The 57075-nt window shown below is 75.7% G+C and carries 50 protein-coding genes (1 of these 50 only partly in view); 28 read left to right on the top strand and 22 right to left on the bottom strand.

Translation table 11 applies throughout. The features are described from left to right. Nucleotides 1-1492, top strand: partial view of a sensor histidine kinase gene (locus Cpa01nite_RS14505; RefSeq protein ID WP_203669463.1) — the 3' portion only. The gene continues 77 nt to the left of window position 1, outside the view; the window shows 1492 of its 1569 coding nt (coding positions 78-1569); its start codon lies off the left edge, out of view; its stop codon occupies nt 1490-1492. A 40-nt stretch (nt 1493-1532) separates the two neighbouring features. On the opposite strand, the gene Cpa01nite_RS14500 is transcribed toward Cpa01nite_RS14505, so the two are convergent. The 3 genes from Cpa01nite_RS14500 to radA all read right to left on the bottom strand — a co-directional run bounded on the left by Cpa01nite_RS14500 (nt 1533) and on the right by radA (nt 5598). Continuing rightward, complete coding sequence (locus Cpa01nite_RS14500) at nt 1533-2465, bottom strand: aldo/keto reductase (protein ID WP_203669462.1); 933 nt, start codon at nt 2463-2465, stop codon at nt 1533-1535. Nucleotides 2466-2786: 321 nt separating this feature from the next. Then, complete coding sequence (locus tag Cpa01nite_RS14495; protein ID WP_203669461.1) at nt 2787-3998, bottom strand: hypothetical protein; 1212 nt, start codon at nt 3996-3998, stop codon at nt 2787-2789. Between the two features lie 184 nt (nt 3999-4182). Further along, entirely contained in the window at nt 4183-5598 is a 1416-nt protein-coding gene (radA, locus tag Cpa01nite_RS14490; RefSeq protein WP_239068806.1) for a DNA repair protein RadA, read from the bottom strand. Nucleotides 5599-5776: 178 nt separating this feature from the next. Between radA and disA the strand changes: the two genes are divergently transcribed. Next, a complete protein-coding gene (disA, locus tag Cpa01nite_RS14485; protein ID WP_203669459.1) occupies nt 5777-6853 on the top strand; it encodes a DNA integrity scanning diadenylate cyclase DisA in 1077 nt (358 codons plus the stop codon). 45 nt (nt 6854-6898) lie between these two features. On the opposite strand, the gene Cpa01nite_RS14480 is transcribed toward disA, so the two are convergent. Beyond that, entirely contained in the window at nt 6899-7489 is a 591-nt protein-coding gene (locus tag Cpa01nite_RS14480) for a hypothetical protein (protein ID WP_203669458.1), read from the bottom strand. A gap of 224 nt (nt 7490-7713) precedes the next feature. Here Cpa01nite_RS14480 and Cpa01nite_RS14475 point away from each other — a divergent pair, with 224 nt between their 5' ends. After that, complete coding sequence (locus Cpa01nite_RS14475; protein ID WP_203669457.1) at nt 7714-8658, top strand: iron-sulfur binding domain-containing protein; 945 nt, start codon at nt 7714-7716, stop codon at nt 8656-8658. Nucleotides 8659-8680: 22 nt separating this feature from the next. Here the strand turns inward: Cpa01nite_RS14475 and Cpa01nite_RS14470 are convergent, their stop codons facing one another. From Cpa01nite_RS14470 to Cpa01nite_RS14460, 3 genes are all read right to left on the bottom strand, one after another. After that, nucleotides 8681-9226, bottom strand: coding sequence for an amino-acid N-acetyltransferase (locus Cpa01nite_RS14470; protein WP_203669456.1), 546 nt, complete (start codon nt 9224-9226; stop codon nt 8681-8683). Between the two features lie 93 nt (nt 9227-9319). Next, complete coding sequence (locus Cpa01nite_RS14465; protein WP_203669455.1) at nt 9320-10009, bottom strand: TetR/AcrR family transcriptional regulator; 690 nt, start codon at nt 10007-10009, stop codon at nt 9320-9322. 25 nt (nt 10010-10034) lie between these two features. Continuing rightward, complete coding sequence (locus Cpa01nite_RS14460) at nt 10035-11051, bottom strand: sugar-binding transcriptional regulator (RefSeq protein ID WP_203669454.1); 1017 nt, start codon at nt 11049-11051, stop codon at nt 10035-10037. A 191-nt stretch (nt 11052-11242) separates the two neighbouring features. On the opposite strand from Cpa01nite_RS14460, the gene Cpa01nite_RS14455 reads away from it, so the two are divergent. The 3 genes from Cpa01nite_RS14455 (at nt 11243) to glpK (ending at nt 15616) form a co-directional block, all read left to right on the top strand. Beyond that, nucleotides 11243-13060: a glycerol-3-phosphate dehydrogenase/oxidase gene (locus Cpa01nite_RS14455; RefSeq protein WP_203669453.1), complete on the top strand. Its 1818-nt coding sequence runs from the start codon at nt 11243-11245 to the stop codon at nt 13058-13060. A 119-nt stretch (nt 13061-13179) separates the two neighbouring features. Further along, nucleotides 13180-13917: an MIP/aquaporin family protein gene (locus tag Cpa01nite_RS14450; RefSeq protein ID WP_373307435.1), complete on the top strand. Its 738-nt coding sequence runs from the start codon at nt 13180-13182 to the stop codon at nt 13915-13917. A 178-nt stretch (nt 13918-14095) separates the two neighbouring features. Further along, the gene (gene glpK, locus Cpa01nite_RS14445; protein ID WP_203669452.1) at nt 14096-15616 is read left to right on the top strand and encodes a glycerol kinase GlpK; all 1521 of its coding nucleotides are present in this window, start codon (nt 14096-14098) and stop codon (nt 15614-15616) included. 73 nt (nt 15617-15689) lie between these two features. Here glpK and Cpa01nite_RS14440 read toward each other — a convergent pair whose 3' ends face one another. From Cpa01nite_RS14440 to mgtE, 4 genes are all read right to left on the bottom strand, one after another. Beyond that, the gene (locus tag Cpa01nite_RS14440) at nt 15690-16790 is read right to left on the bottom strand and encodes a sugar kinase (protein WP_203669451.1); all 1101 of its coding nucleotides are present in this window, start codon (nt 16788-16790) and stop codon (nt 15690-15692) included. 88 nt (nt 16791-16878) lie between these two features. Further along, on the bottom strand, nt 16879-17517 hold the full coding sequence (gene eda / locus Cpa01nite_RS14435) for a bifunctional 4-hydroxy-2-oxoglutarate aldolase/2-dehydro-3-deoxy-phosphogluconate aldolase (RefSeq protein WP_239068804.1): 639 nt from the start codon (nt 17515-17517) through the stop codon (nt 16879-16881). Nucleotides 17518-17815: 298 nt separating this feature from the next. After that, a complete protein-coding gene (locus Cpa01nite_RS14430; RefSeq protein ID WP_203669449.1) occupies nt 17816-18616 on the bottom strand; it encodes an IclR family transcriptional regulator in 801 nt (266 codons plus the stop codon). Nucleotides 18617-18664: 48 nt separating this feature from the next. Beyond that, a complete protein-coding gene (gene mgtE, locus Cpa01nite_RS14425) occupies nt 18665-20065 on the bottom strand; it encodes a magnesium transporter (RefSeq protein ID WP_203669448.1) in 1401 nt (466 codons plus the stop codon). Nucleotides 20066-20781: 716 nt separating this feature from the next. Here mgtE and recQ point away from each other — a divergent pair. Together recQ and Cpa01nite_RS14415 are read left to right on the top strand one after the other, a co-directional pair. After that, nucleotides 20782-23010: a DNA helicase RecQ gene (recQ, locus tag Cpa01nite_RS14420; RefSeq protein WP_373307432.1), complete on the top strand. Its 2229-nt coding sequence runs from the start codon at nt 20782-20784 to the stop codon at nt 23008-23010. Further along, nucleotides 23010-23966, top strand: coding sequence for an AEC family transporter (locus Cpa01nite_RS14415; RefSeq protein WP_203669447.1), 957 nt, complete (start codon nt 23010-23012; stop codon nt 23964-23966). The genes recQ and Cpa01nite_RS14415 overlap by 1 nt, the downstream gene beginning before the upstream one ends. 166 nt (nt 23967-24132) lie before the next feature. Here the strand turns inward: Cpa01nite_RS14415 and Cpa01nite_RS14410 are convergent, their stop codons facing one another. After that, a complete protein-coding gene (locus Cpa01nite_RS14410) occupies nt 24133-24972 on the bottom strand; it encodes an alpha/beta fold hydrolase (RefSeq protein WP_203669446.1) in 840 nt (279 codons plus the stop codon). 38 nt (nt 24973-25010) lie between these two features. Then, nucleotides 25011-26051, bottom strand: coding sequence for an L-glyceraldehyde 3-phosphate reductase (mgrA, locus tag Cpa01nite_RS14405; protein ID WP_203669445.1), 1041 nt, complete (start codon nt 26049-26051; stop codon nt 25011-25013). A 78-nt stretch (nt 26052-26129) separates the two neighbouring features. Here mgrA and Cpa01nite_RS14400 point away from each other — a divergent pair, with 78 nt between their 5' ends. The 3 genes from Cpa01nite_RS14400 to Cpa01nite_RS14390 all read left to right on the top strand — a co-directional run bounded on the left by Cpa01nite_RS14400 (nt 26130) and on the right by Cpa01nite_RS14390 (nt 28828). Continuing rightward, nucleotides 26130-26594 carry a tRNA (cytidine(34)-2'-O)-methyltransferase gene (locus tag Cpa01nite_RS14400; RefSeq protein WP_203669444.1) on the top strand — a complete coding sequence of 155 codons (465 nt, stop codon included), beginning with the start codon at nt 26130-26132 and terminating at the stop codon, nt 26592-26594. Nucleotides 26595-26694: 100 nt separating this feature from the next. Then, nucleotides 26695-28218, top strand: a complete 1524-nt coding sequence (locus Cpa01nite_RS14395; protein ID WP_239068803.1) for an APC family permease — start codon at nt 26695-26697, stop codon at nt 28216-28218. Between the two features lie 31 nt (nt 28219-28249). Then, the gene (locus tag Cpa01nite_RS14390) at nt 28250-28828 is read left to right on the top strand and encodes a YdeI/OmpD-associated family protein (protein WP_203669443.1); all 579 of its coding nucleotides are present in this window, start codon (nt 28250-28252) and stop codon (nt 28826-28828) included. A gap of 100 nt (nt 28829-28928) precedes the next feature. On the opposite strand, the gene Cpa01nite_RS14385 is transcribed toward Cpa01nite_RS14390, so the two are convergent. Together Cpa01nite_RS14385 and Cpa01nite_RS14380 are read right to left on the bottom strand one after the other, a co-directional pair. Beyond that, entirely contained in the window at nt 28929-29768 is an 840-nt protein-coding gene (locus Cpa01nite_RS14385; protein WP_203669442.1) for an LLM class flavin-dependent oxidoreductase, read from the bottom strand. Between the two features lie 98 nt (nt 29769-29866). Beyond that, a complete protein-coding gene (locus Cpa01nite_RS14380; protein ID WP_203669441.1) occupies nt 29867-30535 on the bottom strand; it encodes a PadR family transcriptional regulator in 669 nt (222 codons plus the stop codon). Nucleotides 30536-30714: 179 nt separating this feature from the next. Here Cpa01nite_RS14380 and Cpa01nite_RS14375 point away from each other — a divergent pair, with 179 nt between their 5' ends. The 6 genes from Cpa01nite_RS14375 to Cpa01nite_RS14350 all read left to right on the top strand — a co-directional run bounded on the left by Cpa01nite_RS14375 (nt 30715) and on the right by Cpa01nite_RS14350 (nt 37669). Next, entirely contained in the window at nt 30715-31713 is a 999-nt protein-coding gene (locus Cpa01nite_RS14375) for an ATP-binding cassette domain-containing protein (protein WP_203669440.1), read from the top strand. Continuing rightward, entirely contained in the window at nt 31710-32576 is an 867-nt protein-coding gene (locus Cpa01nite_RS14370; protein ID WP_203669439.1) for an ABC transporter permease, read from the top strand. Before Cpa01nite_RS14375 ends, Cpa01nite_RS14370 begins: the two co-directional genes overlap by 4 nt. 151 nt (nt 32577-32727) lie before the next feature. Beyond that, nucleotides 32728-34575, top strand: coding sequence for a gamma-glutamyltransferase family protein (locus tag Cpa01nite_RS14365; RefSeq protein WP_203669483.1), 1848 nt, complete (start codon nt 32728-32730; stop codon nt 34573-34575). A gap of 208 nt (nt 34576-34783) precedes the next feature. Continuing rightward, on the top strand, nt 34784-35293 hold the full coding sequence (locus tag Cpa01nite_RS14360; RefSeq protein WP_203669438.1) for a MarR family winged helix-turn-helix transcriptional regulator: 510 nt from the start codon (nt 34784-34786) through the stop codon (nt 35291-35293). 133 nt (nt 35294-35426) lie between these two features. After that, nucleotides 35427-37109, top strand: coding sequence for an MFS transporter (locus Cpa01nite_RS14355; RefSeq protein WP_239068802.1), 1683 nt, complete (start codon nt 35427-35429; stop codon nt 37107-37109). 92 nt (nt 37110-37201) lie between these two features. Next, nucleotides 37202-37669 (top strand): MarR family winged helix-turn-helix transcriptional regulator, encoded by a 468-nt coding sequence (locus Cpa01nite_RS14350; protein WP_203669437.1) that lies wholly within the window; start codon nt 37202-37204, stop codon nt 37667-37669. A gap of 12 nt (nt 37670-37681) precedes the next feature. Here Cpa01nite_RS14350 and Cpa01nite_RS14345 read toward each other — a convergent pair whose 3' ends face one another. From Cpa01nite_RS14345 to Cpa01nite_RS14330, 4 genes are all read right to left on the bottom strand, one after another. Next, on the bottom strand, nt 37682-38518 hold the full coding sequence (locus Cpa01nite_RS14345) for an NERD domain-containing protein (RefSeq protein ID WP_239068801.1): 837 nt from the start codon (nt 38516-38518) through the stop codon (nt 37682-37684). Nucleotides 38519-38645: 127 nt separating this feature from the next. Next, nucleotides 38646-39056, bottom strand: a complete 411-nt coding sequence (gene msrB / locus Cpa01nite_RS14340) for a peptide-methionine (R)-S-oxide reductase MsrB (RefSeq protein WP_203669435.1) — start codon at nt 39054-39056, stop codon at nt 38646-38648. A 177-nt stretch (nt 39057-39233) separates the two neighbouring features. Further along, nucleotides 39234-40889, bottom strand: coding sequence for a DEAD/DEAH box helicase (locus Cpa01nite_RS14335; RefSeq protein ID WP_203669434.1), 1656 nt, complete (start codon nt 40887-40889; stop codon nt 39234-39236). Nucleotides 40890-40966: 77 nt separating this feature from the next. Next, on the bottom strand, nt 40967-41629 hold the full coding sequence (locus Cpa01nite_RS14330) for a PilZ domain-containing protein (protein ID WP_203669433.1): 663 nt from the start codon (nt 41627-41629) through the stop codon (nt 40967-40969). Between the two features lie 225 nt (nt 41630-41854). On the opposite strand from Cpa01nite_RS14330, the gene Cpa01nite_RS14325 reads away from it, so the two are divergent. From Cpa01nite_RS14325 to Cpa01nite_RS14310, 4 genes are all read left to right on the top strand, one after another. Beyond that, the gene (locus Cpa01nite_RS14325) at nt 41855-43858 is read left to right on the top strand and encodes a putative bifunctional diguanylate cyclase/phosphodiesterase (protein WP_239068800.1); all 2004 of its coding nucleotides are present in this window, start codon (nt 41855-41857) and stop codon (nt 43856-43858) included. A gap of 84 nt (nt 43859-43942) precedes the next feature. Further along, entirely contained in the window at nt 43943-44584 is a 642-nt protein-coding gene (locus Cpa01nite_RS14320) for a hypothetical protein (protein ID WP_203669432.1), read from the top strand. A gap of 20 nt (nt 44585-44604) precedes the next feature. Continuing rightward, entirely contained in the window at nt 44605-45339 is a 735-nt protein-coding gene (locus tag Cpa01nite_RS14315; RefSeq protein ID WP_239068799.1) for a S24/S26 family peptidase, read from the top strand. Next, nucleotides 45320-45577 carry a hypothetical protein gene (locus Cpa01nite_RS14310; protein ID WP_203669431.1) on the top strand — a complete coding sequence of 86 codons (258 nt, stop codon included), beginning with the start codon at nt 45320-45322 and terminating at the stop codon, nt 45575-45577. Before Cpa01nite_RS14315 ends, Cpa01nite_RS14310 begins: the two co-directional genes overlap by 20 nt. Before the next feature lie 59 nt (nt 45578-45636). On the opposite strand, the gene Cpa01nite_RS14305 is transcribed toward Cpa01nite_RS14310, so the two are convergent. Continuing rightward, nucleotides 45637-47469, bottom strand: a complete 1833-nt coding sequence (locus Cpa01nite_RS14305) for a glycoside hydrolase family 76 protein (RefSeq protein WP_203669430.1) — start codon at nt 47467-47469, stop codon at nt 45637-45639. Nucleotides 47470-47692: 223 nt separating this feature from the next. Between Cpa01nite_RS14305 and Cpa01nite_RS14300 the strand changes: the two genes are divergently transcribed. From Cpa01nite_RS14300 to Cpa01nite_RS14280, 5 genes are all read left to right on the top strand, one after another. After that, complete coding sequence (locus Cpa01nite_RS14300) at nt 47693-49015, top strand: glycoside hydrolase family 125 protein (RefSeq protein ID WP_239068798.1); 1323 nt, start codon at nt 47693-47695, stop codon at nt 49013-49015. Then, the gene (locus tag Cpa01nite_RS14295; RefSeq protein ID WP_239068797.1) at nt 49012-50004 is read left to right on the top strand and encodes a carbohydrate ABC transporter permease; all 993 of its coding nucleotides are present in this window, start codon (nt 49012-49014) and stop codon (nt 50002-50004) included. Before Cpa01nite_RS14300 ends, Cpa01nite_RS14295 begins: the two co-directional genes overlap by 4 nt. Beyond that, nucleotides 50001-50936, top strand: coding sequence for a carbohydrate ABC transporter permease (locus Cpa01nite_RS14290; protein ID WP_203669429.1), 936 nt, complete (start codon nt 50001-50003; stop codon nt 50934-50936). The genes Cpa01nite_RS14295 and Cpa01nite_RS14290 overlap by 4 nt, the downstream gene beginning before the upstream one ends. A gap of 58 nt (nt 50937-50994) precedes the next feature. Then, nucleotides 50995-52257 (top strand): ABC transporter substrate-binding protein, encoded by a 1263-nt coding sequence (locus Cpa01nite_RS14285; protein WP_203669428.1) that lies wholly within the window; start codon nt 50995-50997, stop codon nt 52255-52257. A gap of 103 nt (nt 52258-52360) precedes the next feature. After that, nucleotides 52361-53476 carry a glycoside hydrolase family 76 protein gene (locus Cpa01nite_RS14280; RefSeq protein WP_203669427.1) on the top strand — a complete coding sequence of 372 codons (1116 nt, stop codon included), beginning with the start codon at nt 52361-52363 and terminating at the stop codon, nt 53474-53476. Between the two features lie 22 nt (nt 53477-53498). On the opposite strand, the gene Cpa01nite_RS14275 is transcribed toward Cpa01nite_RS14280, so the two are convergent. Beyond that, nucleotides 53499-54605: a GntR family transcriptional regulator gene (locus Cpa01nite_RS14275; protein WP_203669426.1), complete on the bottom strand. Its 1107-nt coding sequence runs from the start codon at nt 54603-54605 to the stop codon at nt 53499-53501. 130 nt (nt 54606-54735) lie between these two features. Between Cpa01nite_RS14275 and Cpa01nite_RS14270 the strand changes: the two genes are divergently transcribed. Continuing rightward, nucleotides 54736-55530 carry an SDR family NAD(P)-dependent oxidoreductase gene (locus Cpa01nite_RS14270; RefSeq protein ID WP_203669425.1) on the top strand — a complete coding sequence of 265 codons (795 nt, stop codon included), beginning with the start codon at nt 54736-54738 and terminating at the stop codon, nt 55528-55530. Between the two features lie 65 nt (nt 55531-55595). Then, the gene (locus Cpa01nite_RS14265) at nt 55596-56303 is read left to right on the top strand and encodes a phosphoribosyltransferase (RefSeq protein ID WP_203669424.1); all 708 of its coding nucleotides are present in this window, start codon (nt 55596-55598) and stop codon (nt 56301-56303) included. Here Cpa01nite_RS14265 and Cpa01nite_RS14260 read toward each other — a convergent pair. Further along, the gene (locus Cpa01nite_RS14260; RefSeq protein WP_239068796.1) at nt 56279-56842 is read right to left on the bottom strand and encodes an HNH endonuclease signature motif containing protein; all 564 of its coding nucleotides are present in this window, start codon (nt 56840-56842) and stop codon (nt 56279-56281) included. The genes Cpa01nite_RS14265 and Cpa01nite_RS14260 overlap by 25 nt on opposite strands. Between the last annotated feature and the right edge of the window lie 233 nt (nt 56843-57075).

Here is a 57075-nt window from a genome sequence, read left to right as displayed (position 1 = left end):
CACCGTCGCGGCCGTCATGGGCCTGGTCTCGACGCTCGCGCTGCGCTCGTCGCTGCTGGGGCAGATCGACGACCGGCTGCAGGCGGCCAGCCGGCGGGCGGAGGCGGCGCCGGACCGGCTGGACCGGGGGCGCGCGCAGCCGCCCGGCGGCAGCGTCCCGCCCGCGTTCGGCCTGCCGGGCCAGGACGTCGGCACCGTGAGCGTGTTCGAGACCGCCGACGGCACCCCCGTCGCGGGCTACCTCGACGAGTCCGGCCAGGTGCAGGGCCTGACCGACGACCAGCTCGACGCCCTGCTCGCGCAGACGCCGGACGGCGAGCCGCGGACCGTCGACCTCCCCGACCTCGGCCCGTACCGCGTGGTCGCGGTCGAGTCCGACGACGGCAGCACCTCGGTCACCGCGATCCCGCTCGCCGGCGTGACGTCGACCGTCGACGACTACGTGGTGGTGGAGGTCGTCGTGGCGGTGCTGGGCCTGCTCGTCGCGGCCGCGCTGGCCACCGTGCTGGTGCGGCGCGAGCTGCGGCCGCTCGACCGGGTGGCCGCGACCGCGACCCGGGTGGCCGAGATGCCGCTGTCCCGCGGCGCGGTCGACATCCGGGAGCGGGTGCCGGAGGAGGACACCGACCCCGCGACCGAGGTGGGGCAGGTCGGCTCCGCGCTCAACCGGGTGCTCGGCCACGTCGAGTCCGCGCTGACCGCCCGGCACGAGTCGGAGACCCAGGTGCGCCGGTTCGTCGCGGACGCCAGCCACGAGCTGCGCACCCCGCTGGCGTCGATCCGCGGGTACGCCGAGCTCGTGCAGCGGCTGCCGGGCGACCTGCCCGACGACGTCGTGCGCGCGATGGGCCGCGTGGAGTCGGAGGCGCGCCGGATGACGTCGCTGGTGGAGGACATGCTGCTGCTGGCGCGGCTCGACGCGGGGCGGGACCTGGACGTCGAGGAGGTCGACCTGGCGGCGCTGGCCGTCGACGCGGTGGCCGACGCGCACGTCGCGGGGCCGGACCACGCCTGGCGGCTGGACCTCGCGGCGCTCCGCGACGCGGCCGACGACGACGCGCCCGCCGGGGACGAGGACGACGACGGCGCGCCGGTGCTCGTCGTCGGCGACGAGCACCGGCTCCGGCAGGTCCTGGTCAACCTGCTGTCCAACGCCCGCGTGCACACGCCGCCCGGCACGACGGTGGTCGTCGCCGTGGCGCGGGAGGGCGACCGCGCGGTGCTGCGCGTCCGCGACGACGGCCCGGGCATCCCCGAGCCGCTGCGGTCCCGGCTGTTCGAGCGGTTCGCCCGCGGCGACGCGTCCCGGAACCGCGCGGCGGGCTCGACGGGGCTGGGGCTCGCGATCGTGCACGCGGTGGTCACGGCGCACGGCGGCACGATCGACGTCGACGGCACGCCGGGGGCGACCACGTTCACGGTCCGGCTGCCGCTGGCCGGGTCGACGGACGCCCTGCCGGTCGGGGCCGCCGGGGCACCGGCGGCGGGCTGACCCCGGCCGCCGGCGCCCCGCGCGGTGCGCCCCGCGCGCCTCAGGCCGAGGCGTCCGAGAGCGCGACGACCTCCTCGTCCGCCAGCTCCAGGCGGGCCCCGGCCAGCAGGTCGGGCAGCTGCTCGACCGACCGGGCGCTCGCGATCGGCGCGACCACGCCCGGCTGCACCCGCAGCCACGCGAGGCTGACGGCGGTCACCGACGTGCCGTGCGCGGCGGCCACCTCGTCCAGCACCGCGAGCACCCGGCGGCCGCGGTCGTCCAGGTACCGGCCGGCCGACCCGGCGCGCGGGCTGTCCACCACGGCGCCGTCGCGGTACTTGCCGGTGAGGAACCCGCTCGCCAGCGACGAGTACGGCAGCACGCCCAGCCCCTCGCGCACCGCGAGCTCCTGCAGCGGCCCCTCGTACGCGGTGCGGTGCACCAGGTTGTAGTGCGGCTGCAGGGCGACGAACCGGGCGACGCCGAGCTCGTCCGCGATCCGCAGCGCCTCGGCCAGCCGCTCGGGCGAGAAGTTCGACGCGGCGACGTACCGGGCCTTGCCCTCGGCGACCACCTCGCCCAGCGCGGCGACCGTCTCCTCCAGCGGGGTGTCCTGGTCGTCCTCGTGCGCGTAGTACAGGTCGACGTAGTCGGTCCCGAGCCGCTTGAGCGAGTCGTCGATCGCCTCGCGCACCACCGCGCGGGACGTCCCGCGGCGGGTGCTCAGCTTGCCGACCTTCGTCGCGATCACGACGTCCGCGCGGTTGCCGCGCGCGGCCAGCCAGCGCCCGATCGTCGCCTCCGACTCGCCGCCCTCGTGGCCGTCGGCCCACTCGGAGTAGACGTCCGCCGTGTCGACGAAGCTCCCGCCGGCCTCGACGAACGCGTCCAGGACGGCGGCCGACGCCCGCTCGTCCGCGGTCCAGCCGAACACGTTGCCGCCCAGGTTCAGCGGCAGGACGTCCAGGTCGGTGGTGCCGATGCGTGCCATGGTCCTCCTCGGTCGAGCGGCGGCAGGGGGCCGCCGCGGTTCCTGACGTGTCCGGTCTACCGCACGCCGCGCGCCCCCGCGCCCGGGCGTGCGCGACGCCGGCTCCGCCGCGCGCGACGCCGCCGGGCCGCGCGGCCCCCCTGCCGGGCCGCGACGCGACGCCGAACGAGTACGCGACACGTCGAGAGAGCATCCAGTGGATGCTCGCTCGGCGTGTCGGGTGCTCTCTCGGCGCGGGGCGCCCCGCGCCGCCCGGGTCGGCGGACGCTCGTGGCAGCGGGCGCGCGGGTCTGCCGCGGGCAGGGCGCGGGCCCCGGCGGGTCAGAGCGGGTAGGCGGCGTACAGGTTGCGGATGTCGGCTGCGGGGCCGGTGACCCGGAACACGGTCGTGCCGTTGCTCCAGACCGCGACGCCGGTGCCGTCGCCCGCGTCCACGACCGTCACCGTGCCCGACGGCGCGTCGCCGACCAGCACCTCGCCCTCCAGCAGCACCGCGGGCGCGCCGTCGGCGGCGGACGGGTCCGCGGAGGCGGAGGGGTCGGCCGCGGCGGCGGGGTCGGCCGCGGCGGCGGTCGGCAGCGACCCGGTCAGCGCCGCGAGCACGGCGGCGGCCTCCTCGGGCGTCTCCCACTGGCCGGCCTGCACGGTCACGGTGCCGTCCGCGCCGTCGGTGTAGGTCTCGGCGTAGGCCTCGACCGCGTTCTGGGCGAGCCAGTCCTGGTCGTCGGCGGAGGTCGCGAGCGCGTACTGCAGGAGCGTGGTCGGCAGGGCGCCCGCGAACGCGGTCGTCGCCGGCCGGGCCGCCGGCGTCGCGCTGGCGGTCGGCGAGGGCAGGACGACGTCCGGCGGCGCGGCCGCGGTGGCGCCGCCGTCGTCGCGGGTGAGGAACCACGCGGTCCCGGCGCCGCCGAGCACCAGCACGGCGGCGGCGATCGCGCCGATCAGCACCCGGCGCCGGCCGCGGGCGGGCCGGGCGTCGTCGGTGGCGTCGGCGCCCGGGCCGGCCGCGTCGGCGCCCGGGCCGGCCGCGCCGTCCGCCGGGGCCGCGGCGGCCAGGGCGGCGTCCGCGCGGGCCAGGGCGGAGGTCCGGGCCTGCGTCTCCCCCGCCTGCAGGGCGGCGTCCGCGCGCTGCAGGGCGGCGGTGCGCTCCGCCGGGTCGACGGGGCCGGGCGCGACGGCGTCGTCGGCGGCGTCGTAGCGCAGCGAGCGGCGGCTCGGCGGCTCGGCGGGCCGGGTCGGCGCGTCGGACCGGGTCGGCGCGTCGGGCCGGGTCGGCGCGTCGGGACCGACCGGGCCGGCGGGCGCCGGCGCGGACGCGGCCGCCCCGGACCGGCCGGCGGGCGTCGGCCAGCCGGCCGTCGCCGCGGGCACCGCGCCGGACGTGCGCGCGTCGCCTGCGGGGGTCGCGCCGGACGTGCCCGCGTCGTCGCCGCGCAGGCTGGGCCAGCGGGGTCGCCCGTCCGGGAACCGGCCCGGGCCCACCGGCGGTGCGCCCGCGTCGTCGCGCGCCCGTCGACCGTCGGTGTCACTCATGCACAGAACTCCTGCCGCCTGCTGGCCGGGTCGGTCGCAGGGCTCGCGCCGGTCCCGGAAGGTCCCGCGGAAGCCTAGCCGCCGGTCACCCGCGAACCGCGCACCGCCTCACCACCCCCGTGCGGCGTACCGCCTCACCACCCGCGAGCGGCGCGTGTCGCCACCACCCGCGAGCGGCGTGCGCTCAACCCTCCCCGCGCGCCGCCACCCGGGCCGTGTCCGCCCGGGTCAGCCGCACCGCCTCCCCGAGGTCGGCCGCCTGCGCCACGCGCATCCCCTCGGGCGCCTGCCCCTTCTCCAGCGACCCGGCCGGCACCACCGCGTGCGTGAACCCCAGCCGCGCCGCCTCCGCGAGCCGGCGCGCGGTCCCGGTCACCGGGCGGATCTCCCCCGCCAGGCCGACCTCGCCGATCGCGACCAGCCGCGGCGGCAGCGCCACGTTCTCCCGGCTGCTCACCGTCGCGAGCGCGAGCGCGAGGTCCGCCGCCGGCTCGACGACCCGGGCCCCGCCGACCGTCGACACGTACACGTCCTGGTCGCCGACCTTGAGCCCCGCGCGCCGCTGCAGCACCGCGAGCACCATCGCCAGCCGGCTGCCGTCCACTCCGCTGGTCGTCCGGCGGGGGTTGCTCAGCATCGACGGGGCGACGAGCGCCTGGACCTCGGTGGCGAGCGGCCGGCGACCCTCCAGGGTGACGGTCACGCAGGTGCCGGGCACGTGGTGCCGCTCGTGCGAGACGAACAGCCCGGACGGGTCGGCGAGCCCGACGATGCCCGTCTCCGTGAGGTCGAAGCAGCCGACCTCGTCGGTGGGGCCGAACCGGTTCTTGGTGGCGCGCAGCAGCCGCAGCCTCGAGTGCCGGTCGCCCTCGAACTGGCACACCACGTCGACCAGGTGCTCCAGGGTGCGCGGACCGGCGACCGCGCCGTCCTTGGTCACGTGCCCGACCAGCAGCACCGGCAGCGCGCGCTCCTTCGCCGCCGAGATGAGCGCGGCGGCCACCTCCCGCACCTGCGCGACGCCGCCCGGCGAGCCCTCGACGGCCGACGACGCCACGGTCTGCACCGAGTCGAGCACCAGCAGGTCGGGCTCGGTCTGCGCGAGGTGGCCGAGGATCGTGCCGAGGTCGGTCTCGGCGGTGAGCAGCAGCGTGTCCGCGAGCGCGCCGATCCGCTCCGCGCGCAGCCGCACCTGGCCCGCGGACTCCTCGCCCGTCACGTAGAGCACGGTGCGCCCGCCGGTCGCCGCGCGGCTCGCGACGTCGAGCAGCAGCGTCGACTTGCCGACCCCCGGCTCGCCGGCCAGCAGCACGACCGCGCCCGGCACCAGCCCGCCGCCGAGCACGCGGTCCAGCTCCCCCACGCCGGTGGGCAGCGCGCGGGCGGCCTCGACGTCGATCTCGGCGATCGGCCGCGCCGCGCCGCGCAGCGGCACCATCACGGCGGTCCGCGGCGCCGCGCCGCCCGGGCCGGTGTCCTCGGTGACGGACCCCCAGGTCTGGCACTCGCCGCACCGCCCCACCCACTTGGACGTCGTCCAGCCGCACTCGGTGCAGCGGAACGCGGGCCGGGCGGTCCGGGAGGAGGTGGTGGTCGACACGGCCGTCACGCTAACGGCCGCCACCCACACGCCCGACCGCGCGCCGCCGCGCCCCCGACGCCCGCCGCGACCGGCCGGGGCGCGCCGCGACCGGCCGGGGCGCGCCGTGACCGCATCGCAACGTCCACGCCGCGCGCACCGCGCACGCCGCGTCACCCCTGCCCCGTAGGATCGCGCCGTGCCCACCACCACGCCGCCCGACGACCTGCTGCGGCACACGCTCGCCGCGGTCGCCCCCGGCACCGAGCTGCGCGACGGCCTGGAGCGGATCCTGCGCGGCCGCACCGGCGCGCTCATCGTCCTGGGGCACGACGCCACGGTCGAGAGCATCTGCTCCGGCGGGTTCGAGCTCGACGTCGAGTTCTCCGCCACCCGCCTGCGCGAGCTCGCGAAGATGGACGGCGCGATCGTCATGGACCCGGGCACCCGCAAGATCCTGCGCGCCGCCGTGCAGCTGCTGCCCGACCCGACGATCTCGACGTCGGAGTCCGGCACCCGGCACCGCACCGCGGAGCGCGTCGCGAAGCAGACGGGGCTCCCGGTCATCTCGGTGTCCGCGTCGATGCGGATCATCGCGCTGTACGTCGGCGAGCAGCGGCACGTGCTGGAGAACGCCGACGCGATCCTGTCCCGCGCGAACCAGGCGCTGGCGACCCTGGAGCGCTACAAGGCCCGGCTCGACGAGGTCAGCGGCACGCTGTCCGCGCTCGAGATCGAGGACCTGGTCACCGTCCGGGACGTCTGCGTCGTCGTGCAGCGCCAGGAGATGGTGCGCCGCATCTCGGAGGAGATCGCCGGCTACGTCGTCGAGCTCGGCACCGACGGCCGCCTGCTGTCGCTGCAGCTCGACGAGCTCACCGGCGGCATCGGCTCGGACAGCGAGCTGGTGATCCGCGACTACCTCGACGCCTCCCGCCGCGACGGCGAGGCGATCGCCGCGTCGCTCGCCGCGCTCGACTCGACCGAGCTGCTCGACCTCGCGCTGATCGCGCGGGAGCTCGGGCTGCCGTCCGGGGTCGAGATGCTCGACGCCGCCACCGGCCCGCGCGGCTACCGGCTGCTGTCCAAGGTCCCTCGGCTGCCCGCGGCGATCGTCGACCGGCTGGTCGGGCACTTCAGCGGCCTGCAGAAGCTGCTCGCGGCGAACATCGACGACCTCATGGCGGTCGACGGCGTCGGCGAGCAGCGCGCCCGGGCGGTGCGCGAGGGCCTGTCGCGGCTCGCGGAGTCGAGCATCCTCGAGCGGTACGTCTGAGTCCTGCGGGCGGGCGCGGCACGGGCGCGGTCGCGCCCGGCGGGCTCACTCCAGCCCGAACACCACCGGCTCCGTGCTGGTGCCGGCCAGCGTGAGCACCGCCTGGTAGGTCCCGGGCTGCGCCGCGGGCTGGTCGGGCGCGCAGCCCTCGACCGAGCGGTTCCGGTCCCACTGCACCGGCCGCTCGTCCGCCTGCCCCGGGGCGAGCAGCAGCTGCAGCGCCTCGCCGGACGCGCAGTCGGTGCTCGCCCAGATCCGGTCGCTGCCGGACGTCACGAGGACCTGCCGCTGCGCCTCGCCCGCGTCGAGCAGGCAGGCGACGTCGCCGGTGTTCGTGATCGTGACGGTGAACGTCGGCAGCGCGGCGGCCGGGTAGGTGGTGGCGTCCGCGGCGAGCTGCACCCCGACGGCGGCGGGCTCGCACACCGGCGTGCCCGCCTCCGACTCCTCCGCGGTGGGCTGCTCCACGGTGGTCCCGTCGGTCGGCGCCGCCGCGTCGTCGCCCCCGCCGCCGGTCAGCGCGCGGACCCCGAACACCGCCAGCACCACGACGAGCACGAGCACCAGCAGGACGACCGTGCGCCGGATCCAGTACACCCGCGGGGGCAGCGAGCCCTCCGGCCGCAGCACGCCCATGTCCCGGTCCCTCCGCTCGACTTGCCCTCCTCACGCTAACGCGGCGGCGGCGTGCGCCCGGTGACCCCCGCCCGGACACGCGGGGCGGGCGCGGGACGAGTCCCGACGGTGCACTCGCCGCCGGGAGGGCGCACGACTTCTCGTGCACCGTCGTGGTGTCTCGTGCGCCCCCGCGCGGCGCCGACCCGTGCGCGATTCGGTCCCCGCCCGCCAAGCGGGTGAGGATGTGCGCCGTGCCGACCCCCTCCCCCGCCGCCGCGCCGGACGTCGACCCCGCGCTCGCCGACGGGGTGCGCCGTGACGTCGTCGCGTGGTTCGGCGCGCACGCCCGCGACCTCCCGTGGCGCCACCCCGACCGCACGCCGTGGGGCGTGCTGGTCAGCGAGGTGATGCTGCAGCAGACGCCGGTCGTCCGGGTCGAGCCGGCGTGGCGCGCGTGGACGGCCCGCTGGCCGACCCCCGCCGACCTCGCCGCCGCCAGCCCCGCGGACGTGCTGCGCGCGTGGGACCGGCTCGGTTACCCGCGGCGCGCGCTGCGCCTGCAGGAGTGCGCCCGGGCGGTCGTCGAGCGGCACGGCGGGGAGGTGCCGTCCGACGAGGAGGCGCTGCTCGCGCTGCCCGGCATCGGCGCGTACACGGCGGCGGCGGTGCGGGCGTTCGCGTTCGGGCGGCGGTCGGTCGTGCTCGACACGAACGTGCGCCGCGTGGTCGCGCGCGTCGCGGAGGGCGCGGCGGTGCCGGCCCCGGCGCTGACGGTCGGCGAACGCCGGCTGGCCGAGGCGTTCGTGCCCGCCGACGACGCCGGGGCCGCGCGGTGGGCGGCGGCCTCGATGGAGCTCGGTGCGCTCGTGTGCACCGCCCGGGCGCCGCGGTGCGAGGCCTGCCCCGTGGCCGACCGGTGCGCGTGGCGGCTGGCCGGCAAGCCCGGTGACGCGCACGCGCCGCGCCGCCGCACCCAGGCGTGGGCGGGCACCGACCGCCAGGTGCGCGGGCGGATCATGGCGCTGCTGCGCGAGGCCCTGGAGCCGGCACCCGCGGAGGCCGTCGCGGCCGTGTGGCCGGACGACGCGCAGCGGGAGCGCTGCCTGGCGGGCCTGCTCGTCGACGGGCTGGTCGAGCGCGTCCCGGGCGAGGACCCCGAGCGACCGCGCTACCGGCTGCCGAGCTGACGCCCGCCGGCGCCGCGCGCGCCTACAGGTCGACGATCATCCGGGTGTTGCCGAGCGTGTTCGGCTTCACCCGCGCCAGGTCGAGGAACTCGGCCACGCCGTCGTCGTGCGACCGCAGCAGCTCGGCATACACCTCGGGCGGCACCGCCGGGCCCGGGATGGTGCCCCAGCCGTGCGCCTCGAAGAAGTCGACCTCGAACGTCAGGCAGAACAGCCGGCGCAGCCCGAGCTCCTGCGCCCGCGCGGTCAGCCCCTCGAGCAGGGCGTGCCCGACGCCGCGGCCCCGCCACTGCCGGGCGACGGCCAGCGTGCGGATCTCGGCGAGGTCCTGCCACATGACGTGCAGGGCGCCGCAGCCGATCAGCGTGCCGTCCTCGGCCTCGGCGACCTGGAACTCCTGGATCGCCTCGTAGTACCCGACCAGCTCCTTGGCCAGCAGGATCCGCTCGTCGGCGTACGGCTGCACCAGGTCGCGGATCCCGCGGACGTCCGCCGGGCGCGCCGGTCGCACGCGGTAGGCCGGGGCGGCTGCGGGGACGGGCGACGAGGGCGCGGCGGGGTCGGTCACGCGCCCAACCTACGACGCGGACCTGCACCGACGCCCGCCGGTCCACGCCCGCGCGCCCGTGCCGCCGGCCGCGGCCCGGCGCTCCGCGGACCGTCAGCCGGCCGCCGGCACGACCGGCACCAGCTCGGCGGCCGCCGCCCGTGCGCGCGCCAGCGCCGCGCCGTCCACGCCGAGCGCCCGCAGCGCCGCGTCCGCGACCAGCGGGGCCAGCCCGCGCACCGCCTCCGCGCCGCCGGTGCGCCGCGCCGTGATGACGCACTCCACCAGCCCGAACACGAGGGTCGCCTCGGCGGGCCGCTCCTCCGCCGGCCGCCCGAGCACGGCCGCGACCAGGGCGTCGTACCGCGCGCGCAGCCGGTCCCGCTCCTGGCGGAACTCGGCGAACGCGGCGCCCTCGACCTCGGGCAGGCGCATGAGCCCGCCGATGTTCACCGGGCCGTCCGCGAGCCACCGGGCGTCGGCGTCGCACAGCGCCCACAGCCGGGCGGCGGGGTCACCGGGCGCGTCGAGCAGCTCGTCGGCCAGGTCGAGGGACGGCCGCACGGTGTCGAGCAGCAGGGTGCGCAGCAGGACGTCCTTGCCGCGGAAGTGGTGGTAGATCGACGCCTGCCGCACGCCCGCCCGCTCGGCGATCGCGTACGTCGAGGTCGCCGTGTAGCCGACGCTGCTGAACAGGGCCGCCGCCGCGGCGAGCACGTCGCCGCGGGTGTCGCGCCCGTCGCCGGCCCGCGGGCGCCCCGGCCGGGCGGCGGGACGCGCCGCGTCGGGCGTGGGGGCCGTCATGCGGGCGGACGCTAGCAGCCGCGCGTCACCGGGACGTTTCGCGGGCCCCGGCACCGCCGCCGGCCCCGGCCCGGCCCCGCGGCCCCCCGCCCCGCGCGATCTCCAGCAGCCGCGCGGCGGTGCGCTCGTCGACCACGAGGTCGGTCATCGTGCCCGCCCGCAGCGCGGCGAGCAGCGGCACCGCCTTGTTGTCCCCGGCGACCGCGCACAGCCGCCGCGGGATCCGCCGGAGCTGCTCGGGCGACGGACCGGTGGCCCGGGCGTTGAGCGGCACGTCCTGCCAGGACCCGTCGGCGCGCAGGAACACCGTGCAGACGTCGCCCACCACCGACTGCTCGTGCAGCAGCTCGACGTCGTCCTCGTCCAGGTAGCCGGCGGAGTACACGTGGCTCGGCACGGTGCCGGTCACCGAGCCGACGGAGAACAGGGCGATGTCGGCGCGCGCCTGCTCGTCGAGCACCCGGCGCACGGACCGCTCGCGCCACATCGCCTGCTTGGTCTCGGGGTAGTCGAAGAACGCCGGCACCGGGAAGTGGTGCACGGTCGCGCCGAACGCGCTCCCGAACGAGGCGATCAGGTCGCTGGCGTACTCGATGCCGGAGGTGCGGGTGTTGGCCGCGCCGTTGAGCTGCACGACGACACTGCCGTGGGTGGCCTTGGGCGGCAGCCGGCGCGACACCGCGGCGAGCGTCGTGCCCCAGGCGACGCCCAGGATCATGTCGGAGTCGAACCAGGAGGCGAGCAGGCGGGCGGTCGCGCGCGCCACCTGGTCGAGCGTGTCGGCGGGCTCGCCGGAGTCCGGGACCGGCACCACGTAGGTGTCGATGCCGAACGCGGCGGAGATCGACCGCCCGAGGCTGGGCGCGCGCGTGCTCGACGGCCGCAGCGTGATCTCGACGAGCCCGGTCTCGCGGGCCCGCTTGAGCAGGCGGGACACGGTCGAGCGGGACGTGTGCAGGTGCCGGGCGATGACCTCCATCTTGACGTCCTGCAGGTAGTACATGGACGCGGCGCGCAGCACGTCCTGCTCCCGGTCGGTCATCGTCCGCGACCTCCTCGTCGGGTCGGATGCGGGACCTCGGTCCCTGCACATTCGTGCACTGCGGTTGCGCGTCTGTTCGTGTCGTGACGACGATAGCGAACAGACAGGACCGAGGTCCCAGTCTGCGGGGCCACGAGCGCCCGCGGCCAGGGCACCGGCGGCCGCCAGAGCAAGACCGCGATGGAGCTGACATGAGGACCGCAGCACTGACCCCTCGCCTGCGTGACGACGCGCTGGCGGCCCTGCGAGCGACCACGGAGGGCGGGCCGGAGCTCGACGTCCTCGTCATCGGCGGCGGCGTCACCGGCGCCGGCATCGCGCTGGACGCGGTGACCCGCGGCCTGTCCACCGCCGTCATCGACGCCCAGGACTGGGCGTCGGGCACGTCCAGCCGGTCGAGCAAGCTCGTGCACGGCGGCCTGCGCTACCTGCAGATGCTCGACTTCCACCTGGTGCGCGAGGCGCTGACCGAGCGCGACCTGCTGATCAGCGACCTGGCGCCGCACCTGGTCAAGCCCGTGCCGTTCCTCTACCCGCTGGAGAACCGGGTGTGGGAGCGCGCGTACGTCGGCGCCGGCATCGCGCTGTACGACACGCTCGCGAGCGTCAACGGCCGCAAGCGCGCCATGCCGCTGCACCAGCACGTCACGCGCAAGGGCCTCGAGCGGAAGTTCCCCGACCTGCGGCACGACGCCGCCGTCGGCGCGATCCAGTACTGGGACGCCAACGTCGACGACGCGCGCCTGGTCTCGACCCTGATCCGCACCGCCGCCTCGTACGGCGCGCACGCGGCCTCCCGCACGCAGGTCGTCGGCCTCACGACCACGTCGGGCGGCGCGGTCACCGGCGCCGAGCTGGTCGACCTGGAGACGGGCGAGCACCTGACCGTCCGCGCCCGGCACGTCATCAACGCCACCGGCGTGTGGACCGAGAAGACCGAGTCGCTCGCCGGCACCGAGGGCGGCCTGCGCGTGCTCGCGTCCAAGGGCATCCACATCGTCGTCCCGCGCGACCGCATCGCCGGCAACGTCGGCCTGATCCTGCAGACCGAGAAGTCGGTGCTGTTCGTGATCCCGTGGTCCCGCTACTGGGTGATCGGCACGACCGACACCCCCTACGAGCAGGACCTGGTGCACCCCGTCGCCACCAGCGAGGACATCGACTACGTCATCGACCACGCGAACGCGGTGCTGTCCCGGCCGATCACGCGCGAGGACGTCATCGGCACCTGGGCCGGCCTGCGGCCGCTGCTGCAGCCGGGCACCAAGGAGGGCACCTCCTCCGCCAAGGTGTCCCGCGAGCACACCGTGGCCTCCCCGACGCCGGGCCTCACGGTCATCGCGGGCGGCAAGCTCACCACCTACCGCGTCATGGCCAAGGACGCCGTCGACTTCGCGATCGGCTCCCGCGCCACCACGCTGCCGTCCATCACGCACAAGATCCCGCTGGTCGGCGCCGAGGGCCTCGAGGTCCTGCAGCGCCAGGCGCGCGACATCGGCAGCCGGTACGGCTGGGACCGCGGGCGCATGGACCACCTCCTGCACCGCTACGGCTCCCTGCTCGGCGAGCTGCTCGAGATGGTGGACGAGGACCCGTCGCTCGGGCAGCCGCTCGCCGCGGCCCCCGCGTACATCGGCGCCGAGATCGCCTACGCCGTCACGCACGAGGGCGCGCTGCACCTCGACGACGTCCTGATGCACCGCACCCGGCTCAACTACGAGGTCGCGGACAAGGGCCTCGCCGCGCTGGACGAGATCGCGGACGTCATCGCGCCGCGGCTCGGCTGGGACGATGCCACCCGCGCCCGCGAGATCGACGCCTACCGGCAGCGCGCGCAGGCCGAGTTCGCCGCCGCCGAGCAGCCCGACGACGCCGCCGCGCAGGCCGCGCGGGACGCCGCGGAGGACCTCGCGCCGCTGCTGCCGATCGGCGGTGAGCCGGTCCGGCCCGGCACCAAGCCGGGTTCGTCCCCGAGCACCCCTGCCACCGCCGGCCCGGCAGGGACATGATCAGTACCACCTAGCGGTACCACCAGCGGTCCCCCGGCCGCGCCCCGCCCGGCCACCCTCGGCCGGGCGGGCCCTGCGAGACAACGACGTCCGTCAGAAAGAGGTCGACTGTGGAGTCCATCTCGATCGGAGATGCTGTCCTCTCCGAGTTCCTCGGCACCACCGTGCTGCTCCTCCTCGGTGCAGGCGTGGTCGCCAACGTGATCCTGCCGAAGACGAAGGGGTTCGGCGGCGGCTGGCTGCTGATCAACTTCGGCTGGGGCCTCGCGGTCTTCACCGGCGTGTACGTGGCGTTCCAGTCCGGCGCGCACCTCAACCCCGCGGTGACGCTGGGCATCTGGGCAGCCGGCAAGGACGAGTTCGCCCCGGGCGTCGAGGTGAGCGCCGCCAACGGCTTCCTGTACATCGCGGCGCAGTTCGCCGGAGCGGCGGTCGGCGCGGCCCTCGCGTTCCTCACCTACAAGAAGCACTTCGACCAGGACGCGGACCCCGGCATCAAGCTCGCGGTGTTCTCGACCGGGCCGGAGCTGCGGTCCTACGGCTGGAACTTCCTCACCGAGGTCGTCGCGACGTTCGTCCTGGTGTTCTGGGTCGTCATCAGCGGCAACACCCCCGCGCAGATCGGTCCGCTCGGCGTCGCGCTCGTCGTGGTCGCGATCGGCGCCAGCCTCGGTGGCCCGACCGGGTACGCGATCAACCCCGCCCGTGACCTGGGGCCCCGCATCGCGCACGCCCTGCTGCCGATCCGTGGCAAGGGCTCGTCGGACTGGGCGTACGCCTGGGTCCCGGTCGCCGGCCCCGCCGTCGGCGGCATCCTCGGCGGCCTGCTGGCCGCGGCGGTCGGCTGGGTCGCCTGACGCCCCCCTGACCGGGCGCCCGTCCCCACCCCTGCGGGGACGGGCGCCCGCACCACCCCCGCGGCGCACCCCGCCGCACGCACGTCGCGGCCCGAGGCCGCACCGTCCACCGGCAGCGCCGCCCCCGCGGTGCCGCCACCCGCCCCCGGGCGGGGCAGACCGACGCGAAGGAAGTCCCATGTCCGAGCAGTACGTGATGGCGATCGACCAGGGCACCACCTCGACCCGGGCGATCATCTTCGACCACGGCGGCCAGATCGTGTCCGTGGGCCAGACCGAGCACCAGCAGATCTTCCCGAAGGCGGGCTGGGTCGAGCACGACCCGAACGAGATCTGGATGAACACCCGCGAGGTCGTCAGCCTCGCGCTGTCCCGCGCGAACAAGACGCACTCGGACCTGGCCGCGGTCGGCATCACCAACCAGCGCGAGACCGCGGTGGTCTGGGACCGGACCACCGGCCAGCCCGTCTACAACGCGATCGTCTGGCAGGACACCCGCACGCAGAAGATCTGCGACGACCTCGCGGCCCTCGGCGGCGGCGCCGAGCGGTACAAGGAGCGCGTCGGCCTGCCGCTGGCGACCTACTTCTCCGGCCCGAAGGTCCGCTGGATCCTCGACAACGTCGAGGGCGCCCGCGAGAAGGCGGAGCGTGGCGAGCTCGCGTTCGGCAACACCGACTCCTGGGTGCTGTGGAACATGACCGGCGGCGTCGACGGCGGCATCCACGTCACGGACGTCACCAACGCCTCGCGCACCATGCTGATGAACGTCGACTCGCTCACCTGGAACGAGGAGATCGCCGCCGAGATGGGCATCCCGATGTCGATGCTCCCGGAGATCCGGTCCTCCTCCGAGGTCTACGGCCACGGGCGCCAGGGCGGGTTCGTCCCGGGCGTGCCGATCGCCGGCATCCTCGGCGACCAGCAGGCCGCGACGTTCGGCCAGGCGTGCTTCGAGGTCGGCACGGCCAAGAACACCTACGGCACCGGCAACTTCATGCTGCTGAACACCGGCACCGAGCCGGTGCAGTCGAAGAACGGCCTGCTCACCACCGTCGCCTACAAGATCGGCGACGCCCCGCAGGTCTACGCGCTCGAGGGCTCGATCGCCGTCACCGGCTCCCTCGTGCAGTGGCTGCGCGACAACCTCGGCATGTTCACCGACGCCCCGGACATCGAGTACCTGGCGTCCAAGGTCGAGGACAACGGCGGCGCGTACTTCGTGCCGGCGTTCTCCGGCCTGTTCGCCCCGTACTGGCGGTCCGACGCCCGCGGCGCCCTCGTCGGCCTGACCCGGTACGTCAACCGCAACCACATCGCCCGCGCGGCGCTGGAGGCCACCGCCTTCCAGACCCGCGAGGTGCTCGACGCGATGAACGCGGACTCCGGCGTCGACCTGACCGAGCTCAAGGTGGACGGCGGCATGACCGCCAACAACCTGCTCATGCAGTTCCAGGCCGACATCCTCGACGTCCCGGTCATCCGGCCGAAGGTCGCGGAGACCACCGCGCTCGGCGCCGCGTACGCCGCGGGCATCGCGGTCGGCTTCTGGAGCGGCGAGCAGGACGTCCGCGACAACTGGGCCGAGGGCGCGCGCTGGACGCCGGACCTCGGGTCCGACGAGCGCGACCGGCAGTACCGCCTGTGGAAGAAGGCCGTGCAGAAGACCCTCGACTGGGTCGACGACGACGTGCGCTGACCCGCACCCGCTCGGACGACGGCCCCGCCCCCTCGCTGCGAGGGGGCGGGGCCGTCGCCGTGCCCGGCGCGGGTCAGCGGTCGACGCGGGCCGAGCCGCCGCCGGCGAGCTTGAGCACCTCGGCCTTCGACGCCATCGTCGTGTCGCCGCGAGTGGTCATCGCGAGCGCCCCGTGCGCGGCGCCCCACTCGACGGCGGTGGCGAGCGGCTGCCCGTCCAGCAGGCCCGCGGCGAGCCCGGACGCGAACGAGTCGCCACCCCCGACGCGGTCCAGGATCTCCAGGCCGGGCCGGTGGGTGGCCCGGACCAGGCCCTCGTCGCGGGACCAGGCGATCGCGCCCCAGTCGTTCACGGTCGCGCTGCGCACGGCGCGCAGCGTGGTGGCGACGACCTGGAAGTTGGCGAACTCCGCCGCCGCGCGGTCGATCATCGCGGCGAACGCGTCGACCTCGAGCTCCGACAGGTGCTCGTCGACGCCCTCGACCTCGAGCCCGAGCGCCGCGGTGAAGTCCTCCTCGTTGCCGATCATCACGTCGACGTGCCGGGCGATCTCCCGGTTGACCTCCTGCGCGCGGGCGGGGCCGCCGACCGCCCGCCACAGGCTGGGCCGGTAGTTGAGGTCGTAGGACACGACCGTGCCGTGCCTGCGCGCCGCCGTGACGGCGGCCAGGACGGTCTCGGCCGCCGTCTCGGACAGCGCCGCGTAGATGCCACCGGTGTGCAGCCACCGGACGCCCAGGTCGCCGAACAGGTGGTCCCAGTCGACGTCGCCCGGCGCGAGCTGGGAGGCGGCGGTGTGCCCGCGGTCGCTCACCCCGACCGCGCCGCGCACGCCGAACCCGCGCTCGGTGAAGTTGAGGCCGTTGCGCGCCGCCCGCCCCAGGCCGTCGTACGGCACCCAGCGCAGGAACGACGTGTCGACCCCGCCGGTCAGGATCAGGTCCTCCACCAGGCGGCCGACCTCGTTGTCCGCGAGCGCCGTGACGACCGCCGTGCGCAGGCCGAACGCCCGGCGCAGGCCGCGGGCGACGTTGTACTCGCCGCCGCCCTCCCAGGCGCGGAACTGCCGGGCTGTGCGGATGCGACCCTCGCCGGGGTCGAGCCGGAGCATCACCTCGCCGAGGGAGACGGCGTCGTAGCGGCAGTCGGCGGCGGGGCGGATCGGCAGGGGCATCGGGGCGCTCCTCGGGGGTGGTGGCGGGGTGCGGCGGCGGCGTGCGGGCGGCGGGGCGGAGCGGGCGGACGGGCCCGGTGCGACGGGCTCAGGGGCGCAGGCGGGTGGCGAGCGCGACGGCGTCGGCGACGAGGCTGCGGACCCCGTCGAGGTCGCCGGCCCGGACCCGGTCGCGCGGCACCATCCACGACCCGCCCACGGCGGCGACGGCCGGCAGCGCCAGGTACTGGTCGAGGTTGCCGGGTCCCACGCCGCCGGTCGGCACGAACCGCACCCCGGAGAACGGGGCCGCGAGCGCCGCGATCGCCGCGCTGCCGCCGGACGTCCCGGCCGGGAAGAACTTGACCGTGCCCAGCCCGAGCTCGAGCGCCGCCTGCACCTCGGTCGCGGTCACCGCGCCGGGGAGGACGGCCACGCCGTGCTCCTGCGCCCGCTCGACGACGGCGCGGGACGTGCCGGGCGACACGAGGTACCGCGCGCCGGCGGCGACCGCCTCGTCGACCTGCGCAGGCGTCACGACGGTGCCCGCGCCGACGAGGACGTCGCCGCCCCGGTCCGCGATCGCCCGGATCGCGTCGGCCGCCGCGGCGGTCCGGAAGGTCACCTCGGCGACGGGCAGGCCGCCGGCGACCAGCGCGTCCGCCAGCGGGCCTGCGTCCCGGGCCTCGTCGAGCACCACCACGGGCACCAGCCGGTGGGCGGCGAGCCGGTCGAGCACCTCGGTCACGGTCGAACTCCTTCGTTCCGCTGGGCGCAACGGTCGCTGCGCTGTGCGCATCGATCGTGGCACACGGCGGTGTGCCGCGGCAACGCGCGCGGGTCGGGCGCGGGCGCTCGCGCGCCCGGCTCCCGCCGACTCCGGCGGCTCTCGCCGACGTCGGTGGACCCGGGCACCGAACCCGGCGGGACGCACCGACCTCGGCGAGGGCGCCCGCGAGCGGAGGGCGGCCCGGTGCGGCGACGCGACGGCCACCTCGCGGGCGCGCGGACCGGTCCGACCGGCGCGGCGGGCCGTCCGCGACGACTCAGGCCGGCGGCAGCGCCAGGCCCGGCGGGAGCAGCGGCGGCACGACGGCCCGGACCCGCGCGTGCACCTCGTCCCGGCGCTCCGGGGTCATCCGGTCGGCCGGCGCCGTCACGCTGAGCGCCGCCACCGGCCGTGACCCGCGGAGCAGCGGCACACCGAGGCAGGCGATGCCGGGCTCGTTCTCCTCGACCTCCACGGCGTACCCGCGGCGGCGGGCGGCGGCGAGCTCGTCGGCCACGTGCCGCGCGTCGACCCGGCCGGCGGGCTGCACGGCCCCGACGTACCCGTCGAGCGCCGCGGCCGGGGTGTCGCCGAACGCGAGCATCGCCCGGCCGAGCGCCGTCGTCGCCGCCCAGTTCCGCCGGCCGACGGCGGACCACACGCGCACCGGCCGCTCGGGCTCGACCTTGTCCAGGTAGACCACCTGCGCGCCGCTCAGCACGCCGAGGTGCACGAGCTCGTCCGTGGCGGCGCACAGGGCGACCAGCGCCCCGTGCAGGCGGGCGGGCAGGTCGTCCTCGGCGAAGTACCGGTCGGCGAGCCCCACGGCCGCGGGCCCGAGCCCGTACCGGCCGCTCGCCGGGTCCTGCGCGACGTAGTCGCGGTGCCGGAGCGCGGCGAGCGACCGGTGCACGGTCGTCTTGTGCACGCCGAGGGCGGCGGACAGGTCGGCGAGGCTCGCGCCGCCCGGGCCCGCGGCGGCGACCGCCTCGAGCGTGCGCAGCGCGCGGTCGACGCTCTCGACCGGCGAGGCCGCCGAGCCCGTCGTCGCGGCACCCGCGCCCGTCTCCTCCGCCACGGCGCCCACCCTACGGGCAGCCGGACCCGCGCCCGGCCGCCCGCGGGCTCACCCGCCGAGCGCCGTGATGAACCACCGCGCCACCGTGAAGTAGATGATCAGCCCGGTGCCGTCGACGAGCGTCGTGATCAGCGGCCCCGACCCCACCGCGGGGTCGAGCCCGACCCTGCGGAGCAGCAGCGGCAGCAGCGAGGCGATCACCGACGCCCACAGGATGATCGCGCCGGCGGCGACCGCGACGGTCAGCGCGACCTCGCCGCCGACGCCGAGCGTCCACGCGCGGAGCCAGCCGACCAGGGCGATCGTGGCGGCGGCCAGGAACCCGGCCGTGACCTCCTTGCGCACCACCCTGCCGGCGTCGCGCAGCCGGACGCCGCCGGTGGCCATCGCCCGGATGACGGTCGCGGTGATCTGGGTGCCGGCGTTGCCGCCCGCGCCGATCAGCAGCGGCACGAACAGCGCCAGGGTGATCACCGTCTCGAGCTCGTCCTCGTAGTGCTGCAGCACGCTGCTCGTGATCGTCGCGGTCACGAACAGCACGAGCAGCCAGACGATGCGCTTGCGCCACAGCAGCAGCGGCGACGCGCGCAGGTACGGCACGTCCATCGGCGCGGCGCCGCCCTGGCGCACGGCGTCCTCGGTCGCCTCCTCCTCGACGATGTCCGCGACGTCGTCGCCGGTGAGCACGCCGAGCAGCCGGCCGTCGTCGACGACCGGGAGGGCCGCGAGGTGGTGGTCCTGCAGCAGGTGGGCGGCGCGCTCCTGGTCGGCGGTCGGCTCGACCGTGACGACGTCCTCGCGCATGAGGTCCGCGACGAGCTGCCCCGGCGCGGCCAGCACCAGGTCGCGGAACGTCACGACGCCGAGCAGCGCCGGGCCGGAGGCCTCCCCGGGGCCGCTGGTCACCCAGACCTCCGCGGCGTCGGCGGTGGCGGCCGGCTGCGCGCGGAGCGCGTCCACCGCCTCGCGGACCGTCATCGTCGGGCGGACGGTCGCCACCTCGGGGTTCATCCGGGCGGCCGCCGAGTCGTCCGGCCAGGCCAGCAGGCCGCGCACGACCGCCGACCGCACGACCCGCATCGCGCCGAGCACGGCGGCGCGCTCGGCGTCGGGCAGGGCGCGGAGCAGCTCGGCGGCCTCGTCGGGGTCGAGGCTGTCGACCAGCCCAGCGGCGACCGGCGCCGGGACGACGTGCAGCACCTCGGCCGCGGCGTGCGGGTCCAGCGTGCCGAGCAGGTCGTCGGCCGTGGCCGGGTCGAGCAGGCCGACGAGCGCCCGGACCTGCCCGTCCGACAGGTCGGCGAGCTCGTCCGCGCGGCGGCGCGGGTCGGGGGTCTGCTCGAGCCACACCTCGACGGCGCGGCGGGTGCCGACGGCGACGACGTCGTGCAGGTCGAGGGGCGGCTGCTGCCCGGCGGCGGGGCGGCGGGCGAGGATCTGGCGGGTCATGGTGCGCTCCTTGGTGGGGAGGCCGCGGCGGGGCGTCCCTCGTGCACCCGGGCCGGGGCGCACCACGGCCCGGAGGCGCGCGCCGGGCGGCGCACGACCCGGGCGAGCGCGGGTCGCGGGCGCCGGGGCGCGGCACCGTCGACGGCGCGGGTCGCCTCGCGGGGAGGCGGCGCGCGCCGGGGGCGGCACGGCACGGTCGGCGGTCGCGACCGCGGCGGGCGCGGTCGGCACGGGTGCCCGGCGACCCGGGGCCGGGCGGCGCGCGGGTGGCGGGCGGGCCGTGCGGTCGGGCGTCGGGCGGGCGGGACGTCACGGCGCGGGGCGGTGACGGGCGGTGCGCCGCGGTCGGCGACGCGGTGCGCCGCGTCGTGGCGGCGCAGGGATCCGGCGACGCCGCGTCGTCCGGCGCGCCGGACCCCGCCGGCCCCTCGGGGCGGCTCAGGCCTGCGCGCGGCGCACGACGGGCGTCGACGGATGCCGACTACTCGCGGTGTCGTCCATCGCGTCCACCTCCTCGCCGTCGTGCGGGCGGGCCGGCCCGGCGGTCGGTCCCGCAGCGACCCTAGACCCGGGCCGGGGCGGTGCCAACCCGGTGTGACGGACCTCCCCCGGACCCGCGCACCGGCCCCCCGACCCGCCCACGCACCGCCTCGGCCGCGCACCGGCCTGTGGACGACGAGGCGGTCGGGTCGGTGGCCGCCGATAGGGTGGACGGCGTGACGCAGGCATGGGACGACGAGTGGCCGCTGCCGGACGAGCCGCCGTACGACCCGGCCGAGGAGCCGCCCTACGACCCTGACGCCCGCGGCGGTGCGTGGTCGTCCGGCCGGGGCGCGCCGGCCCGTGCGCCGCGCCCCGACGACCGCGGGAGCGCGCGCCCGGCGGACCGCCCGGGTGACCGTTCCGCCGCCGCGCACGGCGACCCCGCGGCGGCCCGCCCGGTCGAACGCCCCGCCCACGACGCCACCACCGGCCGCGCCCCGCTCGAGGTGCTGCAGCAGGTCTGGGGCTACGACGCGTTCCGCGGCGAGCAGGCCGACATCATCGACACCGTGGTCGCCGGCGGCGACGCCCTGGTCCTCATGCCGACCGGCGGCGGCAAGTCGCTCTGCTACCAGGTGCCGGCGCTGGTCCGGGCCGGCACCGGCGTGGTGGTGTCGCCGCTCATCGCGCTCATGCAGGACCAGGTCGACGCGCTGTCGGCGCTCGGCGTGCGCGCCGGGTTCCTCAACTCCACGCAGGACCCCGGCCGGCGCCGCGAGGTCGAGCGGGCGCTGCTCGACGGCGACCTCGACCTGCTCTACCTGGCGCCCGAGCGGCTGCGCGTGCCCGAGACGATGGCGCTGCTCGACCGGGCGACCATCAGCCTGTTCGCGATCGACGAGGCGCACTGCGTGTCCCAGTGGGGCCACGACTTCCGCCCGGACTACCTCGGCCTGTCCGTGCTGCACGAGCGCTGGCCCGGCGTCCCGCGCATCGCGCTCACCGCCACCGCCACCGCCGCCACGCGCACCGAGATCGCCGAGCGGCTCGAGCTCACCGACGCCCGGCAGTACGTCGCGTCGTTCGACCGGCCCAACATCCAGTACCGGATCGTGCCGAAGGCCAGCCCGCGGACCCAGCTGCTCGACCTCATCCGGTCCGAGCACGACGGCGACTCCGGCATCGTCTACTGCCTGTCGCGGAACTCCGTCGAGCAGACCGCCGAGTTCCTGGCGTCCCAGGGCGTGCCCGCGCTGCCGTACCACGCGGGCCTCGACCGGCAGGTGCGCGCCCGCAACCAGTCCCGGTTCCTGCGCGAGGACGGCCTGGTGATGGTCGCGACGATCGCGTTCGGCATGGGCATCGACAAGCCGGACGTGCGGTTCGTCGCGCACCTCGACCTGCCCAAGTCCGTCGAGGGCTACTACCAGGAGACCGGCCGCGCCGGGCGCGACGGGCTGCCGTCGACGGCGTGGCTCGCCTACGGCCTGCAGGACGTCGTGCAGCAGCGCCGCATGATCGACACCTCCGAGGGCGACGCCCAGCACCGGCGGCGGCTGTCCGCGCACCTGGACGCGATGCTCGCGCTCTGCGAGACCGTGACCTGCCGCCGCGTGCAGCTGCTCGCGTACTTCGGCCAGGAGGCGGAGCCGTGCGGCAACTGCGACACCTGCCTGACCCCGCCGACGACGTGGGACGGCACCGTGCCCGCGCAGAAGCTGCTGTCGACGGTCGTCCGCCTGGAGCGCGAGCGGAACCAGCACTACGGCGCCGGGCACCTGGTCGACATCCTGCTCGGGAAGCGGACCTCGCGGATCGAGCAGCTCGGGCACACGGGGCTGTCGACCTTCGGGCTCGGGACCGACCTGTCCGACGCCCAGTGGCGCGGCGTCGTGCGCCAGCTGCTCGCCCAGGGGCTGCTCGCCGTCGACGGCGACGGGTACGGGACGCTGCGGCTGACCCCGGCGAGCGCCGAGGTCCTGCAGGGCGCCCGGCCGGTGCCGCTGCGCGAGGAGACCCGCGTCGCCCGGACGCGGTCGCGCTCCGGCGGGTCCGGCGGGTCCGGCAGGTCCGGCGCGCGGCAGGCCGCCGCGGCGCACGCGGCGGCCGAGCTCGGCGACGACGCGGCTGCGGTGTTCCAGCGGCTGCGCGCGTGGCGTGCGGCGACCGCCAAGGAGCAGGGGGTACCCGCGTACGTGGTGTTCCACGACGCGACGCTGCGCGAGATCGCGACCGCGCGCCCCGCCGACCTCGACGCGCTGTCCCGGGTCGGCGGCGTCGGCGCCGCGAAGCTCGACCGGTACGGGCCGGGGGTCATCGCGACGCTCGAGGGCCGGGAGCCCCCGACGGCGGAGGAGGCCGCGCGCGGCGCCGCGTCGGTGGGGCTGTTCGCGGACGGCGACCCGGGCGGCGGCGTTGCGGGCGGCGCCGCGGGCGACCCGGCGGGCGGCACGACCGGCTGATGCTCGCCGTCCTCTCCGCGCTGGGCACGATCGCGGTCGTCGTCGCGGCGGGCTGGTTCGTGGGCCGCACCGGCGTGCTCGGCGAGAACGCCCAGCGGGTGCTGGCCGCCACGGCGTTCACCGTCGCGACGCCCGCGCTGCTGATCGAGACCATCGGCCGCGCGGACCTCGGGCTGCTGCTGTCCCGGTCGGCGCTCGTCACGTTCGCCACCACCACCGTCGTCGCGCTGGTCGCGGCCGCGGTGCTCGGCTGGATCCGGCGGCGGTCGGCCGGCGACGTCGTCGTCGGGGTGCTCGCCTCGTCGTACGTGAACGCCGGCAACATCGGCATCCCGCTCACCGCGTACCTGCTCGGCAGCGTCGTGTCGGTCGTCCCGCCGACGCTCTACCAGCAGCTGGTGCTCGGGCCGATCGCGATGGTCGTGCTGGACGCCCGGCGCCGGGCGCGGGACGGCGTGGTCGCGGGCAGCGTGCCCGCGGGGGCGCTCGGCACCCTGCGCTCGGTGCTGGGGCGCACGCTGCGGAACCCGGTCATCATCGGCACGCTCACCGGCATCGCGATCGCCGCGCTGCCGTTCTCGCTGCCGGACGTGGTGTTCCAGCCGCTCGCGCTGCTGGGCGCCGCCGCCCCGCCGCTCGCGCTGATCACGTTCGGCATGTCGCTCGCGGCGCCGCGGGTCGGCGGCGAGCAGGCGCCGCGCGGCGACGTCGCGCTGGTCGCGGTGCTGCGCGCGGTCGTGCACCCGGCGCTCGCGATCGGGCTGGGCACCCTGCTCGGGCTCCGCGGCGACGCGCTGCTGGCGGTCGCCGTGGTGTCCGCACTACCGACCGCGCAGAACGTGCTGGTCTACGCGATCCAGTACCGCCAGGGCACCGCACTCGCCCGGGACGCCGGCCTGGTGACGACCATCCTGGCGATCCCGTCGCTGCTGGTGATCGCGGCCGTCCTGGGCTGACCCGCGCCGCGCGGGCCCGTCTGCGCCGGGCGGGAGTCGGCGAGTTCGGTGCCTCGCGCCGAGTTCGGTGGCTACGAACACCGAAGCGGACGCGAACCACCGATGTCGACGAGCGCATGGGCTGGAGCGGACCAGGCGCGCCCGCGTCGGGCCCCCGAGGCCGGCGTCAGGCCGCGGCGTCGGCGCGGGCCAGCGCCGCGTCCAGAACCGCCAGGTACTGCTCCGGGGCCTCACGGCGGATGTTGTGCCCGACGCCCGGGAACGGGACGTGCGTGAGCCGGTCCCCCAGGAGCTCCGCCGCGCGGGCCGCCTGGCGCTCCGACACCACCCCGAGCCCCGGTCCCGCGGTCAGCAGCGTGACCGGCACCCGGACGTCGGCAAGCGCCTCGACCCAGTCGCGGCCCAGCCAGTCGTGCGGGACCTCGGCGAGCCGCGGGTCGACCCGGGCCTTCGCCTGCGCCCAGCCCTCGACCTCCGCCGCGGACCACGCCGGGTTGTCCAGGCGGCCCTGCGCGGCGATCTGCTCGACGGTCCGGCCCTGCACGGCGGCGATCGCCGGGCCGAGCCAGTCCGGCACGCCACCCGGGTCCTGCGCCGCACCGCCCGGCGCAGCGCCCGCGCCGTCCGGCGCACCGCCCGCGCCCGCCCCGCCCGTCGCCACGCCGACCACCGACCCGTCCGCCGCGTCCACGCCCGACGCCTCCGCCGTCCGCCACGCCGGGTCCTCGAGCACCAGCCCCGCGACGAGCTCCGGCGCGGTCAGCGCGAGCTCCTCGGCGGTGACCCCGCCCATCGAGTGCCCGACGACGAGCGCCGGCCCGAGGTCCAGCGCGCGCAGCGCCTCCGCCGCGTCGGCCGCGAGCGCGCCCACGGTGAACGGCTCGTCCGGCAGCGGGGTGCCGCCGTGCCCGCGGGCGTCGAGCGCCACCACCGGCCGCGCGCCCGCGTACCGCGGCAGCACCGTCGGCCAGCAGGTCGAGGAGTCGGTCAGCCCGTGCAGCAGCACGACCGGCACGCGACCCCCGGGCCCCACCGCGCCCGCCGTCACCGGTGCGCGGTCCCGTCGACGGCGTGCGGCTCGATCGCGGCGATCTCGTCGGCGGTGAGCGGCTCGGCGGTCAGCGCGGCGACGTTGTCCTCGAGCTGCGCCACCGACGACGCCCCGATCAGCGCCGAGGTGACCCGCGCGTCCCGGAGCACCCAGGTGAGCGCGAGCTGCGCCAGCGTCTGGCCCCGCTGCTCGGCGATCGCGTTCAGCGCCCGGGCGCGCGACAGGTAGGTGTCGCTGATCTGGTCGGCCGACAGGAACCGGCTGGTCGCGGCGCGGGAGTCCGCGGGCACGTCGCCCGACAGGTAGCGGCCGGTGAGCAGCCCCTGCGCCAGCGGGGAGAACACGATCATCCCGACGCCCAGGTCGCCGACGGCGTCGAGCAGCGACTCGGTCTCGCCCTCGGCCACCTGCTCGACGTGCCGGTTGAACATCGAGTACGACGGCTGGTGGATCAGCAGCGGCGTGCCGAGGTCGGCCAGGATGCGCGCGGCCTCGCGGGTGCGGGACGGCGAGTAGTTCGAGATCCCGGCGTACAGCGCCTTGCCGCTCGTGACGGCCGTGTGCAGCGCGCCCATCGTCTCCTCGAGCGGCACCGAGGGGTCCGGGCGGTGCGAGTAGAAGACGTCGACGTAGTCGAGGCCGAGCCGCTGCAGCGACTGGTCGAGCGACGACAGCACGTACTTGCGCGACCCGCCGTCGCCGTACGGGCCGGGCCACATGTCGTAGCCGGCCTTCGACGAGATGACGAGCTCGTCGCGGTACGGCCCGAGGTCCTGGACGAGGTGCCGACCGAAGTTGGCCTCCGCGGAGCCGTACGGCGGGCCGTAGTTGTTCGCGAGGTCGAAGTGCGTGATCCCGAGGTCGAACGCCCGGCGGATGACCGCGCGCTGGGTCTCCATGGGGTTCACGTCGCCGAAGTTGTGCCACATCCCCAGCGAGAGGGCGGGCAGGTCGAGCCCGCTGCGCCCGGTGCGGCGGTAGGGCATGGCGTCGTACCGGTCGTCGGCGGCACGGTAGACGGGCATCGTCGGCATCGTCGTCCTCTCGCTGGTCGGCGGGGCGATCGCCCGCGCCGCAGCACACGCTAGTGCCCGGGTGAGAGGATCACCCGCGTGCTGCACGTCGTCTTCTTCGAGCCCCGCATCCCCGGCAACACCGGCAACGCGATCCGGCTGGCCGCCGCGACCGGGGCGACGCTGCACCTGGTGGAGCCGCTCGGGTTCGTCATGGACGAGCCGCGGCTGAAGCGGGCGGGCCTCGACTACCACGACCTCGCGCACGTCGTCGTGCACCCGGACCTCGACGCCTGCCTGGCCGCGCTCGCCCCCGCCCGGGTGTTCGCGTTCACCACGCACACCGAGCGCCGGTACACCGACGCCGAGTACCGGGACGGCGACGTGCTGATGTTCGGCCCGGAGCCGACCGGCCTGCCGCCCGAGGCGCTCGAGCACCCCGCCGTCACCGACCTGCTGCGGATCCCGATGCAGCCGGGCCGCCGCTCGCTCAACCTCACGAACGCCGCCGCCACCGCTGTCTACGAGGCCTGGCGGCAACTAGGCTTCCCGGGCGGGGTCTGACGTCACCCGTTCGGGTCTCACCCCTCGGACCCCGCCGTGCGAGGGCGCACCGGGTTGGGCATGCTCGCGCGCGTCCTGCCGTCGACCCAGGGGGTCTCCCGTGCCCATCAGCAACCGCAGCGTGCTGCGCCGCAAGTCCGTCGAGGACTCGCTGGCCGAGGTCGACGACCCGGACCGGTCCCTCCGGCGCTCGCTCACCGCGTGGGACCTCGCGGTCCTGGGCGTGGCCGTCGCCGTCGGCGCCGGCATCTTCTCGGTGGGCGCGACCGCCGCGGCGAACCACGCCGGGCCCGCGGTCATCGTCTCGTTCCTGATCGCCTCGATCGTCTGCGCCCTGGCCATCATGTGCTACGCCGAGTTCGCCTCGACGCTGCCGGTCGCCGGGTCGGCGTACACGTTCTCCTACGCCACCGCGGGCGAGTTCGTCGCCTGGATCATCGGCTGGGACCTGATCCTGGAGATGCTGCTCGCCGCCGCGGTGATCGCGAAGTTCTGGGGCGTGTACCTGTCCGACGCGTTCGGGCTGTTCGGGATCGACGTGCCGACGACGGTCGAGCTCGGGCCGGTCGACCTCGAGTGGGGCCCCGTGCTGGTCGTCGGGGTGTTCACCGCCCTGCTCGCGGTCGGCACCAAGCTCAGCACCCGCGTGAACAGCATCTTCACGATCATCAAGGTCGGCATCACGCTGTTCGTCATCGTCGCCGGGTTCTTCTACGTCCGCGCCGAGAACTACTCGCCGTTCGTGCCGCCGTCGCAGCCCGCCGAGTCGGAGTCGGGCCTGCACCAGCCGCTGTTCGCGTTCCTGTCCGGGTTCGACCCGTCGACGTACGGCGTCATGGGCATCCTGTCCGGCGCGGCGCTGGTGTTCTTCGCGTTCATCGGGTTCGACGTCGTCGCGACCACGGCCGAGGAGACCAAGAACCCGCAGCGCGCCGTGCCGCGCGGCATCCTGGGCGGCCTCGCCATCGTCACCGTGCTCTACATCCTGGTGACCGTCGTCGTGACCGGCATGGTGTCGTACACCGAGCTCGCGGCGTCCGAGTCGCCGTCGCTCACCACCGCGTTCGTGCTGGTCGGCGCCGACTGGGCCGGCAAGGTGATCTCGATCGGCATCCTGGTCGGCCTGACGTCCGTGATCATGGTGCTGCTGCTGGGCCTGACCCGGATCGTGTTCGCGATGAGCCGCGACGGGCTCCTCCCCCGCGGCATCTCCCGCACCTCGCACCGGTACAAGACGCCGGTGCGCCTGCAGGTCGGCGCGGGCATCGTGGTCGCGCTGATCGCGGGGCTGTCGAAGGTCGAGCTGCTCGAGGAGATGATCAACATCGGGACGCTGTCGGCGTTCGTGCTGGTCAGCTTCGGCATCCCGATCCTGCGCCGGACGCGCCCCGACCTGACCCGCGGGTTCAAGGTGCCGTGGTCGCCGGTGCTGCCGATCGTGTCCGGCGTCGCCTGCCTCTGGCTGATGTCGAACCTCACGACGCTGACCTGGGTGCGGTTCGCCGCGTGGCTGGCGCTCGGCGTCCTCATCTACGCCGTGTACTCCTACCGCCACTCGCGGGTCGGCCGCGGCGAGGCGCCCGACCCGGCCGACACCCTGCCCGCCCCGAGCGGCGGGCACTGACCGGGCGCGGGCGCGGGGCGGACGGGCGACGATGGCGTCCCTGGCCGACCGGCCGCGGTTCCACGCCGAGACCGTCGAGCAGTGGCGGGCGTGGCTCGCGGAGCACCACGCGTCCGCGGACGGCGTGTGGCTCGTGCGGTGGAAGCCCGCGTCCGGCCGCCCGACGTTCGGCTACGAGGAGATGGTCGCCGAGGCGCTGGCCGTCGGCTGGATCGACGGCCAGGCCTGGGCGCCCGACCCGGACAGCACCCGTCAGTGGTTCGCCCCGCGCCGCCGGGGCAGCGGGTGGTCCCGGCTGAGCAAGGAGCGGGTGGCCCGGCTGGAGGCGGCCGGCGCGATGCGGCCGGCGGGCGCGGCGGTCGTGGCCGCGGCGAAGGCCGACGGGTCGTGGGCGCTGCTGGACGGGGTGGAGGCCGCGGTCGTGCCGGACGACCTCGCCGCGGCGCTGGACGCCCTGCCGGGGGCCCGCGCGCACTGGGACGGGTTCCCCCTGGGCGCACGCAAGGCGGTGCTGCGGTGGCTGGTCGACGCGCGGCGGCCGGAGACGCGGGCGGCGCGCGTGGCCGAGGCGGCGGCGCGGGCGGCGGAGGGCGAGCCGGCGCGGCGGTGAGGCGGTGCCCGGCGCGGCGGTGAGGCGGTCCCCGGCGCGGTCGGGCCGGACCGGGTCGTCCCGGCCGGGTCACCCGCCGTCACCCCTGCCGCCCGCCGGATCACCTGCCCGGGACGCCCCGGCGCACGCGCTCCCGGACCGCCTCGTACGTCGACCCCGGCCCCTCCCAGCGCGACTCGACGAACCAGGTCGCGCCCGCCTCGGCGAGCGCCGCGACGTGGTCCCGCGCCGCGGCCGGGTCCTCCGGCAGGACGCCCTGCAGGACGATCTCGTAGGGACCGGCGTCGGGCGCCCGGTGCTCGCGCACCCACGCGGCGATCTCCGCGACCTCCGCCGGGCCGAGGTCGTCCATCGCACGGTCACCGCGCAGCTGGGCGACCAGGCCGTCGTACCGCACGGCCCGTCCCATGGACCGCTCGCTCGGGAAGGCGCCCACGACCCAGATCGGCACGCGCGGGCGCTGCACCGGCCGCGGCACGAACCGCATGTCGGTGACCCGGTGGTGCGTGCCCTCGTAGGAGAACGTCTCGCCGCTGAACGCCCGGTCGAGGATCGCGAGGTGGTCGTCGAGCAGCTCGGCACGCTCGCGCGTGCTCGTGAGCTCGCCCTCGACGCCCGCGAACGCCCGGTCGGTCGGCACGCCGAGGCCCGCGGGGATCACGAGGCGCCCGCCCGAGAGGTGGTCGACGGTCAGCGCCTGCCGCGCGACCACCCACGGCCGGCGCCGCGGCAGCGCGAACACCAGCGCGCCCAGCGTGATCCGCTCGGTGCGCACCGCGGCGGCGGCGAGCACCGCCCACGGGTCCCACACGTCGCCGTCGAACCCGAGGTCGACCGCGTCCCACGTGAAGTAGCCGTCCCAGCCCGCGTCCTCAGCCTCCGCCGCCAGCCCGACGAGCTGGTCCACCGTGCCGAACGTCCCGACGATGCCGATCCTCATCGCGTCCTCCTCGTCGCTCCGCCACCCGGGTCGAGGTCGGGTGCCTCGTCCGCCGACCGTAGCGACGACCTCCGACACGGCCCCGGGGCGACGCGTCGTCAGGCGGGGTCGTCCGCCGGCGCGACCGCCCCGCCCGCGCCCGCGCCCCCCGCGAGGTCCCGCGTCACCCGCTCCCGCAGCTCGGCGACGATCCGCTCCTCGGCGTCGTAGTAGGCCAGTCCCCAGTCGGCGACCATCGCCGGGTACCGCACCTCGGGCCGGTCGCCGAGCATCGCCCGCACCCCCGACAGGTCCCGCCGCCGGTCCGCGAGCGCGTCGACGTAGTCGTCGAGCATGCCGCGCACCGTCGCCGGGTCGACCAGGTGGCCCATGAGCAGCCGGAGGGCGACCGGGTGCTTGAGCACCGGGAAGTCGGCGGGCGTCTCGGCGAGCCACGCCCGCAGGGCACGGTCCCCCGCGTCGGTGATCGCGTACCGGGTCGTGCGCCGCCCGGGCGGCCCGGCGGGGTCGGGCAGCGCGCGCACGAGCCCGGCCGCCTCGAGCCGGGCGACCTCGGAGTACACCTGGCTCATCGCGGGGGCGGCCCAGTAGTAGCGCAGCGTGCGGTCGGCGCGCTGCTTGAGCTCGTACGCCGTGACGGTCGTGTCGGTGCGTCCTGCGAACATCAGCAGGCCGAGCAGGGCGTAGCCGGTCGGCGTGGGTGCGGGCGCCGGCGCCGGATCCGGCACCGCGTCCGATCCGTCCGGGAAACCCGTTGCCTCCGCCACACCTCCCAACCTACGCTGGACCTCGTTGTTCCTACTAGGAATAGAGCGCACCCGCCGCCGGGGAGCCTCGTCCTCGCGCCGTCGCCGGCCGAGCAGCCGCACCGCCGCACCGCTGCACCGCACCCGCCCCGACCCGCGCGCCGCCGCGCCCGCGGGTCCCCGACGGAAGGCACCGCCCCATGACGACCGCGATCGAGACCGCGGGCCTGGTCAAGCTGTTCAAGGACACCCGCGCCGTCGACGGCATCGACCTGCAGGTCGCCGCCGGCGGCGTGCACGGCTTCCTCGGCCCCAACGGCGCCGGGAAGACCACCACCATCCGGATGCTCGCCACCCTGCTGCGCCCGGACGCCGGCGAGGCCCGGGTCCTCGGCCGCGACGTGGTCCGCGACGCCGACGAGGTGCGCAGCCGCGTCGCGCTCACCGGCCAGTTCGCCTCCGTCGACGAGGACCTGACCGGCCGGGAGAACCTCGTGCTGGTGTCCCGCCTGTACGGGTTCTCCCGCGCCGCCGCCCGCGCCCGGGCCGACGAGCTGCTCGACGCGTTCGGGCTGTCCGACGCGGCCGACCGGCAGGTGAAGAAGTTCTCCGGCGGCATGCGGCGCCGGATCGACATCGCCGCGAGCATCGTCGTCACGCCCGAGCTGATCTTCCTGGACGAGCCGACGACCGGGCTCGACCCGCGCAGCCGCAACCAGGTGTGGGACATCGTCCGCGCGATGGTCGCGTCGGGGACGACGGTGCTGCTCACGACGCAGTACCTGGACGAGGCCGACCAGCTCGCCGACCGGATCTCCGTGATCGACGCCGGGAAGGTGATCGCCGAGGGCACGCCCGGACAGCTCAAGGCGTCGGTCGGCGCGAGCGCCCTGCACGTCCGGCTGCTCAACCCGGACGACCGGCCCCGCGCCCGGGCGGTGCTGGAGCGCGCGCTGGGCACCGGTGTCACGGAGGACGCCGACCCCGCGGCGCTGACCGCGAGCGTCGACTCCTCGGCGCCCGCCATGCGCGGCATCGCGGCCCTCGAGGCCACCGACGTGCCGGTCGCGCAGTTCTCGCTCGGCCAGCCGTCGCTGGACGAGGTGTTCCTCGCCCTGACCGGCCACCCGGCCGAGTCCACGGGCACCGACGACGAGGCGGCGGCCGGGCACGACGCCGCCGCGAGGGGGGCGGCATGAGCATCGACGACACCCGGACCACCACGGCGGGGGCGGCCACGACCACCGCGACCGACGAGGTCGCCGCCTCGGCCGTGCGCGGCGTCCTCGCCTCCGGCACCCGCCCCGCGCGGCCCTCCGGCGTCACGACGTCCCTGACCTTCGGATGGCGGGCGCTGCTCAAGATCAAGCACGTACCCGAGCAGCTGTTCGACGTGACGGTGTTCCCGGTCATGATCACGCTGCTGTTCACGTACCTGTTCGGCGGCGCGATCGCCGGCAGCGTCGACGACTACATCCAGTTCCTGCTGCCCGGGATCCTGGTGCAGGGCGTCATCATGATCACGATGTACACGGGCGTCACGCTCAACACGGACATCCAGAAGGGCGTGTTCGACCGGTTCCGGTCGCTGCCGATCTGGCGGCCGTCGGCGCTGGTCGGGATGCTGCTGGGCGACGCCGTCCGGTTCACCATCGCGTCGGTCGTGATCGTGGCGCTGGGCCTGCTCATCGGGTTCCGGCCGGAGGGCGGGCCGCTCGGCGTGCTGGCGGGCGTCGCGCTGCTGCTGCTGTTCGCGTTCTCGTTCGGCTGGATCTGGACGTTCCTCGCCCTGGTGCTGCGGACGCCCAACGCCGTGATGGGCGTGTCGATGATGGTCATCACACCGCTCACGTTCGGGTCGAACATCTTCGTGGACCCGTCGACGATGCCGGGCTGGCTGCAGGCGTTCGTCGAGGTGAACCCCGTCTCCGACCTGGTGACGGGCGTCCGCGGGCTGATGAACGCGCAGCCCGTCGGCGACCACGTGGCGATCACGCTGGTGTGGGCCCTGGCGCTCGTCGCCGTGTTCGGCCCGCTCACCATGCGGCGGTACGCCCGCTGAGCGGCGGGCGCCCGCGCAGAGCCGGCGCGGGCGGTGGGGCACGACGGCACGTCGGCGGGGGGTCGACGTACCGTGGACGTCGCCCCGCCGCCCGCGCCACCTGGAGCCGCCCGTGTTCACCACCCGCCCCGAGCTCGTCGGCACCCACGGCATGGTCGCCTCCACGCACTGGCTGGCCAGCGCCGTCGGGCAGTCGGTCCTCGAGGCGGGCGGCAACGCGTTCGACGCGGCCGCCGCTGCCGGGTTCACGCTCCAGGTGGTCGAGCCGCACCTGAACGGGCCGGGCGGCGACGCGCCGATCATCGGCCACCGCGCCGCGGACGGGCACACGTTCGTCGTCGCCGGCCAGGGCACCGCACCGGCCGCGGCGACCATCGAGGCGTACACCGACCAGGGGCTCGACGTCGTGCCGGGCACCGGGCACCTCGCGGCGGTCGTGCCGGGCGCGTTCGGCGCGTGGCTCGACCTGCTCGCGCGGTACGGCACCCTGCCGCTGGCCGACGTGCTGTCCCCCGCGATCGGCTACGCCCGCGACGGCTACCCGCTCATCCCGACCGCGGTCCGCACGATCCGGACCGTCGAGCGGCTGTTCGCGGAGCACTGGCCGACCTCGGCCGAGGTGTACCTGCCCGGCGGCCGCGTCCCGGAGCCGGGCGCGCGGTTCCGCAACCCCGCGCTCGCCGACACCTACGCGCGCGTGCTGACGGAGGCGCAGGCGGCCGGCACGGACCGGCTGACCCAGATCGAGGCGGCGCGGCGCGCGTTCTACGAGGGGTTCGTCGCCGAGGCGATGGCGTCCTTCGTGCGGACCCCGGTGCTCGACTCGTCGGGGTCGGCGCACGCCGGGCTCCTGACGGCCGACGACCTCGCGGCGTGGCGGGTCGCGGAGGAGCCGACCGTCGCGGTCGACTTCGCCGGCGTGCAGGTGCACAAGACGGCCGCGTGGGGCCAGGGCCCGGTGCTGTTGCAGCAGCTGCGGATGCTCGAGGCGCTCGGCGTCGCGGACGCGGACCTCGGCTCGGCCGAGCTGGTCCACACCGCGGTCGAGGTGACGAACCTGGCGTTCGCCGACCGCGAGGCCTGGTACGGCGACCCCGCCGGCGCCGAGGTGCCGCTGGAGGCGCTGCTGTCCCGGTCGTACGCCGCGGAGCGGGCCCGGCTGGTCGGCGCGGACGCCGCGGACGGGGTGCGGCCGGGGTCGCCCGACGGGCGCGCGCCGCGGCTGGCCGCGCTGTTCGGGTCACCGGCGGCGGGACCCGACCGTGCGCCGGTGTGGCCGGGGCGGTACGAGGACGCGGCGGGCGGGCCGGCGCTGGGCACGGGCGAGCCGACCCGCGGCCCCGAGCCGGCGGGCGCGCCGACGGGCCCGGCCGCGGTCGACGGACCCGCGCTCGACGTCCGGCCGTCCGGGGAGACCCGCGGCGACACCTGCCACGTCGACGTCGTCGACCGCTGGGGCAACCTGGTCTCGGCCACCCCGTCCGGCGGCTGGCTGCAGAGCTCGCCGGTCGTCCCGGGTCTGGGCTTCGGGCTGCCGACCCGCGCGCAGATGTTCTGGCTCGAGCCCGGGCTGCCGTCGTCGCTCGCGCCGGGCCGCCGCCCGCGGACCACGCTGAGCCCGGGCCTCGTGCTGCGGGACGGCGGCGGCTTCGCGTTCGGCACCCCGGGCGGCGACCAGCAGGACCAGTGGACGATCCCGTTCCTGCTGCACCACCTGCTCGGCGGGCTCGACCTGCAGGCCGCGATCGACGCGCCGGGCTGGCACTCCACGCACGTGCCGTCGTCGTTCCACCCCCGGACGAGCACCCGGCACGGCATCGAGGCCGAGTCGCGGCTCGGCGCGGGCGTGCTCGCGGAGCTCGCCCGGCGCGGGCACGCCGTGCGCGACGCGGGGCCGTGGAGCCTCGGCCGGGTCAGCGCCGCCGGCGTCCGGCCGGACGGGCTGCTGCACGCGGCGGCGAACCCGCGCGGCATGCAGGGCTACGCCGCGGGCCGCTGACGCCGGCGACCCGCCGCGCGCGGCGCCACCTGCTGTCGAGTGGACGATCCGGCCCCGACACGCCGGCGCGTGTCCGGCCGGATCTTCCACTCGTGCGGGGCTGATCTCCCGCTCGCCGTGACGACCCTCACATCACCCGTGGAACAAGTTGCCCGGCGCAACCGTTGTGATAGTTTGCCTGCTGCAACCAACGAAAGAGGTCCCCGCTGTGCCCGGCACCCCCGCCCCCGCCCACCGCGTGCTGATCGACGCCGTCGCGCGCCTGCAGCGCGTGCAGCGCGAGGTCGGCACCGAGCTGGCCCGCGACCTCGACTGCCCCCGCGCGGCCCTCAGCCTGCTCTGGCTGCTCGACAAGGCCGGCGAGCTCGGCATCGGCGACGTGGCGCAGCACCTGCACGTCGACATCTCGGTCGCCAGCCGGCAGGCCAGCCAGCTGGTCGAGTCCGGGTACGCCGAGCGCAGCACCCCGGACGCGCCGGGCACCGACCGCCGCGTCCGCACCGTCCGGCTGACCGAGCGCGGCCGGGCGTTCACGGCCGACACCAAGACCGCGATGGACGCGCGGGCGGCCGAGGCGTTCAGCGCATGGACGCCCGCCGAGCTCGCCGAGGCGTCCGCCGTCCTCGAGCGGATCGCCGACACCATGGCGCAGTTCGCCCCCCGCACCGCGACGACCGGCGACCCCCGCGCCGCCGAGCTCGCCGCCACGGCCACCTGACCGGCCCGGCCGGCGCGCCCCCACGCGCACCGGCCCCGCAGCACGCGTCCCGGCGAGGACGCGCCGCACCACCACCGAACGTCCGCCGACGGCGCCGGGCACCGCACCTCAGCGCGAAAGCAGAGACCACACCATGAGCAGCACCACCCGGGCCGAGAGCCCGACCGTCGACCGCGGGCCCGCGCCCGCGATGAGCCACCGGCAGGTGATGGAGGCGCTCTCCGGCATCCTGCTCGGCATGTTCGTGTCCATCCTGGCCACGAGCGTCGTGTCGAGCTCCCTGCCGAAGATCGTCAGCGACCTGAAGGGGTCGCAGTCGTCCTACACCTGGGTCGTCACCGCGACCCTGCTGACCACCACGATCACCACGCCGATCTGGGGCAAGCTCGCCGACCTGGTGAACCGCAAGCTCCTCATCCAGATCGCGCTGATCATCTCCGTGCTGTCCTCCGCGGCGGCCGGCTTCTCCCAGGACGTCGGCTTCCTCATCGGCATGCGCGCGATCCAGGGCATCGGCGCCGGCGGCCTGACCGCCCTGGCGACGGTCCTCATGGCCGACATCCTCAGCCCGCGCGAGCGCGGCCGGTACATGGGCCTCATGGGCGGGATCATGGGCATCGGCATGGTCGGCGGCCCGCTGCTCGGCGGCGTCATCACCGACAGCCTGTCCTGGCACTGGAACTTCTTCGTCGGCCTGCCGTTCGCGGTGGCCGCGATCATCGTGCTGCAGCGCACGCTGCACCTGCCGCGGATGGCCCGCAAGGTCGTGCGCATCGACTACTGGGGCGCCGCGCTGATCTCCGTCGGCATCGCGAGCCTGCTGCTCTGGGTGACCTTCGCCGGCGACAAGTTCGACTGGATCTCGTGGCAGACCGCCGCGATGGTCATCGGCGCCGTCGTGGTGCTGGCGATCGCCGTGCTCGTCGAGAACAAGGTCGCGGACCCGATCATCCCGATGCACCTGTTCAAGAACCGCACCGTCGTCCTGTCCGTGATCGCGTCCGTCGCGGTCGGCGTGGCGATGTTCGGCACCTCGGTGTTCCTCAGCCAGTACATGCAGGTCGCGCGCGGCAAGACCCCGACGCAGTCCGGCCTGCTCACCATCCCGATGATCCTCGGCCTGTTCCTGTCGTCGACGATCGCCGGGCGCCTCATCACCAAGCACGGGCGGTACAAGGGCTTCATGATCGCGGGCGGCGTCCTGCTGACCGGCGGCCTCGCCCTCATGGGCACGATCCGGTACGACACCAGCTTCGTCCTGGTCGGCCTGTACATGTTCGTCATGGGCGCCGGCGTCGGCATGCTGATGCAGAACCTGGTGCTCGCGGTCCAGAACATCCTGGACGTCTCCGAGACGGGCTCGGGCACCGCGACCGTGGCGTTCTTCCGGACGCTCGGCGGCGCGATCGGCGTCTCGGCGCTGGGTGCCGTGCTCGGCAACCGGATCACGAGCTACATCACCGACGGCCTGGTGTCCGCCGGCGTCGACCCCGCCGCGCTGGGCGGCGGCACCACCTCGGTGCCGGACGTCTCCACGCTGCCGGAGCCGGTCCGCACGATCGTCGAGTCCGCCTACGGGCACGGCATCGCCGACCTGTTCCTCATCGCCGTCCCGCTCGGCGTCGTCGCGCTGATCGCCGTGCTGTTCCTCAAGGAGGTGCCGCTCGGCCGCCGGTCCGGCGTCGAGCAGCTGCTCGACCAGGAGCAGACCGACCAGGCCGTCGTGGCCGAGGCCGGCACCCCCGGCGCGCAGCAGGCCGTCGGCCGCCAGGCCGAGGCCGAGCACGCGGGCACCACCCCGGCCCACCGGGCCTGACCACCCGCGCGGCCGCCCCGGGCGGCCCGCGACACCGAGGCGCCCGGCCGTCACCGACGGCCGGGCGCCTCGCGTTCGTCCACAATGGGTCGGTGGACACCCCCCTCGACCCCGTCGCGCGCATCGAGTCCGAGCTCGGGCTGCTGCTGCGTCGTGCGCGCGCCTCGGCCGAGCGCCTCGCCCGCGAGGTGCACCCGGACCTCGAGCCCTCGGCCTACCCGCTGCTGGTGCGCATCGAGCGGGAGCCCGACGTGCGCGCCAGCGAGCTCGCCGAGCACATCGGGGTCGGCCGCGGCACGATGTCGCGCCAGCTCGGCCGCCTGGAGCAGCTCGGCCTGATCGAGCGCCGGCCCGACCCGGACGACTCGCGGGGTCAGCTGATCCGGGTGACGGCCGAGGGCGCGCGCCGGGTGGACGCGGCCCGGGTGGCGCGGCGCGCGTACCTGGGGGCGGCGCTGGGCACGTGGGCCGAGGAGGACCGCGGGCTGCTCGCGGACCAGCTGCACCGGCTCAACGCGTCGCTGGCGAGCACGCCCCCGCGGGTGCAGCCGGAGTCCTGAGCGGGACCCCGCTCAGACCGCGCGGCTGAGCGCCCAGGTGCTGCGCCGGCGGGCGATCGCGGCGACCGCGTCCACCCGCCCGGGCGACCAGCGGGCCGCCATCGACGTGAACGCGTCCGGCACGGCCTCGTCGGCCAGCACCAGCGCGTCGTAGGGCGACGGGGCGAGGACCTCGACGGTGCCGTGCACGACCAGCACGCCGCGCACCGCGACGGGCGACCCGACGGCCGCGCGCAGCAGCGAGCCCGCGCGGGCGCCGGTGAGGCGGACGTCGCGCAGGTCGGGGACGCCGCGGCCGTCCGCGGACAGGTGCCGGGAGTCGAGCACGAAGTGCTCCGGGCCGGACTCCGCCGCGGCGCGCTCGGCGACGGCGAACGCCCCGGGCGGCCCGACGAGCAGGTGCGCGACGACGGAGCCCTGCCGCCCGACGGGGACGTCGTGCAGCACGTGCCAGCCCTCGAGCATGAGGCGGTCGAGGCGGTCGCACAGGCTCTCGCGCAGCCCGCGGGGCTCGGCGTCCGCGCGCGGGCTGACCAGGTCGTCGGCGCGGTGCCGGCCGCGCGGGGCGGGGGCGCCCGCGGTCCCGGGCACGGGGTCGGCCTCGGGGGCGACGTCGCGGCGGGCGCGCCGACCGCGCGGGCGGGGCTCCGGCTCGGGCCGCTCCTCGGGGACGACGTCCGCGGTGGGGACGACCAGCTCCGGGACGTCGGCGCGCAGGTACGCCTGCGCGGCGCCGCGCACCGCCTGCTCGAGGCCCTCGCCCTCCAGGGCGGCAGCGTCGGCCTCGACGGCCACCTCACCGGTGGCGAGGTCGACGCTGCCGAGGGGCGCGCCGGTCTCGGCCGTCACGTACAACCGGTCGGCACCGTAACGGCGCCACCGGCGGACGATCAGGGCCTGCTCCACGTCCGGGATATCGGCATCAGACCGCTTTCCCTGAAGCATCCGCGCTCCCCTCCCCCACACGGGGGTCAGCCTACTTCGGCTGGAAGGTCAGGCTCACGGAATTCATGCAGAACCTGTCGCCCGTCGGGGTCTGCGGCGCGTCGTCGAAGACGTGCCCCAGGTGCGACCCGCAGCGCGCGCACCGGACCTCCGTGCGGACCATGCCGAGGCTGCGGTCCTCGATCAGCTCGACCTTGTCGCCGGCCAGCGGGGAGAAGAAGCTCGGCCACCCGCAGTGGGAGTCGAACTTGGTCTCCGAGCGGAACAGCTCGTTCCCGCACGCGCGACAGCTGTAGACGCCCTCGCGGTCCTCGTCGAGCAGCTCGCCGGTCCACGGGCGCTCCGTCCCGGCCAGGCGCAGCACCTGGAACTCGGCCGGGTTGAGCTCGACCCGCCACTGCGCGTCGTCCTTGGTGACCTCGTAGGTCCTCTGGTCCGCCATCGCGGCACTCCTCTCGCCCATCGCGGACGCCCCGCCCGGTGCGGCCGGGGCTGGTCCGCCGCGAGGCAGAACACCGAGGCGGGGCGCGGTGTTCCACGACCGTGCCCGGACGCGCGACGACCCGCGACCGGGGGCGCCGGTCGCGGGTCGGGGCGTGTCGAGCAGGTGGGGCGTCGGCTACTGCTGCGGGCCGCCGCGGCCACCGCGGCCGCCCCGGCGACGCCGGCCGCCCTGGCCCTCGCCGCCGGCGCCCTGACCCGCGCCGCGCGGACGGCCCGCGCCGCCGGACCGCGCGCCCGCGGGGGCACCGGTCCGGGCGCCGACGGAGGCGGACGGCGCGTCGCCGCCCGAGGTCCACGCGACCATGGAGCCGCCGAGCACGGGGACGGAGCGCCCGCCGGCCGACCGGCCGCGGCCGCCGCCCTGGGCGGGCGCGGAGGACCCGCCGCCCTGGCGCGCCGGGCGGCCGCCGCCCGCGGGGGCGGAGCCGGAGCGCGCCGGGGCGGCGCCGGACCGCGCCGGGCGCTGGCCCGCCTCGGCCGGGCGGGAGCCCGTGCCGCCGCCGCGGCGGCCGCGACCGCCGCCGCCCTGCTGGCCCTGCGCCCCGCCGGTGCGCGGCTTCGCGGTCCGCTGCTGCTGCGGCGCCGGGGCCGGGGCGGGCGCGACGGGCGCCGCCACCTCGCCGACCAGCGCCGCGATCACGGGCGAGCCCGGCGCGACGCGCTGCGGCGTGACGGTGATCTTCGCCTTGCGGGTCAGGTCGCGGACGTCGCCGGCCTGCTCCGGCAGCTGCACGGTGACGACGTCGCCGCCGGAGCCGGCGCGGGCCGTGCGGCCGGAGCGGTGCAGGTACGCCTTGTGCTCGGCCGGCGGGTCGACGTGCACGACGAGCTCGACGTCGTCGACGTGGATACCGCGCGCGGCGATGTCGGTCGCGACCAGGACCTTCACCTCGCCCGAGGTGAACGCCGCGAGGTTCCGCTCGCGCGCGCCCTGCCCGAGGTTGCCCTGCAGGTCCACGGCGGGGATGCCGTCCTGGGTGAGCTGCTTGGCGAGCTTCTTGGCCTGGTGCTTGGTCCGGGTGAACAGGACGCGGCGGCCGGTGCCGGAGGCGAGCTCGCGGACGACCTCCTTCTTCGCGTCCGCGTCGGCGACCGCCAGCACGTGGTGCGTCATGGTCGACACCGGCGCGACCTCGGGGTCGACCGAGTGCGTCGTCGGCCGGTCCAGGTACCGCTTGACCAGCGTGTCCACGCCGTTGTCCAGCGTCGCCGAGAACAGCAGGCGCTGGCCGCCGCGCGGGGTCCTGTCGAGCAGCCGCTTCACGACGGGCAGGAAGCCGAGGTCGGCCATGTGGTCCGCCTCGTCGAGGACGGTGATCTCCACCGCGTCGAGCGAGCACAGGCCCTGCTTGATGAGGTCCTCGAGCCGGCCGGGGCAGGCGACGAGCACGTCGATGCCCGCGTTGAGCGCGCTGACCTGGCGGCTCTGCGCGACGCCGCCGAACACGGTGGTCGACGACAGGCCGGCGGTCGCCGCGAGCGGCTCGATCGTGGCGTGGATCTGGGTGGCGAGCTCGCGGGTCGGCGCGAGGATCAGCGCGCGCGGGCGGGCCTTGGCGCGCTGGGCCTTCGAGTCGGCGAGGCGGGTCACGACCGGCAGCGAGAACGCGAGCGTCTTGCCGGAGCCGGTGCGGCCGCGGCCGAGCACGTCGCGCCCGGCGAGCGTGTCGGGCAGCGTGGCCGTCTGGATGGGGAAGGGGTCGGTGATCCCGCGCTGCGCGAGGGACTGCGCGAGGGAGGCGGGCACACCGAAGTCGGTGAAGCGAGGCATGAAGGGGCGCCTTTCCGGCGGTGGTCGGGGGTCCGCGGCCGCTGCGCGCGGGGCGGCGACCGGCGCCGGCGGCTCGGTCAGGCGAGCTTCTGCTGGCGGCGCAGGGCGCCCTGCGTGCGCAGGACGTAGGAGAACAGCTCGTCCGTCTCCCGGTCGGAGGTCTCCACGAACCGGCAGCCGTAGTGCGTCCCGGAGCGCGAGGGCTGGGCACGGACGACGACCGCCTGCAGCCAGAACGCGGCGGACAGCTCGGGGAAGACGAACCTCACCGAGCTGCCGACAGGCAGCTCGGACTGGCTCATCATACGCATCCCGTGCGCGGAGACGTCGAGGACGGTGAAGACGAACGGCACCTCCTCGGCGTCGTCGGCCGGGCCGGCGGGCTCGAGGGCGTCCGCGCCGGCGCCCCCGTCCTCGCCCGGCACCGCCGCGAGCCGCGCGAACCCCTGGACCTCGACGTGCACCGCGACCCGCGCGACCGCGCGCTTCTGCAGCGTCGACAGCAGCTCCACCCCGACGAACCCGACCGTGTCCGCCGTGATCCGCCCGACCTCGCCCTGGTAGACGCACTCGCCGCGCGCGTCGTCGAGCACCCGGAGCAGGAGGACGTCGCCCTCGGACACGCCGCGCACGATGCCCTCGAAGCCCGCCCAGAGCACGCCGTCCTCGAACGTGCGGACGTAGCCGCTGAGGACGGCGACGCCGTCGTGCTCGACGGAGCAGAGCGCGAGCTCGTGCATGCGGGTGGGTCCATCCAGGGGGTCGGGGGCGCCCGGGCGCGGGCGGATCGGACGTTACCCCGCAGGTGAGCGCGACGACGTGAGCCGAACGGGTGCGAGGCCGTGTCGCGGCCTTCTTCACCCGCTGGTGCTTCGATCCGGCAAATCCGGCGAAACGCCACAACCGGATCTTCTCGCCATATCCGGCACCGGGACCCTACTCTCGGGGCGCAGGCCGTCCGACCCGTGGCGACCGACTCCCTCCGAGCACCCGAGGCTGAGCTGCCCACCCGCACCCGGCGCTGGCCCCTGACCCGGTACTTCGCCGTCGTCAGTGTCGTCGCCATGCTCGCCCTCGGCGTCGCCCTGGTCTGGGTCACCGGGAACGTCATGCGCGACCAGGCGCAGCGCGACGGCATCGCGCTGGCCCGGAGCATCGAGTCGTACGCGACCGCCTCGGTCCCCGAGGAGGCGTTCACGATCGGCGTGCTGCCGCCCGAGCAGACCGCGGCCGTCACCGAGCAGGTGGCCGGCTTCCGCGAGCTGCGCCGGCTGCGGCTGTGGACGGTCGACTCGACCCTGCTCTACGACTCCGCGGCCGACGCCACCGGCTTCCCCGACGGCGACCGGCTCGACGCCGCCACCCGGCAGCGCGAGCCCGACGCGGAGGTCGTCACCGTCGTCAGCGGCGAGGAGTTCGGCGGCTCGGAGTCGACCCTGCTCGACGTGTACGTGCCCGTGCAGCACGGCGGCCAGGTCGTCGGGGCCGCGGAGGTGATGCTCGACTACCAGGGCACGACCGACGCCGTCACCAGCGCGACCCGCACCGTGACCCTCGTCGTCGCCGGCGGCCTGGTGCTGCTCTGGCTGCTGCTGTTCCGCACGGTGTGGAACGCCTCGCGCCGCCTGCAGTCCTCCGCCCTGGAGAACGCACGGCTCGCGCTGCTCGACTCCCTCACCGGGCTGCCCAACCGCCGCATGCTGGGCGACAAGCTCGAGCGCGCGATCGCGGAGGCCGAGGCCGGCGGCACGATCGTCGGCCTCGCGCTGCTCGACGTCGACCGGTTCAAGGACATCAACGACTCGCTCGGCCACGACCGCGGCGACGAGCTGCTCGAGCAGGTCGCGCAGCGGCTGCGCGGCGCGCTGCGCGAGGACGACATGGTGGCGCGGCTCGGCGGCGACGAGTTCGCCATCGTGCTGACCGACGTCCGGTCCGTCGCCGACGCGGACGCCGCGGCCCGCCGGGTGCGGCAGCTGTTCGTGCCGCCGTTCATGCTCGGCGAGCTCGCGCTGCACGTGGACACCTCGATCGGCGTCGCCTGCCTGCCCGACCACGCCGAGGACGCGTCGTCGCTCATGCGGATGGCCGACGTCGCCATGTACACCGCGAAGACGCACCGGCTCGGCGTCTCGGTGTACTCCCCGGAGGAGGACGACTCCTCCCCCGCCCGGCTCGTCCTGCTCGGCGACCTGCACCGCGCGCTCGGCGTCGACGACGAGCTGGAGCTGCACTACCAGCCCAAGATCGACCTGCGCACCGGCCGCACCGTCGGCCTCGAGGCGCTCATGCGCTGGCGGCACCCCACCCGCGGGATGCTGCCGCCCGACCTCTTCGTGCCGCTCGCCGAGCAGTCCGGGCTCATCCACGACCTCACCCGGTACGCCCTGCGGGTGTGCGTCGCGCAGCTGGCGGTGTGGCGCGCCCAGGGCGACCCCGTGCCGGTCGCGGTCAACCTGTCCGCGCACGACGTCACGTCGCAGGCCGTCGTCGAGGTCATCGAGGACCTGCTGGCGCGGCACGACGTCCCCGCCGAGCTGCTCGAGGTCGAGATCACCGAGACCGCGCTGGTCAGCGACCCCTCGCGCGTCGTCCCCGTGCTGCAGCGGCTCGGCGACGCCGGCGTGCGGGTGTCGATCGACGACTTCGGCATCGGCAACACCTCCATCTCCCAGCTGCGGGACCTGCCCGTGCACGGGCTCAAGATCGACCGGCTCTTCGTGTCCGACCTGTCCACCGCCGGGCGGGAGGGCTCCGAGGTCATCGTCAAGGCGATGGTCGACCTCGCCCACTCGTTCGGGCTGCAGGTGGTCGCGGAGGGTGTCGAGGACACCGGGACCGCCGAGCTGCTGCGCCGGCTCACCGTCGACCAGGCGCAGGGCTGGCTGTACTCCCGCGCCGTCCCGCCGGACCAGCTCCGGGCCGAGGACCTGCCCCGTGACCCGGCGTCGCGACACGCCGTCACGTGAATTCACTCGGGAATCGGGCAGAACGCCTCAAGGTGCGTCACCATCTGTCCGATAAGCCCTGGTAACCCCCCTTTCCGATCACCCGTGAGGATGACCACCCGGATGGACGAGCTGCTCCGCGAGATGATCGAGCCCCCGGCACCGCGCCGTGACCCGGCCCGCCGCAAGCGTCTGATCGCGACCGTGGGGATCCTGGGCCTGGCGGGTCTCGGCATGACCTCGCTCGTGACGTCGGCGATCTTCACGGACAACGACGAGACCGGCCGCTCCGGGATCATCACGGGCTCCGTCGACATCGAGGCCGGCGAGGACGCCGCGTTCACGCTCCCCCCGGGGAACCTCGCGCCCGGCGACGAGATCTACAGCCCGGTCACCGTCACCAACGCCGGCTCCCTCGCGCTGGTCTACGGCGTGCAGTACGCCGCCACCAGCGACGCCAGCGGGCTCGCGGGCACGCTGACGCTGGACCTGTTCGCGGTCCCGGCGGCGCAGTGCACCGAGGCCGGCCTCGCGGGCGCGACCGCGATCGGCACGTCCGGCCCGGGTCTCGCCGGCACCGCGACCCCGATCGTCGCGGGCGACCGCTCCCTGTTCTCCGGCGCGGCCGAGGACCTGTGCGCGCGCATCTCGGTCCCGACCGAGCTCGGCAACCAGTACCAGAACGCCAGCGCGGACCTGCAGCTGACGTTCCTCGCCGAGCAGGACCCCACCGACCCGCACCGCTGAGGACGGGCGCTGAGACGCTGATGAGCAGGAGGCCGGCCCCCACGGTCGAGCGCCGGGCACCCCACCCGGAGCGGCCCCGGCACGCCACCGCGCCGACGCGCGGCCGCCGCGTGCTGCGCACGGCCCTGTGGACCGTCATCGTCGCCTGCGGCCTCGCCTACGCCACCTCGGTCGCCGTGCCGCTATGGTTCCAGGCCAACGGCCAGCGGCTGCTCATCGTCACGTCCGGCTCGATGTCCGGCCCCGAGCAGGGCTCGTTCGACGCCGGCGACGCCGTCGTCATGCGGCGGATCGACGACCCCTCACAGCTGCGGGTCGGGCAGGTCGCCACGTTCTGGCCGGCCGGCGGCGACCAGCTCGTCACCCACCGGATCGTCGCCCTGCGCAACCTGCCGGTCCTGCAGCAGGACGCCGCGACCGGGCGGATGGTGCAGGCGTACGACCCGGAGACCGGCGACGCGCTGACCCGGCCGTACATCTACACCAAGGGCGACGCCAACGCCGAGCCCGACCCGAACGCCACCCCGCTCAGCCAGGTCCGCGGCATCATCCTCGACGTCTACCCGCGCTGGGGCTGGGTCCTCGACTGGGCCGGCTCCGCGCAGGGGCGGGCCGTCATGCTGGTGCCGCCGCTCGCCGCGCTGGCGACCCTCGAGGTCCTGTCCCTGCTCGACGACCGCCGGACGCGCCGCGCCGCCGGCGAGCGCCGGCCCTCCGCCCGCGAGCGGCACGACGATGCGCTCCTCCTCGGCTGACCGCGGCCCCGCTGCCGGGGCCGCGGGCGAGGCGCCGCTGCTGGGCCGGTGGGCGAGGCTGGTGCTCGGCACCGTGCTGGTCGCCGGGGCGGTCCTGGGCACGGCGACCGGGTTCGCGTCGGCGAAGTTCGGCGACCAGACCTCGGTCAGCATCCGGATCACCATCACCCCGACGGACGGCCCGGCGCCCTCGCCGGCCCCGACGGCGACCCTGGGCGAGCCGGCGCCGCTGCCCTGACCCGGGCGCGGCGAGCCCGGGTCGGGGCGATGTCGGCGGTGGACACCTGCCGGGGCGCGTCAGGCAGCCCGCGTCGGGCGTGACGGCGCGACGGAGCGCCGCAGCGCGGCGCCGGCCGCGGTGAGCGTCGCCGCGAGCAGCGCCGTCCAGGCCACCGATGCGCCCGTGCGTGCGAGCGTCCCCGGCTCGCCCCCTGCACGGCCCGTGCCGCCGTCCCCGCCCGCTCCCGTCCCGTCCCCGCCGGGCCCGGTCCCCGCACCGGCGTCCCCGGGCGTCCCCGTGACGTCCCCGTCGGGGACAGGACCGGGCTCGGGCTCGGGCACGGGCGCCGGCTCGGGCGCCGGGTCCACCCCCGGCGGCACCACCAGCCTGTCCAGGTTGAGATAGTTCCCGTCACCCGCCGCGGCGTCGAGCGCCAGCACCACCGCGTTGTGGCCGGCTGCCAGCGACACCTCGACCGTGGCGTCGCGCCAGTCCTCCCAGGTGCTCGTGCCGGGGAAGCTCACGGACGTCCGCTGCCCGGCGACGACGAGGGACCGGGTAGCCGGGCCCGCCGCGGCGGCGTAGCGGAACGCGAGCGCGTACTCGCCCGGCTCCGCGACGTGCACGTGGAACGTCACCGAGCTGCCGTCGTCCACCCACCCGGCCAGGTAGCCCCGACCGGTGTAGCCGGCCGCGCTGCTCTCCGAGCCCATCCCGGACCGCTCGGCGTTCTCGGCCTGGTACTCACCGGTGCCCACGACCACCCCGGTCCCGCCGTCCGGCTCGGCCTGCTGGAGCACCGCGACCGTCGCCGCCGCTGCGAGGCTCTGGATCGCGGTCGCCCCCAGGTCGGGCGCGGGCGCGGTCCAGTCGTAAGCCCCGACGCCCTGCGCGTTGACCTGCCGTGCCGCCTGGGAGGCGTTGGCGGTGAGCACTGCCTCGTACTGCGACTGACCCGCGTCGTCGACCAGCGCGCGCATCGCGCGCGTCAGCACCGCCTTGAACCCACCAGCGTCGTCGACCCCCTCCCGGAGGAACGTGCCGGACGACGTGAGGTTCGCGATCGCCCAGTCCACGGCGCCCGTCGCGTCCTCGAGGTAGGCGTCGTCACCCGTGGCGAGGTACATCTCCAGCGCCGCGGCGGCGAAGTTGCCCTGGTTGTAGGTCCAGTCCCAGTCGACGTAGGTGCCGTCCCCCTCGACGTGGTCGCGCAGCTGGCCGCCGCGGTGGAAGCCCGCGTCCAGCCAGTCGTAGAGCCGGTCCGCGGTCTCCCGGTAGACGGGGTCGCCGGTCGCGGCGTGCAGCCGCATCGCCGTCACCACCGCCGGCGCGTTCGTCGCGACGTTCTTCTGGTTCCGTGTCCCGTCGCCGACGTCGACGTTCTTCCACCAGATGCCGCCTCCGTACGTGTCGTCCTCGTGGGCGACGACGAACGCGAACAGCTCCTCGGCCGCCGCGAGGTAGCGCGGATCGCCGGTGAGCTCGTGGGCGCGCGCGCTGCCGAGCGCCCACCAGCCGATGTCGTCGTTCCAGTCGTTCGCCAGGGGGTCCGGGTAGGCCGCACGGAACCCGTCGTAGACGTCGTCGATCATCGCCCGCGCGGCCGGGTCACCGGTCCGCTCGTAGCGGTCCATCACCATCTCCCAGAGCTGCGCCTCCCACCAGTAGTCCGTGTACAGCCCGCCCTCGGGGCCGTGCGCGTGCTCCGGGTGGACCTGGTGGTCGCTGTAGGTGAAGAAGTACTCCGCGTCGGCGTCCCAGTACACGTCGACGAAGGCGTCGAACGCACGGGTCGCCTGCTCCTCGGTGAGGGCGAGTGCGGGAGCCGTCGGCGCCAGTGCCAACGGGGTTGCGACCGCGAGAGCGGCGGCGAGCTGCAGGGCGGGTCGACGGCGGGGTCTCGGACGCACGTGCTCCTCCTCGAGCGTTACGTATATTGAATCCACCGTGTCGCTGGCATCAGGTCGACGTCAACCCCTGGGCGCGATTTCGCATGAGAGCGCGCCGGGTCGCCGTCGTCTTCCGATGCCGATGCCGACCGTTGCGCCGCGGTCGACCCATCACATATATTCAACATGCTCACTCTCGCCGCAACGATGCGGCGGGTCGACGACGACGACGACGGAGGAGCACGTGGCTCGATGGATCGAGGACCTCGTCCGCGAGGTCGGTACGGCAGTCCGGGAGCGTACCGACGCGACGACGGCCCGCAGGTTCGAGGGCGCCTACGGCGACACGCTGCGCCGCACGGTGCAGCCCCAGCCGGACGGCACGGCGTTCGTGGTGACCGGCGACATCCCGGCGATGTGGTTGCGCGACTCGAGCGCCCAGCTCGCGCCCTACCTGCACATCGCCGCCGACCACGCCGAGGTCGCCGACCTCCTCGTGGCCGTGAACCGACGGCAGCTGGACCAGGTCGCCCGCGACCCGTACGCCAACGCCTTCAACGCCGGCCCGACGGGCGCGGGTCATGCGGGGGACCGCACCGACTCGTCGCCGTGGGTCTGGGAGCGCAAGTACGAGATCGACTCGCTGTGCGCGCCGCTGCAGCTCGCCGCCGACATCCACCGGGCGACCGGCCGGACCGACCACCTCGACGAGCGGTACCGCGAGGCCGCGCGCACGACGATCGCGCTCTGGCGCACCGAGCAGGACCACGAGGCGAGGTCGCCCTACCGGTTCGAGCGGGACGACTGCCCGCCGTCGGACACCCTCGTCCGCGGCGGGCGCGGTTCGCTCACCGCGGTCACGGGCATGTCCTGGTCGGCGTTCCGGCCCAGCGACGACGCGTGCCGGTACGGGTACCTCGTCCCGGGGAACGCGTTCGCGTCCGTGGTGCTCGCGGACCTCGCCCGGACCGCGGACGAGGTCCTCGGCGACCCGGCGCTGGCCGACGACGCCCGCGCGCTGCGCGCCGACCTCGAGCGCGGGATCGCCGAGCACGGCGTCGTCGACGTCGAGGGCCACGGCGCCGTCTACGCCTACGAGGTCGACGGGCTCGGCGGTGTCCTGCTGATGGACGACGCGAACGTCCCCAGCCTGCTGTCGCTGCCCTACCTCGGCTGGTGCTCCCCGGAGGACCCGCTCTACCTGGCGACGCGGCGGTTCGTGCTCAGCCCGGACAACCCCACGTACCTCGAGGGCACGGCGGCGCGCGGGCTCGGCAGCCCGCACACCCCGCCGGACCACATCTGGCCGATCGCGCTGGCGCTCGAAGGGCTCACGAGCACGGACGACGCGGACCGCGCCCGGCTCCTCGACACGCTGCTGGCGACGGACGCCGGCACGGGGTCGACCCACGAGTCGTTCCACAAGGACGACCCGGCCGTGTTCACCCGCGCGTGGTTCTCCTGGGCCGACGCGATGTTCTGCGAGCTGGTGCTGGAGGTCGCCGGGCTGCGCACCGCCGCGCGCCCGACGCCCGCCCCGCGCGCGGCCGCGGGGAGCGCCTCGTGACCGGCGCGGTCGCGACGGCGCCGGCCGCGCGCACCGGACGGGCGCCCGCGCCCCGCCCGGTCAGCCCCACCGCGCGCCAGATGCGTCGCGCCGGGTGGTGGTTCCTCGCCGTGCCGCTCGCGCTGTTCGTCGTGTTCATGCTGCTGCCGATGGGCATGGCCGCGGTCATCAGCCTCACCGACTACGCGATCATCGGCGACACCGCCTGGGTCGGCTGGCAGAACTACGCCCGCATCTGGGACGACGCGTTCTTCTGGACGGCGCTGCGGAACACGGCCCGCTACACGCTCATGTACGTGCCGCTCGGCCTGGTTGTGGCGCTGGGCACGGCGCTGCTGCTCAACCGGTCGTACCGGGCCGTGCGGCTGTTCCGCACGCTGTTCTACATCCCGGTGGTCTCGTCCACGGTCGCCACCGCGACGATCTGGTACTGGCTGCTCAACCCGCAGAAGGGCCTGCTCAACGTCGCACTCGGCTGGTTCGGGATCGACGGGCCGCGCTGGCTCTACGACTCGCAGTGGGCCATGACCGCGATCGTGCTCATGAGCGTGTGGGCCGGGTTCGGGACCAACATGATCATATTCCTGGGCGGCCTCCAGGGCGTGCCGGGCGACCTCTACGAGGCGGCGCGGCTCGACGGCGCGAACGTGTGGCAGCAGTTCCGGTACGTCACGCTGCCGTCGCTCACCCGGACGACCTTCCTCGTCTCGACGCTGCTGATCATCGGGGCGTTCCAGGTGTTCGACCAGGCCTACGTCCTCACCAAGGGCGGGCCCGGGAACTCGACGGTGACGATGGTCTACTACATCTACAACAAGGGCTTCGGCTCGCTGGAGATGGGCTACGCCTCGGCGCTGTCGTTCGTCCTGTTCCTCATCATCCTGGTGTTCTCGCTGATCAACGCCCGGCTGAACCGCCCCGGGGACGGCGGACGGGTCCGCAGACGCCGCGTCCCCGCCGCGGTGCCGAGCGCGGTGGCGGCACGATGACCGCCGTCGCCGCGCGCCCGGCCCCCGCTGCCGCGCCCACCCCGCCGACCTCCCGTCCCCGGCCACGCTCCCGGCGCCGGCGCCTCGGTGCCGCGGTCTGGTACGTCGCGGTCTCCGTGCTCGCCGTCGTCATGGTCGCGCCGCTCGTCTGGACCCTGGCCACCGCGTTCAAGCCCGCGACGGAGATCCTGTCCGGCGCGCTGTCCCTCATCCCGGACGACCCCACGCTGGACAACTTCGCGCGGGTGTTCCAGGACGTCCCGTTCGGCCGGTACTTCGTCAACTCCCTCGTGCTCGGCGTCGGCGGTGCGGTGACGAACGTGTTCTTCGGCGGGCTGGGCGGGTACGCGCTGGCCAAGCTGCGGTTCCGTGGCCGCGCCGGGGTGTTCGCGCTGTTCCTGTCGTCGCTGATGATCCCGGGGATCGTCACGATGATCCCGACGTTCCTGATCCTGCGGCACTTCCCGCTGGCCGGCGGGAACGACCTGCTCGGCCAGGGCGGGCTCGGCCTGCTCAACACCTACGCCGCGGTGATCGTGCCCGGGGCGGCCGGGGCGTTCGCGGTGTTCTTCATGAAGCAGTTCTTCGAGACGCTGCCCGACGAGCTCGGCGAGGCCGCCCGGATCGACGGTGCGAGCGAATTCCGCATCTTCGTCCAGGTGTACTTCCCGCTGGCCCGCGCCGGCCTGGCCGTGCTCGGGATCCTGTCGTTCCAGGCCGGCTGGAACAACTTCCTGTGGCCGCTGATCGTGCTGAACGACCCGTCGATGATGACCGTCCAGGTCGGACTGTCGTCGTTCGTGAACGACTACGAGACCGCGTTCGGCCCGCTGATGGCCGGGACCGTGGTCGCCAGCCTGCCCGTGCTCCTGGTCTTCCTGGTCGCCCAGCGCTGGATCATCGAGGGCGTCGCGCACGTCGGCAGCAAGTGACCTCCCAGCCCCACCTCCCTGACCCCCGCACGCTCCGACCCACCCTGAGGAGAGCTCGATGAGGAGATCTACCACCACCGGCGCCGCCCTGGCGCTCGCGTCCCTGCTCGCCGTCACCGCCTGCGGCAGCGGCGGCGGCACCAGCAGCGGCGGCTCGTCGGACGCCGGCGGCGGGCCCGAGCCGGTCGTGTTCTGGGGGTCCTGGTCCGGCGACCAGGTCGCCCAGCTCGAGGAGCAGGCCGCCGCGTTCAACGCGTCGCAGGACGACTACGAGGTCGAGTACGTCTCCCAGGGCCTCGTCGAGGAGAAGCTGCTGACGGCGCTCGCCGGCGGCGCCGTGCCCGACGTCGTGCTGTGGGACCGGTACCAGACGTCGCTGTACGCCCCGAAGGGCGCCCTCGCGCCGATCGACGACATGGTCGCGGCGGACGACGTCGACCTGGACGCGTTCTACGCCCCGGCGCTCGGCGAGATGGAGGTCGACGGCTCCCTGTACGGCCTGCCGCTGCTGGTCGACAACCGCTCGCTGCTGGTGAACCAGACCGCGCTCGACGAGGCGGGCGTCGCCGCGCCGACCACGTGGGACGAGCTGAAGGCGGCGGCGGTCGCGCTGACCGAGCGGGACGGCGGCACGCTGCAGCGCGCGGGCCTCGACCTCAGCGACCCCGGCCTGTTCAACATGTTCCTCACCCAGGCCGGCGGGTCCCTGCTGGACGACGACGAGACCGAGACCGCGTTCAACAGCCCCGAGGGCCTGGAGGTCCTGGCGTTCTGGCAGGAGCTCATGGACGAGGGCGTGTACGAGCTCGGGTTCGGCGACGGCACCGACCCGTTCGCCGAGAGCACCGTCGCCATGAAGCTCGACGGGCCGTGGGCGCTCGCCACGCTCGACCAGGTCGACGGGCTCGAGTACTCGGTGGTGCAGCCGCCGAGCGGGCCGGCCGGGCCCGGCGCCTACATGGGCGGCTTCGGGCTCGTCATCCCGGAGGGCGCGAAGAACCCCGAGGGCGCCTGGGAGTTCATGCGCTGGTGGACGACCCAGCCGGAGAACGGCGTCGCCTTCGGCGAGATCTCGGGCTGGATCCCCGCGAACGTCGAGGCGGCGAACGACCCGTTCTTCACCGAGGACCCGCGGTACGCGGCGTTCATCGAGACGATGGACTACGCGCAGGTCCGCCCGAGCGTCGAGGGCTTCTCGGACGTGGAGGGCAAGGCGCTGGTGCCCGCGCTCGAGCAGTTCATGGCCGGCGAGCTGTCCGCCGAGCAGGCCCTGCAGCAGGCCCAGGAGCAGGGCGACGCCCTGCTCGCCGCGGCCCGCTGACCGCGGCGCCCGCACACCGCCGCGCACCGCGACCGGCCCGCGCCGCCCCCACCGGCGGCGCGGGCCGGGCACCCACCCCCTCGACGACCGGACGGACACCCGCATGACGACGACCGACCACCCCGACGCCGGCCGGTTCGCCGACCTCGCCCAGCAGAGCCTGGACGACCTGTTCGGCGCCCCCTGGCCCCAGCACCTGCACAACAGCCACCCCACGGGGACCGGCACCCCGGAGACGTTCAACTACTGGTGGCTCGCGCACGTGGTGGACGCCCGCGTCGACGCCTGGGCGCGCACCGGCGACCCGCGCTGGCTGGACCGCGCGGCCGAGACCGCGCGGAACATCGTCGAGCGGAACGGCGGCTCGCTGTTCAACGACTACTTCGACGACATGCTGTGGTTCGGCCTGGCGCTCCTGCGGCTGCACGACGCCGGCGGCGACCCGCGGCACCGCGACGACGCCCTCGCCATCTGGGGCCACGTGGTCGAGCACGGCTGGAACGACCACCAGGGCGCGAGCCTGGCGTGGCGCAAGCAGCAGCTCGCCTACAAGAACACCCCGGCCAACGGCCCGCTGGTGATCCTCGGGCTCCGCCTCGAGCGCGCGCTGCCCGCGGGCACCCGCGACTTCCGGGAGTACGCCGGCACGGCGCTCGCCTGGCTCGAGCGCACGCTGGTGGGCCCCGACGGCTTCGTCGAGGACGGCGTGAACCGCGAGGGCGACGGCCGGGTGGACGTGCAGTGGCGGTTCACCTACAACCAGGGCCTCTACATCGGCGCCCTGGTCGAGTGGTGGCACGCCACGGGCGACGCGACCGCGCTGGACCGCGCCGCCCGCACCGCCCGCACGGCCGTGGCCGAGCTGAGCGACGGCGTCGTGTTCCGCGACGAGGGCGACGGCGGCGACGAGGGCCTGTTCAAGGGCGTGTTCTACCGCTACCTCGGCACGCTGCTGCCGCACCTGCCGGCCGGGTCACCGGACCGGGTCGCGCTGGAGGAGTTCGTCCGCGCGGGCACCGACGCGCTCGTCGAGCACGGCGTCCACGACGGCGTCCTGCGGCCGGGCAACGACTGGAGCCGCCCGACGGACGAGCCCATCCCGTACTCCACCGCGCTCAGCGCGATCATGGCGCTCGAGCAGCGCTGGCGGGTCGACGCCGGCTACCCGGTGCCCGCCGCGTCCGCGGGTGCGGCGGACCGGGTGGCCGCGGCGGGCTGACGCCCCGCCCCCGCCGGTCCGCTCAGCGCGCCGGCGGGGGCGCCGTCGACGCCCCCGGGACGAGCTCGGTGGGCAGCACCACCTTCTCGACCGCCCGCGGGTCGTCCCGCTGCCGCCGCACGCCGTCGATCGCCCGCTCCCCCAGTGCCGCCTGCTGCTGCCGGACGTGGGTGAACCGGAACAGCCCGTCGTCGAAGGCCGCGTCCGGGTGGTCGAAGCACACCACCGAGACGTCCTCGGGGACCCGGCGGCCGAGGCGCCGGCACGCCTCCCGGAGCAGCAGCGCGATGTTGTACTCCGCCGCCAGGTAGCCGGTCACGTGCGGGTGGGCGTCGAGGAACTCCACCAGCCGGTCGACGTCCTCGTCCTTCGACACGGTGCTGCCCGGCACCGTCGAGCCGATCGTCCGCAGCTCCGCCGTGCTGTCGAGGGTGCGGTGGAACGCGGCGTGCGCGTGCACCCAGCCGTTGCGCCGCTCCTCGCTCGTGGAGACGTGGCTCGCGGCGCTGACGAACCCGACGCTGGTGTGCCCCAGCTCGAACAGGTGGGACGTCGCCGCGATCGCGCCCGCGAGGTTGTCCGAGCGCACCGCCGACACCGGGATGCCGTCGTAGACCCGGTCCAGGATCACCAGCGGGAACCGCCGGGTCACGAGCTCCAGCGCGGCCGGCGGGATGTACTCCGACGACGACGGCTGCAGCACCAGCCCGGAGACGCCGGCCTCCAGCAGGGAGCGGATGCTCGCGTCCTCGACGTCGACGTCACCCGACGACCGCATCAGCACCAGGTGGTCGTCCGCGCCCGCGCCGGCCAGGAGCCCCTCGAGCACGCGGCTGCCGAACGTGTCGTCGAAGTTGGTCACGACGCAGCCGATCAACGGTCGGGCGGGCGTCGCACCGGGCGCCTGCGCCTCCCGGGCCCGCGCACTGGTCACGAACGTCCCGAGCCGCGGGCGCCGCACGATCAGCCCGTCCGCGCGCAGCAGGTCGAGCGCGCGCTTCACGGTGATGGCGCTGACCGAGTACTTCTGGGACAGCTCGGCCTCAGAGGGCAGCCGCGCCCCGACGTCGTAGGTGCCGTCCTCGATGCGGTCCCGCAGCGCGTCGTAGACCTGCCGGTACAGCACCACGCGTGACCTCCGTCGACGTCCGTTCAAGCATATTCAATCTATCCGCCCGCGGCCCGCTGCGCGGACGCAACGCGCCGCCGGTCGCGGCAGACTGACCGGCAGCCGGGGGTGCAGCGGAGCGGCCCCGCCCGTGACGTCGGGGGTCGGCATGCTGCTCGAGGACAGGATCGCGGTCGTCTACGGGGCGGCCGGCGCCGTCGGCGGGGCCACCGCCCGGGCGTTCGCGCGCGAGGGCGCGCACGTGGTGCTGGTCGGGCGGCGGCGCGACCCGCTCGACGCGGTGGCCGACGCCGTCCGCGGGGCCGGTGGTCGCGCGGAGGTCGCGGTCGTCGACGCGGCGGACGCCGAGGCCGTGGACGCGCACGTCGGCGCGGTGGTCGCCGAGCACGGCCGCATCGACGTCAGCCTGAACGCGACCAGCCTGCGCGGCGACCTGCAGGGCACGCCCCTGCGGGAGATGCCGGTCGACGACTTCCTGCTGCCGGCGATGACCGGCCTGCGGTCCCAGTTCTGCACCACCACGGCGGCAGCGCGCCGGATGACCGAGGCCGGCTCCGGGGCGATCCTCACGCTGTCGACGTCGGCCGCGGCGCTGGCGGGCCGCGACCGGCGGTTCCACGCCACCGGCGGGTTCGGGGTGGCGTGCGCGGCGGTCGAGGAGCTGACCCGGTCGCTCGCGGGCGAGGTCGGCCGGCACGGGGTGCGGGTGGTGTGCCTGCGCCCGGACGCGCTCCCGGAGACGTGGGGCGAGCGCACCGGGGCCGCGCGCGAGGCGGAGCGGTTCATGACCGACGGCACCGCGCTCGGCCGGATGCCGACGCTGCAGCAGGTCGCCGACGCCGCGGTCTTCGCCGCGTCCGACCGGGCGGGCGCGATCACCGGCGCGATCCTCGACCTCACCTGCGGCTCCGTCATGCCGCGGTGACCCGGTCCGGTCACGCGGCGGTGAGCGGGCCGGGTCCCCGCGCGTGGTGCGCGTAGCGTCGGATCATGCGAGGTCCGAGGCCGTTCGCGGACCGGGCGCAGGCGGGAGCCGCGCTCGCCGGGCGGCTCGCGGCCTCCGCGGATCGACCGCGCACGGTCGTGCTGGCGCTGCCGCGCGGCGGCGTGCCGGTGGCGGCACCGATCGCCGAGGCGCTGGGCGCTCCGCTCGATGTGCTCGTGGTCAGGAAGCTGGGGCTGCCGCGGCAGCCGGAGCTCGCGATGGGCGCGCTCGCCGGGCTCGGCGGCGAGGTCGTGGAGGTGCTGCACGACCCGGTGCTGCGCGCGGCACGGGTGCGCGGACCCGAGCTCGACGGCGTCCGGGCCGCGGAGCTCGCCGAGCTGCGGCGGCGGGAGGCCGCGTTCCGCCGGGACCTGCCCGCGCTGGCCGTGACCGGGAGGACGGTGGTCGTGGTCGACGACGGGGCGGCGACCGGGTCGACCGTGCGCGCCGCGGTGGCCGCGCTGCGCCGGCGCGCCCCCGAGCGGGTGGTCGTGGCGCTCCCGGTGTGCCCGCCGGACACCGCGGCGGCGCTCGCGCGCGAGGCCGACGAGCTCGTGTGCCTCCGGGTGCCCTCGGGGTTCCAGGCGGTGGGGCTGGAGTACGTCGACTTCGAGCCGCCGCGCGACGCCGACGTGGCGGCGCTGCTCCGGGCGGCCCGCGCACGGCTGCCCGACGAAGCGGACTCCGGTCAGAACGGCGGGGGCGCGTCGTAGGGGTCGACGGTGGCGTCGTGGGACTGCCCGGTGCCCGGGCGCACGAGGTACCGGTGGCCGGCGGGCGTGATCCACTCGAACAGGCCCGGTTCGATCTGGCGCAGCCGGAACCCGCCGTCGGTCTTGAGCCGGTGGTGCCGGCGGCACAGCGCGCCGAGGTTGTCCGCGTCGGTGCGACCCAGGGGAGCGTCCGGGGGTGCGCCGGGCTGCGGGTGGTACTCCCGCGTGTGGTCCAGGTCGGCGCGGCGGGCCGGCACCGTGCAGCCGGGGAACGCGCAGGTCCGATCGCGGGTGCGGACGAGCTCGGCCAGGGCCGCGGTGGGCCGGTACCGCTCACGCCCGACGTCGAGGACCCGGTCGGTGCGCGGGTCGGTGACGACCCGCCGCCACACGCCACCCGCCGCGAGGGCGCGGGCGCGGACGGCGTCGATCGGGCCGTAGCCCTCCAGGTCGGCCGGGGCGTCGTCCAGGCCGAGGAGGGTCGTGGCCGAGACGGTGACCCGGACCTCGGCGCCGGGACGGGCGCACCCGCAGCGCACGCGGGACGTGGCCGGGTCGCGCGGGGCGGCTGGCCCGGGCGCGGCGAAGTCGCGGGAGGCGGGATTCGCTCGCTTGGGCGCGGGGAACTCGGGCGGAGGCTCGGGCGCGGGAGGAGTGGAAGCTGCCGGATCGGGGGCGTCGGGAGAAGGCGCGGCAAGAGCGGGCGGCTCGGGGGCGTCGGGAGAAGGCGCGGCAAGAGCGGGCGGCTCGGGAGCGTCAGGAGGAGGCGCGG

This window comes from Cellulomonas pakistanensis, assembly GCF_016862755.1.
Lineage (GTDB): Bacteria > Actinomycetota > Actinomycetes > Actinomycetales > Cellulomonadaceae > Cellulomonas > Cellulomonas pakistanensis.
The sequence above is the reverse complement of the archived record's forward strand: the minus strand, read 5'-3'. Positions and strand labels throughout refer to the sequence as shown.

Excerpts from the sequence above, each read along its gene's own strand:
- Cpa01nite_RS14500 (WP_203669462.1), bottom strand. The coding sequence starts at position 2,465 with ATGGCACGCATCGGCACCACCGACCTGGACGTCCTGCCGCTGAACCTG.
- Cpa01nite_RS14495 (WP_203669461.1), bottom strand. The coding sequence starts at position 3,998 with ATGAGTGACACCGACGGTCGACGGGCGCGCGACGACGCGGGCGCACCG.
- Cpa01nite_RS14480 (WP_203669458.1), bottom strand. The coding sequence starts at position 7,489 with ATGGGCGTGCTGCGGCCGGAGGGCTCGCTGCCCCCGCGGGTGTACTGG.
- Cpa01nite_RS14475 (WP_203669457.1), top strand. The coding sequence starts at position 7,714 with ATGTGCGCCGTGCCGACCCCCTCCCCCGCCGCCGCGCCGGACGTCGAC.
- Cpa01nite_RS14465 (WP_203669455.1), bottom strand. The coding sequence starts at position 10,009 with ATGACGGCCCCCACGCCCGACGCGGCGCGTCCCGCCGCCCGGCCGGGG.
- Cpa01nite_RS14460 (WP_203669454.1), bottom strand. The coding sequence starts at position 11,051 with ATGACCGACCGGGAGCAGGACGTGCTGCGCGCCGCGTCCATGTACTAC.
- Cpa01nite_RS14455 (WP_203669453.1), top strand. The coding sequence starts at position 11,243 with ATGAGGACCGCAGCACTGACCCCTCGCCTGCGTGACGACGCGCTGGCG.
- glpK (WP_203669452.1), top strand. The coding sequence starts at position 14,096 with ATGTCCGAGCAGTACGTGATGGCGATCGACCAGGGCACCACCTCGACC.
- Cpa01nite_RS14440 (WP_203669451.1), bottom strand. The coding sequence starts at position 16,790 with ATGCCCCTGCCGATCCGCCCCGCCGCCGACTGCCGCTACGACGCCGTC.
- mgtE (WP_203669448.1), bottom strand. The coding sequence starts at position 20,065 with ATGACCCGCCAGATCCTCGCCCGCCGCCCCGCCGCCGGGCAGCAGCCG.
- Cpa01nite_RS14415 (WP_203669447.1), top strand. The coding sequence starts at position 23,010 with ATGCTCGCCGTCCTCTCCGCGCTGGGCACGATCGCGGTCGTCGTCGCG.
- mgrA (WP_203669445.1), bottom strand. The coding sequence starts at position 26,051 with ATGCCGACGATGCCCGTCTACCGTGCCGCCGACGACCGGTACGACGCC.
- Cpa01nite_RS14390 (WP_203669443.1), top strand. The coding sequence starts at position 28,250 with ATGGCGTCCCTGGCCGACCGGCCGCGGTTCCACGCCGAGACCGTCGAG.
- Cpa01nite_RS14385 (WP_203669442.1), bottom strand. The coding sequence starts at position 29,768 with ATGAGGATCGGCATCGTCGGGACGTTCGGCACGGTGGACCAGCTCGTC.
- Cpa01nite_RS14375 (WP_203669440.1), top strand. The coding sequence starts at position 30,715 with ATGACGACCGCGATCGAGACCGCGGGCCTGGTCAAGCTGTTCAAGGAC.
- Cpa01nite_RS14370 (WP_203669439.1), top strand. The coding sequence starts at position 31,710 with ATGAGCATCGACGACACCCGGACCACCACGGCGGGGGCGGCCACGACC.
- Cpa01nite_RS14365 (WP_203669483.1), top strand. The coding sequence starts at position 32,728 with ATGGTCGCCTCCACGCACTGGCTGGCCAGCGCCGTCGGGCAGTCGGTC.
- Cpa01nite_RS14355 (WP_239068802.1), top strand. The coding sequence starts at position 35,427 with ATGAGCAGCACCACCCGGGCCGAGAGCCCGACCGTCGACCGCGGGCCC.
- msrB (WP_203669435.1), bottom strand. The coding sequence starts at position 39,056 with ATGGCGGACCAGAGGACCTACGAGGTCACCAAGGACGACGCGCAGTGG.
- Cpa01nite_RS14335 (WP_203669434.1), bottom strand. The coding sequence starts at position 40,889 with ATGCCTCGCTTCACCGACTTCGGTGTGCCCGCCTCCCTCGCGCAGTCC.
- Cpa01nite_RS14330 (WP_203669433.1), bottom strand. The coding sequence starts at position 41,629 with ATGCACGAGCTCGCGCTCTGCTCCGTCGAGCACGACGGCGTCGCCGTC.
- Cpa01nite_RS14315 (WP_239068799.1), top strand. The coding sequence starts at position 44,605 with ATGAGCAGGAGGCCGGCCCCCACGGTCGAGCGCCGGGCACCCCACCCG.
- Cpa01nite_RS14310 (WP_203669431.1), top strand. The coding sequence starts at position 45,320 with ATGCGCTCCTCCTCGGCTGACCGCGGCCCCGCTGCCGGGGCCGCGGGC.
- Cpa01nite_RS14290 (WP_203669429.1), top strand. The coding sequence starts at position 50,001 with ATGACCGCCGTCGCCGCGCGCCCGGCCCCCGCTGCCGCGCCCACCCCG.
- Cpa01nite_RS14285 (WP_203669428.1), top strand. The coding sequence starts at position 50,995 with ATGAGGAGATCTACCACCACCGGCGCCGCCCTGGCGCTCGCGTCCCTG.
- Cpa01nite_RS14280 (WP_203669427.1), top strand. The coding sequence starts at position 52,361 with ATGACGACGACCGACCACCCCGACGCCGGCCGGTTCGCCGACCTCGCC.
- Cpa01nite_RS14265 (WP_203669424.1), top strand. The coding sequence starts at position 55,596 with ATGCGAGGTCCGAGGCCGTTCGCGGACCGGGCGCAGGCGGGAGCCGCG.